We start from the raw sequence: 57,671 nt of genomic DNA on the forward strand, positions 1-57,671 counted from the left end.
CACGACGGCCCGGCCCCGACCTTCGAGTCCCTGTCGGCCGCGCTTAGGACGGCCCTGACGCCCGGGACCCGGGCACGGGCGGCCGACGTGGCCGGTGCGGTCCACACCGACGGGGCGGCGGTGGCCGCGAAGCTGCTGCTCGACGCCGTCTGCCGGGAAAGGCCGCCAGCGTCCACGTGAACCAGCGCGGATCGTCGAGCCGGAACCCAGAACACGAGAACCCACAAACCCTGGCGACTGAACGACAACGGCTGCGGGGTCGTATCCGGCGGGTGTTGCCCGTCCTGGCCCCAGGGACGACCACTGCGGCCCGGCGTGTCCGACGCCACGTCGCGACCCGGCCCGGTCGTCGCACGCCGGTTCGGACGCCCTGCCGCGAGCAATGGTCGCAACCGGCCTCAGATTGGAGCTGATTACGTGAACCCGCTGACTACCGGTGCGTTCGACCTTCCCGAACAGCTTGCCCGTAAGGCCGACCCGGCGCTGATCGCTCGGGACGAGCAGCACTTCGCGGCCATCGCGGAGAATCTCGAACAGGTGCGCGCAGACCTGGCTGACCGTCTCGCCGCCGCGCGCAGGGCACCCGGCGGTGTCGGCCAGCAGGCGATGGACCGGGACGACGAGATCCGCCGGCTCACCGCCCGGTTGCGCACCCTGCGTCGCTTCGATGTGGACCTGTGCCTGGGACGCATGGTCGGTGCGGAAGACCGTGAGCCCGTGTACGTCGGACGACGCGGCCTCACGGACAGCTCAGGTCGTCGGCTGTTGCTCGACTGGCGTTCCCCGGCGGCTGCGCCGTTCTTCGGCGCGACCCACGCCAACCCGATGGGGCTGGCCAGCCGCCGCCGATATCGCTGGACCCGTGGCCGGATCAGCGACTACTGGGACGAGGTGTTCACCCCGGACGGGCTAGACGGGCACGCCGCGCTCGACGACCAGTCCGCCTTCATCGCCAGCCTGGGCAGCAGCCGGTCGACCCGGATGCGGGACGTGCTGGCCACCATCCAGGCCGACCAGGATGCCATCATCCGAGCGGGATCCCGGGGTGCTCTGGTCGTCGACGGCGGGCCGGGTACGGGCAAGACCGTCGTCGCGTTGCACCGCACCGCGTACCTGCTCTACTCCGACCCTCGCCTCGGTCACCGCCGGGGCGGCGTGCTGTTCGTCGGCCCGCACCAGCCCTACCTGTCCTACGTCGCCGACGTCCTGCCCAGCCTCGGTGAGGAGGACGTGCAGACCTGCACCCTGCGGGACCTCGTACCCGAGGGGGCCGCCGCAACCGTCGAGACCGACCCGGATGTCGCCCGCCTGAAGTCGTCCGCGGACCTGGTGAAGGCGATCGAGGCGGCTGTCAGGTTCTATGAGGAGCCGCCCACCACGGGGATGACGGTCCCGATCGACGATCTCGACGTCTGGCTGAGCGCCGACGACTGGGCCGAGGCGTTCGGGGCGCCGGATCCCGGTACCCCGCACAACGAGGCGCGGGCCGAGATCTGGGCGGAACTGCTCACCATCCTGTTGGACAAGTATGACGGCGACGAACCTGAGGACCTGGTTCGCCGGTCGCTGCTGCGCAGCGCCGAGCTGCGTGCCGCCTTCAACCGCGCCTGGCCGCTGCTGGAACCGGCCGACCTCGTCGGAGACCTCTGGTCGGTCCCCGCCTACCTGCGTAAGTGTGCACCCTGGCTCAGCCTTGACGAGGTCCGCCGGCTACAGCGCGAGGATGCCCAGGCCTGGACGGTCTCCGACCTGCCGCTCCTGGACGCGGCACGGCAGCGGATCGGCGACCCGGAGGCGTTCCGGCGGAAGCTGCGGCAGGATGCCTCCGTCGCCGCCCAACGCGAGCAGATGACCAGGGTCGTCGAGGACCTGCTGGCCGCCGAGTACGACAACGAAGGCGCGATGATCATGCTGCACGGCCAGGACCTGCGGGACGCCCTCATCGACGAGTCCGCCCTGCCGGTCGCCGCCCCGGACCTGCTGGCCGGCCCGTTCGCGCACATCGTCGTGGACGAGGCCCAGGAACTGACCGACGCCGAGTGGCAGATGTTGTTGCTCCGCTGCCCGTCCCGGAGCTTTACCATCGTCGGGGACCGCGCCCAGGCCAGGCACGGGTTCACGGAGTCGTGGCAGGAACGGTTGACGCGGATCGGGTTCGACCGGATCAACCTGGCCTCGCTGAGCATCAACTACCGGACGCCGGCCGAGGTCATGGCGGAGGCCGAGCCGGTCATCCGGGCCGTGCTGCCAGACGCCAACGTGCCGACCTCGATCCGCAGCAGCGGTGTCCCCGTCGTACACGGGGCGGTGTCGGAACTGGACTCGATCCTCGACGCCTGGCTGGCCGCGCACACCGAGGGGATCGCGTGTGTCATCGGCGATCCCGCGTTCCGGGCGACGTCCCGGGTCCAGTCGCTCACCCCGGAGCTGTCGAAGGGCCTCGAGTTCGACCTGGTCGTCCTCGTCGACCCGGAGAACTTCGGCGCAGGCATCGAAGGAGGCGTCGACCGCTATGTGGCGATGACCCGGGCGACCCAGCAACTCGTCATCCTCACGAGTTCCTGACCTCGTGATCTGCGGGCTACGTCCCAAGAATGGTCAGGTCGAGCTGGCTGGCGGTCCTGATGGCCGGGGTTCGTGGACGTTTGTTGCTGTTTCGGGCCGGTGGCGCGTGCCGCGCCGACTGGGTTCTGTCCCGCGGACACACCTCGACCTGGTCGAGGCTCTCGACTGGCTACGTGTCGTCCCCGACCGCCAAGATCCGTGAGACAGAACCTGGGCGGACGGGGGCTGACAGCAACGGTGAGTGGACGATTCAGGGGTGGGTTGCGTGGACCAGCCAGGCGGTGCTGCGTAACCGGACGCCGTCGTCGGTCTGGAACGGGCGGGCGGCGGCGGTGAGCGCCGCGCGGGCCGATTCGACCACGGCAGCGTCCGCCCGGTCGAAGTAGTCCCGGAAGGCACCCCACCGGAGGGCGAACGCCGCCGCCGCTTCGGCGTCCGGTCCCAGGGTGATCGTCGTTTCGGCGTCGGTCACCCTGATGTCCCGGTAGCCGGCCCGGCTGAGTACGTCGTCGATGCGCCGGGGATCCGCGAGGGAGAGCACACCGGTTGCTGCGGGTGGTTGACTCATCGCCGCCGCGAGGACCGTGGGCAGGTCGTTTCGTTGCGGCGGTCCGACGGTCACGAAGACCAGTCGGCCACCCGGGCGCAGGGCGCGACCGATGTTGGTGAACGCCGCGACCGGATCGGCGAAGAACATGACCCCGAAGCGACTGATCGCCACGTCGAAGGCGTTGGTCGGGAACGGGTGGTGCTGGGCGTCGCCCGTCTCGAACGTCACGTTGTCGACGTGCTCGGCTGCGGTGAACGCGCGTGCCTGGGCCAGCATCGGCTCGACCACGTCGTTGCCGACGACCCGGCCGCGTCCGGCCCGGCGGGCGGCCAGCAGCGTCGTACGGCCGTAGCCACAGCCGATGTCGAGTACCCGGTCGTGTTCGCCGATCGCCGCAGCGGTGAACAGTTGTTCGTCGAATCCGCCGCTGACCACCTCGTAGCGGTCGGCGTCCTCGGCGCGGTCGAGCAGGGGAAGACCCATCTCTGCCTTTCTCATCGTTTCGTCGGTGTCGGTGTCGGTGTCGGTGTCGGTGTCGGTCGCGGTGCGCGGGCGGCCAACTCCAGGAGTTCGTCGACTGACCACTGGTCGTAGACGTGATCGCCGTACCGGTGGGCGACGATGCGACCGTCGGTGGCGATCAGGAAGTCGGCGGGCAGACCGAGCCGTCCACCGGGCTGGGTGCCGGCCGGCAGGCGCTCCCGTCGGCGGACGACCGCCCAGGTGCTGCGCAGGATCGCCCGCACGACGGGCAGCCATGCCCGGGGGCTGAGCAGCGCCCGGGGCGCGGACTCCACACCGAACTCCCGGTACAGCCGCTTGTCCGGGTCGGCGATGACAGCGAACGGCAGGTCGGGGGTGTGTTCACGTAGTTCGTCGGCGGGGGAGTGGAACACGACGACCTCGCGGATCCCGGCCGCCTCGATCTCGTCGTGTCGCCGTACCACGGACCGTAGGTGCAGGTTGCAGACCGGGCAGCCGGCGAAGCGGCGGAACTGGAGGTGGATCAGTCGGTCGGGATCCGGTACGGGAACCGGCGGACCGGCGACGGGGGTGAGGTCACGGGCGGGGATGACGGAGCCGGTGTCGAGCGATCTTCGGGGTACACGCATGTTCACCACTCCTCGTAAGCGTACAAGGTACGCCTACGAGTGTAGGTGTATGTCGTACGCTGTCAACCGTCATGCCCAGACCACGCTCACTCAGCACCGCTCAGCTCGGCGCAGCCGCCCTGGCCGTCATCGACCGGGACGGCCTGGCCGCGCTGACCATGCGTACCGTCGCGGCGGAACTTGGCATGAGCACGATGGCGCTCTACCGCTATGTGGCAGACCGGGAGGAGCTGACCGGGCTGGTCGTGGAACAGGTGCTCGGTGCCGTCGACACCACCGCGCCCGCCGCCGACCTCCCCTGGCCGGAACAGGTCCGGATCATGGTGGAGCGCATCCGCGTGGCGGTGGCGGCCCACCCGGCGGTCGTACCGCTCACGCCCCTGCACCGGCACCGGTCGGTGAGCATCCTGCGGTGGACGGAGACGGTGCTCGGCATCCTGACCGGAGCCGGTATCGACGGACCGCGCCGGGTCGTCGCCCTGCGTGCCCTGCTCAGCTACGTCAACGGCGCGGTCCAACTCGAACATCTCGGCCCGCTGACCGGGGCGGGCACCGTCGTCATGTCGGAGCTGCCCCGAGCAGACTTCCCGCTCCTGGCCGAGACGGCGCAGCATGCCCGGCGGATCGGACCCGAGGAGGAGTTCAGCGCCGGACTCGACATCCTGCTGCGCGGCCTGACCGGGCCGGCCGGCTGAATCGGCGTACGAACCACGGCGGGCCGAGGCGCAGAGAGGCAGGTCAGGCGGATCTTTCGCGGTGCCTGCGGCCGGGCCCGGACTGGTGGCGTGGCACCAGGCTCGGGTTGACGTTCTCCAGCACGGTGTCGCGGTCGACCACGACCCGGGCCACGTCGTCCCGACTGGGCACCTCGTACATCACGTTGAGCAGTATCTCCTCGAGGATGGCGCGGGTCGCCCGGGCACCGGTACGGCGCAGCAGCGCCTGTTCGGCGATGGCCGCGACGGCATCCTCGGTGAACTCCAACTCCACGCCGTCGAGTTGGAGGAGCCGCTGATACTGCCTGATCAGCGCGTTGCTTGGCTCGGTGAGGATCCGCATCAACGCCCTGCGGTCCAGGGGCGCGACGGTCGTCACCACCGGGAGCCGCCCGACGAACTCCGGGATCAGCCCGAAGGCCACCAGGTCCTCGGGCACGACCCCGGCCAGGGTGTTCTGCGGCTCACGGACATGTCCGGAGCGGACCGTGGCACCGAATCCGACGGTACGGCGATCGGTTCGTTGCGCGATGATCCGTTCCAGGCCGTCGAACGCCCCGCCGACAATGAACAGTACGTTCGTCGTGTCGAGTTGGATGAACTCCTGCTCCGGGTGCTTGCGTCCGCCCTGCGGCGGAACGCTGGCGGTCGTACCCTCGACGATCTTCAACAGGGCCTGCTGGACGCCCTCGCCGGAGACGTCCCGGGTGATCGACGGGTTGTTTCCCTTCCGGGCGAGTTTGTCGATCTCGTCGATGTAGACGATGCCGGTCTCGGCCCGCCGGACGTCGTAGTCGGCGGCCTGGATCAGCTTGAGCAGGACGTTCTCGACGTCCTCCCCGACGTAGCCGGCCTCGGTGAGCGCGGTCGCGTCAGCGATCGCGAACGGTACGTCGAGCAGGCGGGCCAGTGTCCGGGCCAGATGGGTCTTGCCGCAGCCGGTCGGACCGATCAGGAGGACGTTCGACTTCCCCAGTTCGACCGGCTGCGTCGGCCCGGCGTGCTGGCAGTTTCCGCCCGCCCGGATGCGCTTGTAGTGGTTGTAGACCGCCACGGACAGCGCCATCCTGGCCTGCTCCTGGCCGACGACGTACTGCTCCAGGAAGTCGTAGATCTCCCGTGGTTTCGGCAACTCCGGCAGCGCATCCCCGATGGCGCCCGGATCCTCCTCCTCGATGAGTTCGGTGCAGATCCCGACGCACTCGTCGCAGATGTAGACGCCCGCCGGGCCGGCGATGAGCCGTCTGACCTGCTGCTGGCTCTTGCCGCAGAACGAGCACAGCAGCAGGTTGCCACCGGCGCCGATTCGTACCATCTGGATGCTTCTCCTCGACGACGTGCGGATGCGACGACGATCAACCCGGCTTGCGCCCGACGATCAACCCGGCTTGCGCCCGACGATCGGACCGGGGTGGGAGGCCGGGTCAGGTGGCGGTCAGTAGGTCACGGGTAGGGAGGTCAGCCGCCAGGTGCCCGGGTCGAGGTCACGTCGTACGTCGTCGGGCGCTGCGGCCAGCGTCAGGTTGGGGAAGCGGCGTAGCAGTGCCGTGAGTGCGACCTCGGTCTGCACCCTGGCCAGCGCGGCCCCGAGGCAGAAGTGTGGGCCGTGGGCATAGCCGAGGTGTGCCGCCGGACCGGCAGGGCGGGTGACGTCGAGCCGGTCCGGATCCGCGAAGGCGCGCGGGTCGCGGTTCACGGCGGCGATGGCGGCGGTGACGGGCTCGCCCTTGCGGATCGGTGCGCCGTGGAGGTCGACGTCCTCCTGGGCGTAGCGGGGAAAGGTCAGCAGTTGCGGCCCGCACCAGCGGGTCAGTTCCTCCACCGCGCCGGGCATCAGGTCGGGGTCGGTGCGCAGCGCGGCGAGCTGGGCGGGGTGGGTGAGCAGGGTGTCCACGGCGTTGGCGATGAGGTTGGCCGGGGTCTGTCCACCGAGGACCAGTTGCCAGACGAAGGCGACCAGTTCGGTGTCGCTGAGCCGGTCGCCGTCCTCGGCCTGGGTACGGATGAGGTCGGAGATCACGTCGGTGCCGCCGGGTTCGGCCCGTCGGTGGGCGACCGCCGCCTTGGCGTCGGCAATGATGCCCGGTATCGCCTCGGCCAGCTGTCTGCCCTGCCCGGCCGCGACGGCGGCGCCGTACCTGCGCCACCGCGGGCGGTCGGCTTCGGGGATGCCGACCAGTTCGCTGATCACGTCGATCGGCAGCGGTTGTGCGAAGTGTCGCAGCAGCTCGACGGTGCCGTTCTCCGCGTGATTCGGCAGGTCGTCGAGGAGGCGCTCGACGATCGGCTCGATCCGGGGGCGGAACTCGGCGGCGCGGCGGGCGGTGAACGCGGGGGAGACCAGCCGGCGTAGCCGGGTGTGTTCCGGGCCTTCCATCTCCTGCATGGTCCGCAGGTAGGGCCGGCAGTGTTCGGGTACGTCGATTTGCTGGTAGGTGTTGGCGGTGAGGGCGAACCTCGGGTCGCTCAGCATCGCGCGGGCGGCCTCGTGTCGGGTGATCGTCCACATCGGGCCGAAGCCGGGTGCCACGATCCGCGCTACCGGCGATTGTTCCCGGGCCCTGCCGTAGGCGGTGAACGGGTCACGCAGTACCTCGGGGTCGGTCAGGTGGATCTCGGGGATGTCGATGGTGTGCTGCCGTGCCGGGTCCGTCATGCGCACTCCAATTTTCAGATGATGATTCCAGATGGTCTCATCATATACACGAGCCGGTATCTTGGACGGGCGCAGGCGGCGACGCGGAGACGGGGAGGACCATGGGTCGGCTGACCAGGGCGGAGATGCAGGAGCGCAACCGTGCCAGGGTGCTGGCCGCCGCCCGGGACGAGTTCACCGAGCGTGGCTTCCGGGACGCCAAGATCGACAGCATCGCCGAGCGGGCCGAACTCACCCGGGGCGCGGTCTACTCCAACTTTCCCGGCAAACGGGCCCTCTACTTCTCGGTCCTGGCCGAGGACGCCGAGCGGGCAGCCGAGTTGGCGTACCCCGAGTCACCGGAGCCCGGGGACAGCGCCGGTACGGCCCTCGCCGAGTTCGCCCGCGCCTGGCTGGCCCGGCTACCGCTGGCCACCGACGCTCAGCGTGGCCCGGCGCGCCTCGGCGCGGACCTGTTGCCAGAGGTCATCGCCGACGAACGTACCCGCATCCCGTTCGCGGAGTTGACAAGGCTGACCGCGATCCTGCTCGGTCTCGCGTTGGAGCGGATGCGTCCGCAGTCCGGGACCGCTCCACGTCTCGTCGGCGTGGCCGAGGCGGCGCTCACCACCCTGCACGGTGCCAGCCAACTGGCTGCCGCTGCGCCCGGCTTCGGCGAGCCGTTCAACGTGATCAGCGTCTGCCGCCAGTTGGCAGGCCTGGATCTGGGTGACGTGTGGCAGCCGGTGCACGTCGCGCACATCTCGCCGGCGCGGCCGGTCGACCAACCGTGGTCGCCGCCGTCGGCGATGGACGTGATCCGGGGCGAGCCGGTGCAGTTGGCCGGTGACGGTGTGGTCGCGGTCCTCGGGCTGCACCGGCTGTCGGCCATCGAGGAGGCGGTGCGGGCCACGCCCGCCGGGTTGGACGTCACCGCCGTGGTCGTCACCAGCACTCCGGACGAGTTGGCGCCATTGGCCCGGCTGGTCGTCGCCGACTTCCGTACCTGTCTGTGGCAGGCGTTCCCGCCGTCGGCCCGGCCCCGGCTGCGGGTCGTCCACGACGAGACGGGCGCGCTGGCCGCAGCGGCCGGCGTAGCCGCCGTCAGTGACGTCACGGAGACCGCCGTACGCGTCGAAGCGGGGCGGATCGTCGCCCGTGCCGACGGCTACGGTGCCTGCCACGCCGCCGCGTCGGCCGGTGGGTACGCGTCGGGTCAGCCGGCCCAGGTGTAGTTAGCCCATGCCCGGTTGCGCCACCCCGGGAACCGGCGTCATCGACGAGTAGTGCATGGCGTCCTCGGGGTCGTGCCATCCGCCGCCCCAGGTGAAGCCGTTCTCGGCGAACGCCTGGACCATCCACTTCGGCATGTTGGTGAAGCCGCCACCCGCGACCACCGTCTTCTCCAACTCCCGGAGCAGGCCGCGCCCGTCGCCCTTGGGGTCGAAGCGTTTCTCCAGTTCGGTGAGGCGTTTGATCTGCTCGTCGAGACGCTTCTTGTCCGCCCGTAGCGGGTCGAGGTCACCCTGGGCCTTCGTCAGGCGGGCCTTGACGTCGGCCACCGTGACCGGATCGGCGGCCTTTCCCTTCGCCTTCAGCTCACCCGACTCCTTCTTCAGTGCGTCGATCTGCTCGGTCAACTCCCTGATGCGGGTGTCGATGGGCGCGAGTTCGGCGCCTGCCTTGATGCGCAGCGGGGCGAGCCGGGCGATCACCTGCTTGGGGTCGATGTCGGCAGCCTGGCCGCTGCCGCCGGTCAACTCCTGCCACACGGTGAGGAACTCGGTCTGCGCCTTCACCAGGTCGTCGTGGGCCTGGCCGGCCCGGTCCCGGATGCTCTGCACGTCCGCCCGGTCGGGCAGGGCGTCGATCTCGGCGGTGACGTCCTTCAGTTGCTGCTCGGCCGCGCCGCGCTCCTCGTCGCTGAGCTGCCCCTTGAGCTGCGCCTCCAGTGCCGCTTTCCGGGCGTGTCGGGCGGCGATGTCCGCGCCGAGTCTGGCCAGTTCGCCGAAGCCCGGCATGCCGCCCGGGGCGTCGAAGTCCACGCCGCCGAGCAGTCCGGCGAGACGCTTGGCGCTGCCGGAGGTGAACGGGTTGTGCACCGGGTCGAAGTCGATCGCCCGGCCGGTGGCGTGCAGGCTGACGTGCGCGTTCTGGTCGAACTTGCCGTCCTGCGGCTGGAATCGGAAGCCGTAGCCGGCGGGCAGTTTCGTCGTCGACCAGGCGGTGCCCGCCAGACGTTTGGCCGAGGCCTCCACCCGGGCCAGTTCGGGGGCCACGTTCTGGTGTACGCCGCTGGCCTTGCCGACGCCGTGTCCGAACAGGGTGAAGCCGACGATGTCGTCCCGGTAGAACTTCCAGACCGGCTTTTCGATCGTGCCGACGTACATGCCCCGGGCTCGGGACCAGACCTCCTCGGTGGTGGCGCCGGTCCAGTTCTTGTCGATCTCCGCTTTGATGATGTCGGTTTCGGCCGCGACGACGAAGTCGGTGATCCGGGCACGCATGTCGGTCCAGGCCGGGTCGCTGTGGTCCCTGAAGGTGACCCTGGTCGTGGTGAGTACGTGGTCGGTGAGCGTGTCCAGGTCGGCCGGGGCGGTGACCCAGGTCGTACGCGGCTCGAGCCACGCCTTCGTCGCCGCCCTCGGTGGGCCGGACAGGGCGGCCAGCGCGGCACCGGTGAAGTGGCTGGTCGCATAGGCGCGTACGGCCAGCGCGACGATCTTCTCCAGCGCCTTCCTCGTCTCGCGGGCGGAACCGGCGACCTTGACGACCTCGGCGAAGGGGGTGCAGCCCAGCCAGTGGTCCCAGACCTCGGTGACCAGGTCGTCGAAGGTCCAGAGGCTGTTCTGCTGGCGTGCCGTGACGAACGGTTCGAGTTCGGCGGCCCGGCCGGGAAGGGCCGCGCCGATGGCGGTCATGGTGGTGTTGAGGCCGTTGGTCACGCCCGCGCTGACCGCGCCCCGGAGGCGGTCGGCCGCCGGTTTCACCTTGGCGTCGATGGCGGTTCCGGGGGTGGCCAGTTCGGGTAGCCGTAGGTGGCCGGTGAGTACCGCCGTGACCAGTTCGTCGAGCGGCCGGGGTCTGGTGCCGTACAGTTCGGCGACCGCCTTGCCGAACCAGCCGGCGGTGGCGATGGTCTTCTTGGCCTCGTCGATGCGTAGCTGGAGTTCGTCGGTCCCGGTCGCCGCCGTCTGCGGCGCCGCCGGGGGTACGGCGGTGAACGGTGCCCGTTGCAGCATCACGGATTCGTCGGGCTGCCGGCCGACCATGCTGCACACCGCCGTGTTGCCGGCCCGGCGTTGCAGGCCGAGTACGGTCATCGGGGTGAGTGGGTCGGTGGTGGCAGGGTGCCTCTCGTCGCAGTGGCGGTGTGTCGTGGGCCGTGCCGCATCCGGCCGGTCCTCGTCGGCGTCGAAGCGGCGCATGTCGTCTCCTCGCGGCACGTCACGTCTGCGTCACGTCTTCAGCGTCGCGCCGAGGGGACGGCCGGAAAAGGACGGTTGAGTGTCCGCTCGTACCCGGTGTGCTGCCCGATCGGGCAGCGGCCGGGAGTTTTGTCCAGGTTGCGGGCGGCCTGGGCGGCGGATGCCTAGTCGAACTGTCGGGACTAGTCGAACTGTCCGGCTGCGGTGTCCAGGACCTGCTGGATCGATTCGGTCAGGGTCCGGCCCGCTGGTTGGTCGATCCAACTGCGTACGGCGACCCGGAGGGCGGCCAGGAAGGAGGCTGCGACGATCCGGGCGTACAGCGGGTCTGTGGTCGCCGGCAGCCGGTGGGAGATCTCGGCGGCGAGGTCCTGCTCGAACGCGGCGTAGGTGGTGATCTGTTGTGCCAACAACGCAGGCTGCTGGCGCATGAGCTGATGTTGGCGGATCCACTGCGGGTCACGCTCGTTTATCTGCCGGTACAGTTCCTGGGCGGCCTGGGTGAGGGCGGTCCAGGGGGTCTCCGACTGTGGTCGTTCGCGGACGAGGGACAGGAATCGCTGGATCCGCAGGTGGTCGCCGTAGAGCAGGGCCTCTTCCTTGCAGGCGAAGTAGTTCGAGAACGTGCGCCGGGAGACCGCTGCGGCGTCGGCTATCGCCTCGACGGTGACCTGGTCCGGACCGAGTTCCAACGCCAGGCGTAGCGCCGCCTCGTGGATCGCCTGGCGGGTGGCGGACTTCTTCCGTTCGCGTAGGCCGAGCCCTGTGCTCATCGGCACAGGTTACCCAACTCTCAAACTTGCATGACGAGAAAATTTGCCGGCTGGGCAAGATTCGTGGATAGTTGCTTGTGGCAACCAAGTCCGAGGGGGGGCGAGATGGCCTCGGCTGGGGCGAAAGATGCTGGTGAGGAACTGCGTGAGCAGCTGCGTGACCTGCTGAAGGTACTGCGGCCGTTGCGGCACCAGGTCACGCAGGGTCAGTTGGCGTCGCTGTCGCCCGGCTTGGTGAGCGTTCTGAGCACCATCGAGAAGGTTTCGGTGGCGCGGGCCTCCGCCGGCGGATGTCACAGCAAGGACCTTGCTGACCGGTTCGCGGTGAATCCGTCGACGATCAGTCGGGCGGTTGGTGCGCTGGTACGACTCGGCATGGTGCAACGCGAGGATGATCCGGCGGACAAGCGGGCCCATTTCCTCACCGTGACCGATTCCGGTCGGGCCATCCTCACCGCGGCCGACCGGTGGTACGACGAACTGTTCCGGCAGACGCTCAGCCGGTGGAGCCCGGACGACGTGGCCACCTTCAGCGCCATGCTGCGGCGCTTCACCAACGAACTCGACGGCTACCTCGACCGGTGCCCGGGACGGCCGCCATGCGGCACTGAGCCGGACACCCCTGAACCATCCGACCGCGAACCCGACGGTCGGTATCGCCAGACATTGCACGACACGACAAACATGGAGTCTTCTCGATGAGCGTACCGGCAACCATGAAACCCGACGAAGCGGAGATGAGTCCCCGTCAGGTCCGTGAAGCCTTCGCCGGACTGCTGCTGGTTCTGTTCGTCTCGATGATCAGTGGAACGATCGTCTCCACGGCGCTACCGAAGATCATCGGTGCGCTCAACGGCAGCCAGAGCCAGTACACCTGGGTGGTGACCGCGACGCTGCTTGCCGCCACGGTGACCACCCCGATCTGGGGCAAACTGTCCGACCTCTACAGCAAGAAGCTGCTGGTACAGATCTCCATCGTCATCTTCGTCGTGGGGTCGCTGCTGTCCGGCATGGCCCAGGACGCCGGGCAGTTGATCGGCGCCCGGGCCTTCCAAGGGATCGGCGTCGGTGGCCTACAGGCCCTCGTCCAGGTCGCCATCGCCGCCATGATCCCGCCCCGGGAGCGTGGTCGGTACAACGGTCTCCTGGGTGGGGTGATGGCCGTGGCGACCGTCGGTGGCCCACTGCTCGGTGGCCTCATCGTGGACACGTCCTGGCTCGGCTGGCGGTGGTGCTTCTTCATCGGCGTCCCGATCTCGATCATCGCGCTCGCGGTGCTACAGAAGACGTTGCACCTGGCCACCGTCCGGCGCGCCAACGTGAAGATCGACTACCTCGGCGCCGCGCTGATCGCGGTCGGTGTGAGCATCCTGCTGATCTGGGTCTCGTTCGTCGGTAACTCCTTCGACTGGCTGTCCTGGCAGACCGCGGTGATGGTTGGCGTCGGCCTGGTCATCCTCGCCGTCGCGGTCTGGGTCGAGGCCCGGGTCGCCGAGCCGATCGTGCCGCTGGACATCATCCGGCGACGCACCACCGCACTGGCCATCCTGGCCAGCCTCGCCGTGGGCATGGCCATGTTCGGTGGGGCGGTCTTCCTCGGCCAGTACTTCCAGATCGGCCGTGGTTACAGCCCGACCGAGGCCGGCCTGCTGACCATCCCGATGATGGTCGGTGTGCTGTTCTCCTCGGCCATCTCGGGGCAGCTCATCAGTCGGAGCGGCAAGATCAAGCCGTACATCGTGGCCGGGACGGTCATCCTGGTGATCGGGTTCGCGATGCTGTCGACCATCGACCACGCCACCTCGCTGACCTACCTCAGCGGTGGGATGCTGCTGGTGGGTGTCGGTGTCGGTATGTCCATGCAGAACCTTGTCCTCGCCGTGCAGAACGACGTCCCGCTACGGGACCTCGGGGCAGCCAGTTCCTCGGTCGCCTTCTTCCGGTCCCTCGGCGGTACGGTCGGCGTGTCCGTACTCGGTGCGATCCTGGCCAACCGGATCACCGAGGACATCACCAGCAAGATGATCGCCGCCGGGGTGCCTGCCGGCAGCGGAGATGGTGCCAGCAACCTCAACCTGGCGGAGTTGACCGGACCGATGCAGCAGATCGTCCGGGCCGCCTACGGTGACGCGACCGGCCACATCTTCCTCATCTCCGCCGGGATCGCCGTTCTCGGCATCATCGCGGCGCTGCTGCTCAAGCCCACGATGCTGCGCAGCACCGTCGACATCACCAGCAGTGCCAGCACCGACAACGGCACCGGCGCCAGCACGGGCAAGGACACCGGCACCGCCGCCGACAACGGCACCGGTTCCGCCGCCGACACCGGCACCGGCGTCGATGACCGCGATGGTGGCGAGGCCGAACTGCAGAACGCCGGGGTACGCGAACCGCGGTCCTGAGTTCCGTCACCGGATCACCCGAGGGGGAGGGCAGTCATGCCCTCCCCCTCGGCGCTGTTCGGTCGACCGGTTCGGAAGTGAGCGGGTCGCTCCGCGTGGATCCCACAGCGGTTGGGCCGGGAGTCTTCCGGCTAGGCCGCGATCGATGCCCGGAGCGCCTCGTCGAGGTCGGTCGCCCGCATCCCGAACGTGGCGGTCGCCGCCGAGGAGTCCAGCAGAAACGGCCGCTCGAACTGGTAGCGCATCTCAAGGAACTCCCTGACGAAGCGGTCGAACAGGGCAGCCCCACGGATCATCGGCTTGGGCAGCGATCGGACCGTGGGTTCGGGTTGCTTGGCGACCTTCGCCACCCGCAGGACCATCTCGCGTGCCGTCATCGCCTCTGGCGAGGGCACGTGCCAGGCCCGACCCCAGGCCCGCTCGTCGCCGGCGGCGATGACCATGAGCCGGGCGACATCCCCGGTGTACGTGAAGGAGTGCGGGACGTCCAACGGCACCGGCAGCCGAACCGTCCTGCCCGCCTGTATCGCGGGCAGGGCCATTTCCACCAGCGTGTGCCTAGGGCCGATGAAGTCGGACGCACGGATCTCGGTGACCCGGATCCGACCGGCCCGGTGCGCGGCGAGGGCGTCCTGCCACATGCGTACCCGTACCCTGCCCTTGACCGTCGGCGCTGCCAGTGGCATGTCCTCGGTCATCGGCCGGTCGACGGGCCCGTAGACGTAGAGGTTTCCGGTGATGACCAGCACCGCTCCGCTGGACTCGGCGGCAGTCAGCAGCGAGGCGGCCAGTGGCGGCCAGTCGGTCGGCCAGGTGTGGTACGGCGGATTAGCGCAGTTGTAGAGGGCGACCGCATCGTTGGTGAGCCGGCGCAGGGTCGGCGCGTCGGCTGCGTCGGCAGCGACCCGTTCGATGCCCGGGTGGTCCGGCCCACCGCCGCTGCGGGTGATCAGGCGGACCCGGTCGCCGCGTTCGGCCAGCAGGCGGGCGAGGGTTGATCCGACGGTGCCAGCGCCGACGATGACGTGCATGACTGTCCTCCAGGGGTTCGATCAGAGAGCAGTGCTCTCAAGTGAGAACAACCATCACGGATCACCTGTCCTTTGTCAAGAGCACTGCTCTCCTATGCGACCATGGGTCACATGAAAGCCAACTCGATCCGAGCCCGCGTCCGGGCCGAGATGATCGACGAGATCAAGACGATCGCTCGACGTCACCTGGCCAGCGAGGGGGCCAACCTGTCGCTACGCGCGGTCGCCCGGGACCTCGGCGTCGTCTCGTCCGCCATCTACCGGTACTTCGCCAGTCGCGACGAACTGCTGACCGCGCTGATCCTCGACGCGTACAACGCGATCGGCGCGGCGGTCGAGCAGCGTGAGCGGGAGGTCGTTCGCACCGATCTGGTGGGACGTTGGATGGCGGTGTGCCACGCGGTACGGGACTGGGCGCTGGCCCACCCACACGAGTACGCCCTCGTCTACGGCAGCCCGGTCCCGGGATACCAGGCCCCGGCCGACACGGTGGCTGCCGCGACCCGGGCGGTGACCGTACTCGTCGGCATCCTGCGGGACGGGGCGGTATCCGGTGTGCTGCGCGACGATGCGGACGAACGGCTACCAGTCGGCGTCGATGTCGACGTGGCCCGGCTCGCCGCCGCCATGGCACCGGAGGTGCCGCCCCCGGTGCTTGCCCGGGGTCTCACCGCCTGGGTGCAGTTGTTCGGCATGATCAACTTTGAGGTGTTCGGTCAGCTCAACAACACCATCGATCATCGCGACGAGTTCTTCGGGTACCAGATGCGGGCCCAGGCCGCCCTGATCGGGCTGTGACCCGAGGTTCGGGTCGTGGGTGGCCGGTCCGTCCACGGTGGGCCGGTCGATGTCAGTGCCTGTCAGTGCTGGTCCGTGCTCGTCACTGCTCGGCCTCCGCGAGCGCCTTGATGTCGCCGATCGTACGTTGCATGCTCGCCTGCAGGACGGCGATTCGGTTGGCCACCCATTTCTCCTCGTCGCCGAGCCGGTCGATGACGAGGCTGAGACCGGAGCGGCCCGGCCCGATGCGTACGTACTGGCGCAGCAGCAGGCCGTTGGTCTGCGGTAGCAGGTCGAACCGCCAGACGGCCGACGGTGACGCTGGGTCCTGGGTGGGGGGACCGAAGCGGCCGTCGATGTCCATGACGGTCCAGCCGAAGGTGGTTCGTTCGTCGAACTCGGTGACCTGGGAGAGCGTGCGCCAGTCGCCGAGCGCCTCGTGTCGGTTGTAGCCGAGGAACCGTGCACCCATCGCCGCCTCGGCTGCGCCGTCGAGCCACTCGACACCCAGGAGTTCGTTGCTCATCCGCACCGGGAGGTTGATGTCGGTCACCAGTGGCCACACCCGTGACGTGGTCGCTTCGACGTGCACCTCGCATTGCGTGTGTGGTCCGTCGGCGTAGCGCATGCGTCATCCTCCCTGCGGTTCCCTGTCGCACCTGGTGGTGTGACTGAGTGTTCTCCCCGGTCGGGCATCAGCTCAAGGGATCGTCGGGTGCGTATGTCCGAGGTCACGTCGGCACGGGCGCGAGAATTTTTCGGAAATTTGCCCGTCCGGGGCAGCGGTGGGCCATCTCCAGCCGCTAGACATATAGACCATGGTGAACACCCTTGATCGTCGTACCCTGCTGCAGATCGCCGGTGCCTCGGCCGGCGCTACCGTGCTGTCCGGCGCGCTGGCCTCGTCCGGTACAGCCCAGGCAGCCAACAACACGTTCCGGCACGGTGTCGCCTCCGGCGATCCACTGCCGGACGGCATCCTGCTCTGGACCCGGGTCACCCCCACCGCCGACGCACTCCCCGGCTCCGGTGCGGGGCCACAGGTCCAGGTCAGCTGGCAGGTCGCCGAAGACCCGGACTTCGCCACCGTCGTCGCCTCCGGTGCGCTGACCACCGGACCGACGCGGGACCACACGGTCAAGGTGGAGGCGACCGGTCTGACGCCGGCAACCACGTACTGGTACCGCTTCGGGTACGACGGTGCCTGGTCACCGACCGGACGGACGATGACCGCGCCGCCGGTGGACGCCTCGATCGACCGGATGCGGCTGGGGGTGGTCTCCTGCGCCAACTGGGAGGCCGGCTACTTCTCCGCGTACCGCCACCTCGCCGACCGGGGGGACCTCAACCTGGTCGTCCACCTTGGCGACTACCTCTACGAGTACGGCACCGGCGAGTTCGACGCGGGCGGGCGGGTGGTACGCCCGGTGCAGCCGGCGCACGAGGTGCTCACCCTGGCCGACTACCGGATCCGGCATGCGCTCTACAAGGGCGATCCGGACCTGCAGGCGCTGCACGCCGCCGTGCCGTGGGCGATCACCTGGGACGACCACGAGGTTGCCAACGACCAGTGGTCCGGTGGGGCGGGCAACCACACCGAGGGGGCCGAGGGGGCCTACACCGACCGGCTGGCCGCCGCCCGGCAGGCGTACTTCGAATGGATGCCGGTACGAGCCGGGGTGGGCGGAGCGATCTACCGTCGACTGCGCTTCGGTCAGCTCATCGAGCTGTCCATGCTGGACCTGCGGACCTACCGTTCCCAGCAGACCTCGGGTACGGGGGTGGACGACCCGGCCCGGACCATCACCGGGGATGCACAGATGACCTGGCTCAAGAACGGGCTGGCGACCTCCACCGCCCGGTGGAAGCTGATCGGGAATCCGGTCATGATCGCCCGGCTGGACGTGGGGTCGCTACCGGCCTGGCTGCTCGGGCCGCTGGGCAAGCTGCTCGGTATTCCGGAGAACGGTGGCGTCATCAACGCTGACCAGTGGGACGGCTACAACGCCGACCGCAACGAGTTGGTCGACCACATCCGGGCCAACGGGACCAGGGACGTGGTCTTCCTCACCGGGGACATCCACACCTCCTGGGCGAACGAGCTGACCACCCGGGCGACGGGTACGACGACCCCGGCCGCCGCCGAGTTCGTCGTACCGTCGGTGACCAGTGACAACATCAATGACTTCCTGGGACTGCCGGCGGGTAACGGCCTCAGCGGACTGGCGACGGGCCTGATCAGGTCCACGAATCCGCACGTGCGCTGGACCGAGTTGGACGGTCACGGGTACGGGGTGGTCGAGGTGACGCCGCAACGCTGCCGGATGGACTGGTACCACCTGGCGGATCGGACCAGCCCGACCAGCGCGAGTCGATGGGTCACCGGATGGTCGGTCGGCACCGGTTCCTCGAAGCTGCGCCAGGAGTCCAGCCCGCTGTCCTGAGAGACTCCGGGCGACCGGCGGTACGTGCGACGCAGCGGGTGTCGATCACGAGCGTCACCCGCTGCATGGCACCTGAGCAGGGGAGAACCGGTGTTGACATGAAGTCGGGTTCAGATTCGATGATGCGTCGGTGCTCAAGGAACTGGCCGGCGCTACCGCCGGGGAACGAATCCCAGGTACCGCCCGGAAGCGAAACCAAGGCGCCGGGCGGGGATACCTGACCGGACTCTTCGTCGATGCCCTGGGCTCCGGGCTCTACCTGCCGCTGACGTTGCTGTTCATCCACGAGGTGACCGGGCTGTCGGTGGCGACGGTCGGTCTGGGCCTCACCGTGGCCGCGGTCGTCGGGCTGGCTGCCACCCCGATCGCCGGTGCCGCCTGCGACCGGTACGGCGCCCGTAACGTCCTGGTCGCCTCCTATCTCGTCCGGGCGGTCGGCTTCGCCAGCTACCCATTGGTGTCTGAGTTCGGCGCGTTCGTCGCGGTTGCCGCGTTCGTCGCCGCGGGTGATCGCGGCTTCTATCCGGCCAACAACGTGTACGTGGCGGACCTTGCCGATGGCGTTGCCCGGGACCGGCTCTACGCGTTGGTGCGTACCGGTCGTAACGTCGGGTTCGGACTCGGTGGGCTGTTCGCCGCCGGTGCGGTGCACATCGGGGACGTGGTCGGTTACCAGCTGGTGGCCGCGTTCAACGGCTTGAGTTTCCTGGTTGCGGCAATTCTGCTGGCCGCGACGGGACGCAACCGGCGACCGGCCCGGCCGGCACCGGTTTCCGGGGAAGGCGACCGTGAGCGGACGGGCGGCGGCTACCGTCGGGTCCTGACCGACCGCCCCTTCCGCCGGCTGGTCCTCGCCGAGTTGGCCTTCACCGTCACCCATTCCGTCCTGCCGGTGGCTATGCCGATCTACGCCGTGCTGGTGCTGGACGCCCCCGCCGGCCTGCTCGGCGTCCTGTTCACCGTCAACACGCTCCTGGTCGCCGGCGGTCAACTGCTGGTGCTGCGCTGGCAGCGGACGGTACGGCGTACGCACGCGATGGCCTTCGCGGGACTGGTGTTCATCGGCTCGTTCGGTGTCTTCGCCGGCTCGGCGGCGCTACCGCCCGGTGTGCCGGTGTCGATCGGGCTCGTCGCGGGGACTCTGCTGTACACCCTCGGCGAGCTGCTGCACACCGCACCATCGGCGTCACTTGCCGCCGGTGCGGCGCCGGCCAGTCACCGTGGACGCTATCTGGCCGCGTACCAACTCACCTGGGCGGTGTCGGCGGTGGTCGCCCCGGTCGGGTTCACCACTCTGATCACCTTCGACGCACTGCTCTACTGGGCGGTGCTGGCCGTCGCGGTAGGGGCGGCCGGTGTTGCCGTTGTCCGACTCGCGCCGCACCTACCGGCCACCGCGGTGTGGCCGCAGGCGTCCGACGCCGGAGCCCGTTGACGGCAGGCCGGTCAGATCGTGTAGCCGCGCTCGATGATCCGTCGCGTCGACTCGGCGTATCCGTCCGGGCCGTCGGGGGCCAGCGTGCCCAGTCCGTCCACATAGCGGTTGTACATGCAGAAGGCCGCAGCGATCAGAACCGTGTCGTGGATCTCGAGATCGGTGGCACCCTCGTCCCGGGCAGCCTGCACCAGTTCGGCGGTCACCCTGCGGCCGTCCTGCTGCACCTCGCGGGCGATGCGCAACAGGCTGCGTAGCTTCTCGGGGATCGGAGCCGAATCGAGGTCGGCGTGGACCCGGTCGACCAGGGGCATCCCCGCGTCGAGTTGCGCCGCCGCGAATGCCGAGTGCGATGAGCAGCAGAAGTTGCATTCGTTGAGGCCCGAGACGTAGGCGGCGATCAGCTCGCGCTCTCCTGCGGACATCGGGTGCGGCCCACGTAGGAGCACCTCTGCCAGGTCACCGAGGGGCCTGGCGGTCTCCGGCCGGAACCGCCACAGTCCGGATATCCCGGGGAACTGGTGTTCGTCAACGCCGAGGTCGATGTGTGCGATGATGCCACGCTCCAAGTCGGTCGTCAGCCACCCGGAGACCCTGCGGCAAGGACCCACCCGCGGGCATCCAATGGCCCCTGATTAGTTGACGGCGGTCGATGCACGTTAACACGTCGACTGATTTCGTCGCCAAGATCGACACTGGCGACAACCGCGTCGTACGCCCACCGGGCGGATGCCGGAGCCGTCGTACCGCCCCGGCATCCGCTCCGCTGTCACCGCTTCGGCACGACGGTGGTGACCCCGAAACCGGTGATCAGTTCCCGGATGGGGCGGTAGTAGGAGTACGTCGCCTCGTACTCGCCGACCGCCGCCTGCATCGCGTTGTGCGCCGCGACCCAGGTGCGGACCTCGTGGGACGACTTGCCGGCCTCGGCGGCCATCTGGGCCGCGGTCCAGCCGTCGAGTTGGTCGAGTTCGCCGGAGGCGAGGATGGCCATCAGGTTGCGGTCCCACTCGGGGTTCAGGTCCATGATCGCTGACTCGCCCCTGGCGAAGGCCCTGGCCTCGTCGATGACCCGCTGCTGACGCGCCGCCCGCGCCTGTGCGGTGGGGTGACGTCCGTTGAGGAGCAGCTTGCGCTGATCCTCGGTGGCCGTGGCGATCTGCGGGACCGGCGGATCGTGCGACAGGCCGCCGGAGCCGATGACCAGTACCCGGGCGTCGAGGCTCCTCAGGTAGTCGCCCACCGCCCGGCCGAACAGGCGGATGCGCCGCATCGGGGCGAACGGTGGCGCGACCGAGTTGACGAAGATCGGGATCACCGGCTTCCTGGCGATGCCGCCGAAGAGGAGTTCCAGGGGCTGGACGGCCCCGTGGTCGACCTCCATCTTCAACGAGATCGCACAGTCCAGCCCGGCCTCGATCACCGAGACGGCCAGGCCCTGGGCGAGTTCGGCCGGTACGTCGAGCGGCCCGGTCTCACTGTCGTAGTCCCCGACGCTGGTGGCCTCGTAGCCGATGCAGAACTGCGGCATCAGTTCGTAGAAGAACCCGTTGTAGTGGTCGGGGGCGAACGAGACGATCAGGTCCGGATCGAATTCGGTCACGAAGTCGCGGGCGGCACCGAACGCCCCGTGGACCTCGTCGAGGACCTCCTGCGGTGCTTCGGAGAACTCCAGCAGCGGGCTGTGCGACATGCACACGAGCGCGAACGTCATCGTCTGCTCCTTACCGGTACTTCAGGGACGACTGCTCAACGACCGAGCAGGAAGTCGAGGTGGATCCTGTTGAAGGTGTCGGTGTCCTCGTACTGCGGCCAGTGACCGCAGTTGTCCATGACCGCCAGGGTCGAGTTGGGGATGAGGGAGGCGATGCGTTCCGCCTCGGTGACCGGGCCGGAGGGGTCCTTGGTGGTCCACAGCACCAACGCGGGTGCCTGGATCGACGCCAGTTCCTCGTCGGTGACCATGTTGCGCCTGCGGATCTCCAGGTTCTGCAGGGCCATGTTGGCCTCGCAGGCCGCCAGCCAGTCGGGCTGCTCGAAGATGGCCTGGCGGGTACGGATGAGGTCGTCGGTGACCATCGCCGGGTCGGCCATCAGCCACTCCAGTCGGGCCCGGACCCGCTCCCAGCTGGGGTCCTTCGCCGCAGCCATGGACAGTGTGTAGAGGCGCTCCATCACCTGCGGGTTGGCCATCGTGCCGCCCATGGTGTTCAGGACGATGCGTTCCACCCGGTCCGGGTGGTGTGCGGCGATCTTGGCGGTGACCCAGCCGCCGAGGGACTCCCCGCTGAAGTAGGCCTTCTCGACTCCCAGGTGGTCCAGGACGTGCTGGATCTGGTCGATGTAGTGCTCGATCTCCAGGGGATGCGTCGGCTTCGAGCTGTAGCCGTGGCCGATGAAGTCGATCGCGTAGGTGTTGAAGTGTGGCGCGTGTGCGGCCAGGTTGCGTACGTACGCCTCGGCGTGACCGGTGATGCCGTGGAGCATGAGTAGAGTCGGCTTCGTTTCGTCACCGGTGTGCAGGTAGCGGGTGCGGTACGGGCCGGCCTGGAGGAAACCCTGGCTGAACTCCACCTCCCGCAGATCTGACCAGACGCTCGTGTACGGACGGTTGCTCATGGGAGGTTCCTTCTCTTGTAACGGTTTCCGCGTCACCGGTAACGCGTGCCCGTGGCGATGTCGTCGTGCCACGGAACTGGTGTGGACGGTGGGGAACGAAGTGTTCGGGGTACCGGGTCACTGCAGGACGATCCCGCCGTCGACCATGATCAATTGGCCGGTGATGTAGTCGGAGTCGTCGCTGGCCAGGAACACGGCGGTAGGTGCGACGTCGCCTGGCGTACCGACCCGGCGTAGGAGGATGGAGGACGTGTAGTCGTCCAGCGCCACCGTCGGATCGTCGCCCACTACCGAACCGCTCTCGTCCCGGTGCATCTCCGACCACAGGTTGGTCTGGATGATTCCGGGGCCGATTCCGTTGACCGTGATGCCGTACGGGGCCAGTGCCCGGGCGCTGGAGTGGGTGAGCGACAGGACCGACGCCTTGCTGGCGGCGTACGCGGCGAAGTGCGCGCTGGGACTGCGCGACGAGGTCGAGCACGTGTTGACGACCTTGCCCCGGCCCTTGGTGATGAAGTGTCTGGCGACCTCCTGCGTACACAGCAGGACGCCGAGGCCGTTGACCTCCATGACCTTGTGCCACTGCTGCTCGGTGGTGCTCAGGTACGGCTCCTTGAGCAGGACACCGGCGTTGTTGAAGAGCACGTCGACGTCACCGAATCCGGCCAGGACCGTGGACACCATGGCCCGTACCGAGCCGCGATCGGTGACGTCGACCTGGACGGCCAGACTCCGCCCGCCCCGCTCCTGGATGGTCGAGGCGACCCCTTGGGCCGCGTCGCCGTCGATGTCGGCCACGGCGACCGCCGCACCCTCGGCCGCGAGCGCCCCGGCGAAAGCGGCGCCGATACCGTTGCCCGCGCCGGTCACGATCGCGACCCTGCCGCGCAGACGCTGACCGGTTCCCTGGTCGACTGTCATCGGTCCGCTCCCTTTCGTGACGTACTGCGTGCCGTTCTGCTCATCAGTCGGGCGAAGGCGGCTCTCGACCAGCGGCGGGGCAGGAGCCGGCTGATGCCGTACCCGGTCCGCCACACCGTCCCCGGTACGACGAGCGGGGCGGCGCGGTCGAATCCGCGTACCGCCGTCTCGGCCACTGTCTGCGGGGTCGACCACAGCCAGTCGGGTAGCCCGGCGGTGGACGCCCCGGAGCGTTGGTGGAATTCACTGCGTACGAAGCCGGGCACCACGGTCGTGCTGGTCACGCCGGTGCCGCGCAGGAGTTGGTGCAACCCTTCACCGAATGCGGTGGTCCACGCCTTCGACGCCGAGTAGGTGATCGCCGGGGTGCCCGGGACGAAACCCGCGATCGAGGAGATCGTGATGAGGCCGCCCCGGCGACGGGCCAGCATCCCCGGCAGCGCGACATGGGTCAGGCGCAGGACACTGTCGACGTTGAGCCGGTTCAGCGTCAGCGAGGTCTGCACGGGATTGCCGAGATAGCCGCCGGGCGGGAGCCCCATGCCGGCGTTGTTGACCAGGACGTCGACCGGATCCGTCTCCTGGGTCAGCCGCGCCTCCACGGCGGTCAGTCCCGCTTCGGTGGTGAGGTCGGCGGCCAGCACCTCACCGGCCACCCGGTGCGTGGCGTGCAGTTCCGCGGCCGTGGTCGCCAGCCGGTCACCGTCGCGGGCGACGAGGACGAGGTCGTAGCCGCCGGCGGCCAGTCGCCGGGCCAACGCCAGCCCGATGCCCGAGGTGGCTCCGGTCACCAGCGCCCTCACGACTGTGCCTCCGTCAGCAGCAGGTCCATCCGACGGGCCGCCTCGGCGAGGAACCGCTCCGGACCGTGCTCGCGCAGCGCCCCGAAGTTGGGGGCCTCGAGCGCGAGGAGGGTCCGGGCGGGCAGGGCACGTACGACCTCCGCCAACGGCAGGGCACCCTCACCGGGCAGCAACCGGCCGACCCGGGCCTCCCACTGCAGGGGCGGTACGTCGGCGGACTGCCCACGGGCGGCGACCGCGTCCGGTGGCGGTGCCCCGACCCGGGCGGTGGCGTCGCACAGTTGGGCGACCGGCAGCAGCACCGGATCGGTGGTGGCGACGTCTGCGGCGGTGCCGCCGGAGCGCAGCAGATGCAGGGCGTCGACGAGCACGCCACCGCCCTGCGAACGGGATGCCACGCTGACGGCGGTGGCGAGGTCGCACACCGGCCGGTACGCCATCGGTTCGACGACCGGCCGGATGCCGTAGGTGAGCGCGAGGGTGGTGAGCGCGGCGAACCGGTCGGCGAGCCGGTCGAGGTCCGGGTCCTGGCCGACGACGTACAGGATGGACGCGCCCAGCACGGCACCCACCTGCAGGTACGGTTCGACGGCCGCGATGTCGGTGTGTTCGTCGAGCAGGAGCACCTCGATGACCGGGATGCTCGTGCCGGTGTCGTCGCGTCGGGCGATGGTCTCGGCCAGCATGGGGGAGCCCGGTGCCATCGGCCAGGGCTGCTCGGTGGCGTCCATGGCGTGGATCCGCAGCCCGACGTGGGCGAAGCCGGCTGCGGCGGCCAGTCGCACCAACTCGGGTGGCGAGGTGTCCAACATGGTGAGGTGATCGAGCCCGAAGGGGCGGACAGTGCCGCTCATGCCACGTCTCCGCTGGTCACTGTGATGATGCTCTTGCCCGGTCGGGTGGGAGCGGTGCTGAACGCCTGCTGCGCCCGGTCCAGTGGGAACGTCGCGGCGACGACGACGCCCGGGGTCAGCCCGTCGCGGGTGATGGCGTCGATGGTGGTGGGGAAGTCGTGGGGGTGGTCGTAGATCATCGAGCCGAGCACGGTGAGGCCACGGCGTACGACGATCCGGTTGTCCACCGGGATGGGCTGCTGCCCGACACCGACCAGGACGAGGCGTCCGGCCGGGGCTAGTTGCACCAGGGCCCCCGCCCCACCGGCGGCGGAACCGGAGGTGTCGAACGCGACGGTGAACTCCGTACCTGCCGGGGCGGGGGTGGCACCGAGGGACACCGCCTGGGCCAGCCGCTCGGCGTGCGGTTCCAGTACGGCGACGGGGTGTCCGGCTCCGGTGAGGGCGTGCACCAGCAGCAGTCCCAGCGCGCCCGCGCCCACGACCAGGCAGGATTCCGTACCGGTCAGGCCGGCACGGCGGATGGCGGCCAGGGCGACGGTCAGCGGTTCGACGCAGACCGCGTCCTCGGCGGACGTACCGTCCGGCAGCGTCCACGCGTAGCGGGCCGGTACGGCGACCCGCTCGGCCAGCAGGCCGGGCAGGTTGAGGGCGAGGCTGCCCCGGTCCAGGCAGAGCGCCGGGGCGCTGCTGCGGCAGGGACCGCACACCCGACAGGGATAGTTGGGCTCGACCGCAACGTGTTCGCCCAGGCGTGCGGGCGGTACGTCGGCCCCGACCTCGACGATCTGGCCGTGCGCCTCGTGTCCGATGATCCACGGCAGCTCGGGCACGGTCCGACTGCCGTTGAACACTCCGAGGTCGGTGCCGCAGATCCCCACGTCGCGGATCTCGACGATGACCTGGTCGGGGCCACACACCGGCTCGGGCCAGTCGTCGACGACGGAGAGGCGGCCGGGTGCCAGCAGGACCGCTGCTCGCATCATGACTCCTTTCCTTCGTTTCCGGTGTGTGTGCCCCGACCAGATGACGACCGCCGGGCCGGGCGGATGGGAGGGGAGGAAGGGCCCCGTTCCGGGTGGAAAGCGATGACCAGGGGCCCTTCCCCGCCGCGGGGAATGGACGTCAGACCAGCACCATGCCGCCGTCGACCATGACGACCTGGCCGGTCATGTAGTCGGAGCCCGGCCCGGCGAGGAAGACGGCGATGGGCGTGAGGTCCTCCGGTGTGGAGACCCGCCCGACGAGGATCTTCTTGGCGTAGTCGTCCATCTTCTGCCGGCGGGCCGACGGATCCGTCTGCACGCCCTCCCACATCTCGGTCTGCACGATGCCGGGTGCGAAACCCATGACCGTGATCCCGTGCGGGGCGAGTGCGCGGGCACCGGACTGGATGAGCGAGGAGACGACCGCCTTGCTGGCCGCGTAGTGGGCGAAGTTCGCGTTCGCCTGACGGGCGGTGATGGAGGTCGTGTTGACGATCTTCCCGCCGCGCCCCTGGGCGATCATGATCTTCGCCGCTTCCTGCGTACAGATGAGGGTGCCCAGCCCGTTGACGGTCATCAGCTGCCGCCAATCGTCCTCGGTCACCTCGAGGAAGGGGTTCTCCCGCAGGATTCCCGCGTTGTTGAACAGCACGTCCAGCTGTCCGTACCGGTCGACGGCAGCGGCCAGACCCGCGACGACCGAGGACCGGTCGGTCACGTCCATGGTCACTGCGATCGCTTCGCCGCCGGCGGCGAGGATCCGGTCGCGTACCGCCTCGGCGCTGGGCCCGTTGCGGTCGGTGGCCACCACCGAGGCACCCGCGCGGGCGAGTGCCTCGGCGACCGCAGAGCCGATTCCGCTGCCGGCACCGGTAACCACGGTTACCTTTCCGGTGAGGTCGCTCATGGTGTCACTGTCACTTCAGCTCGATGCCGAACTTGGCCAGCGCGGCCTTGGTGGTCTCGGCGGTGGTCTTCAGGTTGGTGTACCAGTTCGTCTCGTTGTCCCCCTCGAGCCGAGGCATGTAGTTCTTCTCGGTGAAGGTGACGAACTCGCTGGTCTGGGCGGCGGCGAGGGTCGCCTCGCGCAGCTTCTTCACGATGTCCTCGGGGGTCTTGGCCGGGACGGCCACGCCCCACACGGTCATCGTCATGCTGGTCGCGTCCACGCCCTTCTCCTGGATGGTGGGGGCGTCGACGTAGTCGAGCTTCTTGCCGTCGGGAGTGACCACGGCCAGCGGGGTGAGGTCACCGCTGGTGACGAAGGGCATGACGACCGACGCGTCGAGCATGGCGACCTTGGTCTGGTTGCCGACCACCGCCTGGGTCGCCGGGCCGGCTCCGTCGTACGGCACGGCGGTCGCGCGGACCTTCAGCCCGTCGAAGAGCATCGCGGTGTTGAGGTGGGTCGGGGTGCCGATGCCGGTCACCGCGTAGGTGAGGCCGCTGGTCCTGGCCAGGTCCTCGAAGGACTTGATGCCCGACTTCGCGCTGGCCACCAGGATGTACGGCTGGGAGATGACCCCGGCCACCGGGGTGAAGCTGTCGAACTTGTACGGCGTGGTGCGGATCCCGGACTGCACGAACGCGTCACCGGTGTTGTACAGGATCCGGTAGCCGTCCGTCTTCGCCGAGGCAACCTCGGCGGTGCCGGTGATTCCGGAAGCGCCCGGCCGGTTGACGACGATCACCTTCGCGCCGAGTGACGCCTCCATCCCCTTGGCCAGGGCTCGGGCGGAGATGTCGGTGGGGCCGCCAGCGGCGTACGGGACGACCATTTCAACGGTCTTCGCCGGGTAGGCGCTGTCCGTGGTGCCGCCCGAGGAACAGGCGGTCAGCGCGAGTGCCGACGCGGCCAGGGCCGCGACCAGGCCGGTCGACAACCGGGACCGGCGGGTCAGGTGGAAGGTCATGTGTGGCCTACCTCTATCGGGAGTGATTGCTGGAAGGGGGTGAGGAGGGGGTGTCGGAGTCGGTTTCCGGACGGGAGGCCCCGCCCGGCTCGACGCCGCTGGGTGAAGTCACGGCAGCTGGTTCGGGGGCAGTGCCGTCGTCAGCTGTTTCCGGGGAGTCGTCCGCCGGCCCGGTCGCCGCGAGGGGGGTTCGCTTGCCCCGCCGCAGGCGGTTGACCGTCTGGAAGGCGATCACACCGACGAGAGCGATCACGATCGTCAGCGAGACCGGACGCTGGACGAAGATCGCCAGTGAACCGTCGGACATGAGCAGGGACTGCCGGAACGACGTCTCGAGCAGCGGGCCGAGGACCACGGCCAGGGCCAGCGGGCCCGGGTCGTAGCCGGTCTTGCGCATGGCGTAACCGACGACACCGAAGATCAGCATGATCCACATGTCGAAGGTGCTGTTCGAGACGGAGTAGACGCCGACCATGGTCACGACGACGATCACCGTGGAGAGGATTCCGATCGGCACCCGGATCAGGTTCACGAAGACCTTGACCAGCGGCATGCTCAGTACCAGCAGCATGAGGTTGCCGACCAGCATCGAGGCGAGGACGCCCCAGAAGATCTCGGGGTGCTCGGAGACGAGTTGGGGACCCGGGGTGATGCCCTGGATCAGCAACGCGCCGAAGATGAGGGCGAGTACGACGTTCGAGGGGATGCCCAGCGACAGCAGTGGCAGGAACGAGGAGGTCGAACCGGCGTTGTTGGCCGTCTCGGGCCCGGCGACACCGGCGATGGCGCCCTTGCCGAACTGCTCGGGGTGCCTGGAGACCTTCTTCTCGGTCGCGTACGAGGCCAGCGACGCGACGACGCCACCGCCACCGGGCAGCAGCCCGAGCAGGAAGCCGATGACGGAACCACGGCCGATGGCGCCGGCGGAGTCCTTCATGTCCTGCTTGGTCGGCAGGACCCGACCGATCCTGCCCTCGATGCGGGCGTTGCGGGCGCGCTGCTCAAGGTCGTACAGCACGTCGCCGAGTCCGAACAGACCCATGGCGACGGCGACGAAGTCGATGCCGCGCAGCAGCTCCGTCGAGCCGCCGGTGAACCGGGAGACGCCGGTCACCGCGTCGATGCCCACCATGGCGATGATCAGGCCGAGGCAGGCGACGATGACGTTCTTCAGCACCCGGGCCTGTCCGAGGGCGGAGACCATGAGCAGGCCGCCCACCGCCAGCATCCCGTACTCGGGCGGGCCGAGGGTGAGCGCGAAGTCCGCGATCACGGGGGTGAGGAAGAACAGGCCGATCACGGCGACGGTACCGCCGATGAAGGAGCCGATCGCCGAGATGCCGAGCGCGGGGCCGGCACGGCCCTTGAGCGCCATCTGATGTCCGTCGTAGACGGTGACAACGCTGGCGGCCTCACCGGGCAGACGTAGCAGCACCGAGGTGATCGTGCCGCCGTAGTACGCGCCGTAGTAGATACCGGCCAGCATCAGCACGGCTCCGGCCGGGGGCAGGACGTACGTCAGCGGCAGCATGAGCGCGATCGTGGGCGCGGGGCCGAGACCGGGAAGGATTCCCACGACCATGCCGACGACGACGCCGATGAAGACGTACAGCAGGTTTTCGGGTTGGAAGGCGACCTCGAACCCGAGAAGCAAATCGCCAAAATTCATTATTCGGCTCTCAGAAGACATTCAGTACGTCGTGCGGCATGGGGACGCCGAGCAGGACCGAGAAGGAGAGGACCGTGAGCACCGTGAAGGCGATCGAGAGCAGCAGACTCGTTCGCCATCCGTAGCCGGCCATGAAGCGCAGCCAGGCGAGGCACAGCAGGAAGGTCGCTGAGGTCAGGCCGGCTACCGAGAACACCAGGATGAACGCGCCCATGAGCGCGAATCCGGCGACGATGATCCACGTCCGTCGGGTCAGTGGCTCGTAGTCGTCGCTGTCACGTTCGGTCAGCAGCAACCCGGCGGCTGCCGCTGCCATGACCAGGGAGATGGTGAGCGGCCAGAATCCTGCGCCGGGCCGCTGCAGGTTTCCGAGGGGGAGCGACAGCGCGTAGACCATGCAGCCGAGCGCGAACAGCATGACTACCAGGCTGTTGATCTTGTAAAGGCGATCCTTCGTCACGGTCGCGTCCTCCGCCTTAACTTCCCCGTAACCGGCACCACATCTGGCTTGAACACGGACGCTAGCGCGCTGAAATGCATTCGTCAACGAAGAATGCATTCTTTGTTGAGGTTGGCTATGCTCCCGGCATGGTCCGACAGACAGGGGCGAGCACGCTCGCCTCGCACTTCCAGGGCGTCGTGAGAGACGAGATCATGCAGGGGAAGCTGCCACCCGGCACTCACCTCAAGCCTGCGGAGCTGGCCCGCAAGCACTCGACCAGCACGACGGTGATCCGCGAGGCACTGGTCCGTCTCACCAACGAAAAGCTCGTCGTGGCCCGGCCCAACCAGGGGTTCTTCGTGCCGAGCCTGTCCCTGAGCGAGCTGGAGGACCTGACCCGGGTACGGATGCACTGCGACACCCTCGCCCTCGAACTGGCCATCGAGCGGGGGAGTCTGGCCTGGGAGACCTCGATCGTGACGGCGCACCACGTGCTGGCGCGTACGCCCCGCCGCAGCCCCGAGGACCCCGAACACACCACGGAAGCGTGGTCACGCGCCCATCGGGCGTTCCACCTGACGCTGATCGAAGCGTGTCAGGTGCCGATGCTGCTGACCATCGCCGCCACCGCCTTCGACTCGACGGAGCTGTACCGACGCTGGTCCGCTCCGTCGCCGGCCGCCAGCAGCCGGTGCGTGGACGAGGAGCACACGCAGATCCTCGAGGCGACCCTGCAACGCGACGCCGACAAGGCGACCGCCCTGCTGCGGGAGCACTACGAACGGTCGCTACAGGTGATGCTGGCCAGCGGTCTCATCGAGGCGGACGGATCCGCCCGGCCCGACCGCTGACCGCAGCCGACCACAGAGGACGGGTGTCGATACCGGTTCAGCCTCCACGGCGGACCTCCGTGGAGGCTGAACCGGGTACGCGCGGACCCGAACCACGCGTACCCGGTGCCGGTGTCTGCCCGGGCTCCCGGTCGATCAGGAACCCTGCTGGCTCGACTGCTGCCGTTGCAGGTCGAGTGCGATGTCGACGATCATGTCCTCCTGGCCACCGACCATCTTCCGGCGGCCGACCTCGACCAGGATGCTGCGGGTGTCGAGGCCGTACTCGGCGGCAGCGGTCTCCGCATGCCGCAGGAAGCTGGAGTAGACGCCGGCGTAGCCCAGGGTCAGGGTCTCCCGGTCCACCCGTACCGGACGATCCTGCAACGGTCGGACGATGTCGTCGGCCGCGTCCATCAGTGCGAAGAGGTCGCAGCCGTGGTCCCACCCGTTCAGGTCGGCGACAGCGATGAAGGCTTCGATCGGGCAGTTCCCCGCACCGGCCCCCTGACCGGCGAGGGAGGCGTCGACGCGGAAGACACCTTCCTCGACGGCGACGACGGAGTTGGCCACGCCCAGACCCAGGTTGTGGTGGGCGTGGATGCCGATCTGGGTGTCCGGGTCGAGCACGTCGCGGTAGGCGCGTACCCGGTCGCGGACGCCGTCCATGGTCAGCCGGCCACCGGAGTCGGTGACGTAGACACAGTGTGCCCCCGCCGCCTCCATGATCCTGGCTTGCGCGGCCAGCACCTCTGGTGAGGCCATGTGCGACATCATCAGGAAGCCGGAGACGTCCATGCCCAGTTCCCGGGCGGCAGCGATGTGCTGGTTGGCGATATCGGCCTCGGTGCAGTGGGTGGCGATCCGGATCGAGCGGATGCCGTGGTCCCAGGCCTTCTTCAACTCGTGCACGGTGCCGATACCGGGCAGCAACAGTCCGGTGAGCGTCGCGTTCTCCACCACCTCGGCGGCGGCGGCGATCCACTCCCAGTCGGTGTGCGCGCCGGGGCCGTAGTTCAGGCTGCTGCCGGCGAGACCGTCGCCGTGCGAGATCTCGATCGCGGCGACGCCGGCGGCGTCGAGCGCGGCGGCGATGGTACGCACGTGGTCGAGTGTGTAGCGGTGCCGGATGGCGTGCATGCCATCGCGCAGGGTCACGTCCTGTACGTAGACACGGGTGCTCATCGGGCTGCCACCGCCGCAACGAGACGCTCGCCGACCTGGCGTGCTGCCGACGTCATGATGTCCAGGTTGCCGGCGTACGCCGGCAGGTAGTGGCCAGCCCCTTCGACCTCGAGGAACACGCTCACCACCCACCGGTCCCCCGGGGGAGCCCCCGGAATGAGATCAGCCTCCGGACTCTGCGCGGTGATCCGCCGGAACTGGACGTCCTGCTTGAGTCGGTACCCGGGAACATACGTCCTGACCCTCTCCTCCATGGCGAGGACGGCTGAGGTGACCGCGTCGCGGTCGCAGTCGTCGACGATGCAGAACACCGTGTCCCGCATGATCAGCGGTGGTTCGGCGGGATTGAGCACGATGATGGCCTTGCCGCGACCGACGCCCCCCACCTGCTCGATCGCCCGCGACGTGGTCTCGGTGAACTCGTCGATGTTGGCCCGGGTGCCGGGGCCGGCGGACTTCGAGGAGATCGAGGCGACGATCTCGGCGTAGTGCGTGGTGGCCACGGACGAGATCGCCGCGACGATCGGGATGGTCGCCTGCCCACCGCAGGTCACCATGTTGAGGTTGCGCTGACCCAGGTGTTCGTCGAGGTTGACCGGCGGGATGACGTACGGGCCGATGGCCGCCGGAGTCAGGTCGACGATCTGGACGTCGGAACCGCGCAGCGCGGCGTCGTTGGCCAGGTGGGCACCGGCGGAGGTCGCGTCGAAAACCACCCGGACGTCACCGAAGTCGGGGTGGTCGAGCAGCCCCTGTACCCCGGTCGAGACGACCGGTACGCCCAGCCGGGCGGCCCGGGCCAGGCCGTCAGAGTTCGGGTCGATACCGACGAACGCCCCGACCTCCAGCGTCTCCGACCCGCGCAGAATCTTGATCATCAGGTCGGTCCCGATGTTTCCGGAGCCGATGATGGCAACCTTTGTCTTCGACATGCTCCTACTCCTCGGCCTCGAACGAGACAGCTACCGAACCCAGTTGGGAGATCTCCGCGCTGACCGTGTCGCCCGGCTCCACCACGACCATCGGGCCGAGGGCGCCGCTGAGTACGATCTCGCCCGCCCGCAACGGATCACCCAGTTCCTGTGCGGTCCGCGCCAGCCACAGCACCGCGTTGAGCGGATCGCCCAGGCAGGCCCGGCCCTCACCGGCGGAGGCGACCTCCCCGTTGAGCCGCAGCGTCATCTGTACGGTGACCGGGTCGACCTCGGTGAGCGGCAGCACCGCCTCGGACACGACGTACAACCCACTGGAGGCGTTGTCGGCGACCGTGTCGACGATCGAGATGTCCCAGTTGGCGACGCGGCTGTCCACGATCTCGATCGCTGCGGCGGCACCCGCCACCGCAGCACGTACGTCGTCGACCGACTCCAGCGGGCCGTCCAGGTCGGCGCCGAGGACGAAGGCGACCTCCGCCTCCACCTTCGGTTGCAGGAGCCGTCCCGGCGCGACCGTTCCACCAGACGAAATTGCCATGTCGTCGAAGAGCGAGCCGAAGTCCGGCTGGTCGACGCCGAGCTGCCGCTGGACCGCCTCGGAGGTCAGCCCGATCTTGCGGCCCACGCGTACCCTGCCCTGGGTTCGGGTGATGGCCGCGTTGGCCTGCTGGACCGCGTACGCCAACCCGACGTCGGTGGAACCGAGCAGGTCACGTACGGGGTTGCACGGTTTGCCGGACTCGGCGGCGGCACGTAGCCGCTGCGCCGCCAGCACCACCGGGGATTGGGCGTCGTCAGTCACAACCAGAGCCTCCGAAGCAGGCGACAACCAGGTCGCTTAGGTGTAGACGTTGCGCGTTCGGGGTGGCAACCTTTAGTTCCATGCGGCGGAACACAGTGTCGGAGTTCACCCGTGCGGATGAGTCAGAGGATCCGCCGAACGGTCAGCCGGTTCGTGGCGTGCGGGGCAACCTGCTCGACCGGGGTGTGCAACTGTTGCAGGCATTCCGCCCGTCGGGCGAACCACTGCGCCTGACCGAGCTGTGCCGCCGTACGGGTCTGCCGAAGGCGACCGTGCACCGGCTGATCGAGCAGCTCGTCGAGTTGGCGCTGCTGCAACGTACCCCGGATGGGTTCGTGCCCGGCATCGCGCTGTTCGAGCTGGGCGAACTCGTGCCGGTCAAACAGCGGCTGCGGGAGGCCGCGCTGCCCTTCATGCAGGACCTCTACGAGGCCACCCACGAGACGATTCATCTCGGGGTACGCAGCGACCTGGACGTGGTCTACGCGGAGAAGATCCGTGGCCACGCTGGCGTCGACACACCCTCCCGGGTCGGCGGCCGGCTGCCCCTGCCCTGCACCGGGGTGGGGAAGGTGCTGCTGGCCTACTCGGGTCAGGAATTGATCGACGAGGTGCTGCTGCGGCCACTGCCCAGACTCACCGCCCACTCGATCACCGATCCGGGTCTGCTGGCCGACGAGTTGGCGCAGATCCGGTATTCCGGGATCGGCTACGACCGGCAGGAGGCGGCCCTGGGGTTGTCCTGCGTCGCGTCCCCGGTCCTGGTGCACGGCGAGATCGTCGCCGCGCTCTCCATCTCGGTGCCCGCGCATCAACTCCAGCCGGCCCGGCTGGCCCCGGCGGTGCGTACCGCCAGTCTCGCCCTGTCCAGGGTCCTGTCCCGTGCCGGAAACGGTGGCCGCTGAGCTGGTCAGTTGGGAATCCTCGCTGCTCGGACGCAGTGGTGGGGAAGACGTTCCGATGAGGACCATTCGTCAGCAGGTTCTTCGAAGGTTCGCGCAGGTCGGGCTGAACATCGGTAAGTCGTCACGGCGGATCTTCCGGTCGCGTATGCTCCCCCGGCGAATCAGGATCGGAGATGCACAGATGCGACGGTGGCCGCGTGCGGCGACGTACGGCGTACTCATTTCGATACTGCTGACTGGATGCGGCACACCGGCCGGTACGGACGGCGACCTCGTCGACGACTGGGACCTGCCGTCCGAAGCTGCGCAGTTCACCCCGCAGTCCGGCGTCTGCCATTCCGAGGCTAATCGAACTGGCTACCTCAGCAGCTATGTGCCGGTGGACTGCGGCCAGCAACACAAGGCCGAGACGATCCATGTCGGTGTCTTTCCCGCTGAGTACGCAGAGCTGTCCAGCCCACCGGTGACCGGCTCCCCGGCCCTACGGGCGGTGTTCCCCGACTGCGACACCAGGGCCCAGCAGTTCGTGGGGGCCGACTGGCGTGGGGCGCGGCTGGCCGTACTCGTCGTGCCGCCGTCCCCGCAGGGATGGGCGGGAGGTAGTCGCTGGTATCGCTGCGACCTCTTCGTGCGGGATGTGATCGAAGGTGGTTCCGCGATAAAGCACCGCAACGACAATGCCGTTGACCACACCGGCAGTTTGCGAGGCGTGCTCAGTCAGCCGTCACCATTGTCGTACGGTTGCTACAACGAGGACCAGTGGGAGATCCTGCGACCGGTTCCCTGCGACAAGCCACACCGATTCGAGTACGTCGGAATCTGGAGCGCGCCGTTCTCGTCCATCGCCGAGGTGGGCAGGGATGCGGAACGTACACACCGCAAATGCCGGTCAGCGGTGGCTGCCTATGTAAAGGTGCCGGACGATGCGCTGTTGCCGTATCGGACCGGAACCAGCTACCGCACTCCGACGGCAGAGGCGTGGGCACTCGGCGACCGTGGCGTCCGGTGCTTCATGTGGTCTGACAAACGGGTGCTGACCCGGTCACTCAAGGGTGCCGGTCCGACCGGCCTTCCGCTTCGATGATCCAGACCAGGTTCGCCGTCGGAAGTTGAATGCGGGCGGTGCTGGGCCGGATGCGGTGACCACGGTTCCGGCCCTGTCCGGTTCGGGTCTGGAAGAATGCGGCGAGTGACCACAATTCGACCTGTCACCCTCGACGACGCCCCTGCTCTGGCGGAGTTGCTTCGGGTCAACCGCGACTTCCTGGCTCCCTGGGAGCCGGTCCGACCCGAGCACTACTTCACGGTCGACGGTCAGCGTGCCGACATCCAGTCCGCACTTGAACGGCAGGCCCAGGGAACCGGCCTTTCGTACGTCATCCTCAATGAATTCGGTCGGGTGGCCGGTCGGATCGCGCTCAACGGCATCGTGCGCGGTCCGCTCCAGTCAGGCAGTGTCGGTTACTGGGTCGGTGCCGCGGACAACGGCCGTGGACTCGCCACCGCAGCGGTCGGTGACATCAGGCGCGTGGCCTTCGAGGAACTGGGACTGCACCGAATCCAGGCGGAGATCCTGCTGCACAACGTCGGCTCGCGCCGCGTACTCGAACGCAACGGGTTCGTCCGATTCGGACTGGCGCCCGCCTACCTCAACATCGCCGGAAGGTGGCAGGACCACGAGATGTACCAGGTGCTGAACCCGCTCTGGCCGTGATACTCACTGGATCGGGGATGGCGGTGCCGGTGACAATCCCAGGGTGGATCACAGAAGCCTGGTCAAGTTGAGCAAACGGATGTCGCGGGTGCTGCGGCACGATCCGGGCCGGGTCGGTCTGACGCTGGATTCGGCCGGTTGGGTTCCGGTGGACGACTTCCTCGCCGCCATGCGGATCGATCGGGCCGACCTGGACGTGGTGGTGGCCGGGAACGACAAACAGCGGTTCGCCGTACATCGCGGTCCCGATGGGGTGGAGCGGATCCGGGCCAGTCAGGGCCACACGATTCCGATCGATCTCGGTCTGCTGCCGCAGGCCCCACCGACCTACCTCTACCACGGCACGAGTGCTGCCGTGATCGATTCCATCCGGGCCACCGGCATCAACCGTGGCGGGCGTCACCACGTCCACCTCTCCGTCGACACCGACACCGCCCGTCGGGTGGGTGCCCGTCGGAGTGGAGCCGTCGTGGTTCTGACCGTGGATGCGGCGGCGATGGCCCGTGATGGCCACGAGTTCTACCGCAGCGCCAACGGGGTCTGGCTCACCGACGCGGTACCTGCCGGCTACCTGGTGTCCTGAGTCGCGGCCGACAGGCCGGACCGTCGTCAGCCCGATCGAACTTCTTGTGCCGTCTCGACCCGATCTGCGATTCTATTCATGCTGGTCAGAGCGATCTGGATCGTTCGCTGACGCGGTGCGAGCGCCAACCGGTCCCGCGATCGCCAGTTTCTGTCCATGTGCATAGTGCCGGTGCTCCGGAGGGCGGAGTTGACCGGATCGGTCGGCTGCGGCTCCACTCCGAAAAGATTCGCCAGATCATGAAGATCGCCCGTAGACATTCTTCGTTGACTGCTCTACGGTTGCAGCGATCTGAAGTGGTGTTCATCGATATCTGGGAGGTGCCCTGTGACCCGACTCCGACGGTGGGCGACCGTTGTCGTGGCGGTGATGGCGGGCGGCGCCCTTGCCTGGCCCGGAACTGGCCAGGCGGCACCCGCCGCTGCCGGACTGGCGAGCGTGACCGATGCGGTCACCCAGAAGATGCTGGAGAAGACCGGTACCCCGGCGACGGCCCGCTCCGGGCACGCGCCGGAGATCCGGGTCAACGTCGACCGGGCGAAGGGCGGCTGGGCCTTCGGCACCGCCGTGGCGGTCGCCGGTCACGAGGGAGACGAGCACCCGACCGGTGCGGTGTTCATCGCCCGTGCGGAGACGGGGGGCTGGCGTACCGCCTTCGACGGCGAGGCCGCGTTCGGCGAGCTGGCCGCCGAGTCACCGCTGGTGACCACAGCGGAGAAGAGCGTCTTCGGGACCACCGGCCCGAGCGTCATGTACGCCAACGGCGACTACCGCACCGGAATGGCACTGCCGTTCACCGTCGGACAGACCTGGACGCTGACCGGTGGACCACACGGCTGGGGCGGCGGTGCACCGCTCAGCTCCATCGACCTGGCCGGCGGCGACCAGATCGTCCGTGCCGCCCGCGGCGGCACCGCGTACACCATGTGCCAGGGGTGGGTCCGGGTGATCCACGACCGCGGCTACTCCACCGACTACTACCACCTCTGGAGCAACATCTCGGTCAACGGAGCGTCCGTCGCCCAGGGGGCCTACCTCGGCTACACCGGCACCGACGTCACCTGTGGCGGGTCCGCGACCGGCCGGCACGTGCACTTCGGTCTGCGGCAGAACAGCGCCTACGTGCCGATCGCCGGGCACGACTTCGGCAAGTGGGTCATCAACAACGGTGCCGCCGCCTACCAGGGTGGTGCCCGGCACGGGTCGACCTACGTCGGCGTCGGCGGGGCCATCTACAACTACGGTGCCCTCGGCTTCACCCAGGCGGTCGTTGACGCCAACGGCGGCGGTACGTTGACCAGGCGCTCCGGCCCGGGCACCGGCTACGGCGCCATCGGATCGGTCGGCGACGGGGCCACCGTCACCATCTCCTGCTCCGCCAACGGCACCTCGCACACCGGCCGCTACGGCGCCACCGCACTGTGGAACCGACTCACCGACGGCAGCTGGGTCTCCGACGCCTACCTGTGGACCGGCGTCAACGGCACGGTCAACGGCTACTGCTGACCCGTGTGCCGACGATGAAGACGGAGTGGCCGGGCAGCCAGCCCGGCCACTTCCGCGTACCACCCTGCGGCCGGTGAACCCTTCCACCGGACGTGCCAGGTCAGCAGGCTTCCTGAAGCACGGGTTCCCCGTCGGTGCAGCCGAGTGCCGCTCGGGCCTGGCGGGCCAACAGGTAGTGCTGGGCGGCACGGGCGAGCCGCTCACCGAGGCAGCAGTGGTACTCCGCCTTCGCCTGCTGGCCGGCCGCCCGGTACGCCACCGCCAGACCGATGTGGGCGTTGATCTCGCTGCGCCGGTATCTGATCTCCTGGCTGAGCCGCAGCGCCTCCTGGTGGCGGACGATCGCGAAGGCCGGACCGCGTAGAGCGAGCTCGATGGTGCCGTACGTCGTGAGGGCTTCCGCCTCGACCCGGCGTCTTCCGATCCTGCGGGCCGTCGTCAGGCACTCGTCGGCCAGCTGGAGCGCCTTGGCGTGGTAACCCAGTTCGACGTACGCCGCAGCGAGCTGGTCGAGGTCGTTGGCGACCCCGTACGCGTTGTCGAGCTGCCGCCGGATCGCCACGGCATGGGTGAGGTGCACGACCGCGAGGCCGGTCTGACCGATGGCGCGTAGCCCGACGGCGAGGTTGTGCAGGACGTTGGCGATGTCGTTGGTGGGTTCCCCGGCGCTCATCGAGGTGTAGGCGGCCAGGGCGGTCTGCTGCGAGTGGATCGCCTCGGTGACCTGGTCGAGCTCCAACTGGACGACGCCGAGGTTGCTGAGGCAGCTCAGCTCGGCGTGCCGGTTGCCCAGGGCGCGGTAGAGCCGCAGAGCACGGGTGTAGCAGGCACTGGCCTGGGTGAGGTTGCCCTCCTCCCGGTGCACGATGCCCAGGTTGTTGAGCAGGGAGGCCTGCCCGGCGCGGTTGCCGAGCTTGACCTGGATTTCGAGGGCGGCACTGAAGCGCTGTCGTGCGTCGGCATAGTCGGCCCGGCTGGCGCTGAGCGTCGCCAGGCTCGACTCCATCGCTGCGACGCCCTCGTCGTCCTCCTCACGCCGGGCCTGTTCCAGTCCGGCTTCGGCGATCGACCGCCACTCGCCGTGCGCCCCGATCTCCTGCAGGTAGCCCCGCATCCGGTCGGCCAGGTGCCAGGCGAGCTGGGGCGGACCGTGATGCGCCGCATGACGTATCGCGGCCAGCAGGTTGACGTACTCGGTGCTGAACCACTGCGGTGCCTCGGGCTCCTCCGGTCCGTCGACGAACCGGGACAGACCCGGGGGCACGGGTAGGAAGGTCATCCGCTGGTAGTGCCGGCGGGCCAGTTCGTCGGCGATGGCGAGGTAGTGGTGGAAGAGGCGTTCCACGGCCGCCGTACGTTCGGCGTCGCTGTCCTCGCTGGTGGACAGCTCGGCCGCGTACAGCCGGATCAGATCGTGGGTCACGAACCGACCGGAGTGACTCGGCCGGACGAGGTGGGAGGCGGTCAACGTGTGTACGACAGCGTCGGCCTCGGCCCAGCTCACGTCCAGCAGTGCCGCCATGTCGGACCGGGTGAAGCAGTCCGACGGCGATGCTGCCTGTAGCCGAAGAGCCAGTCGCTCCCGCTGGCCGAGACGTCGGTAGGACGGTTCGATGGCGGCCCGCACCGCGACCCGGGAGTCACCCGCGACCGACAGCCCACCGAGCCGGTCACCGTCGCGCAGTCGCCGGATGTAGGCCATCGCGTCCGCCGGGCTGCCCGTCGCCAGGTTGGCCGCCGCGATCCGTAGCGCCAGCGGAAGGTATCCACAGAGCCGGGCCAGCTGGTCGAGAACGTCTCGCGTTACGTCGATGGAGTGGTCGTGGAAGATGGCCATGAGCAGGTCGACGGCGTCCTCCGGGGCCAGCGGGTCGAGGCCCACCGCCCGTCCACCGTGCAGGGCCACCAGTCCGCCGAGCGTCGTACGGCTGGTCACGATTACCGCGCAGCTCGCGCTGCCCGGCAGCAACGGCTCGACCTGCTCCGCCGACACCGCGTCGTCGAGGACGATGAGGATGCGGCGGTCGGCCAGCGCGGCACGTAGCGCGGCGGCCCGCGCGTCCATCGTGCCCGGTACGGCAAAGCCACGGACGCCGGCATAGGTCAACATCTCGGCCAGCACGTCGGCTGGCCGGGCCGGGTCGGCCTGCTGGCCGCGTAGTCGTACGAACCACTGACCGTCCGGAAAGAGATCGCACAGCCGGTGTCCCACATGGATCGCCAGAGCCGTCTTGCCGACGCCGGGTGCGCCCGAGACGGAAACCAGCGGCAGCCGTCCCTCGGTGGCTGCCGCAGTGATGATCTGCCGAATGGTGTCGCCGGCACCGGCGCGGCCGTGCAGTGTGCCGGGGTCGGCCGGCAGCTGGAACATCGGACCAGCCGGGACGGCGGCCGGTTCAGGGGCGGAGTCCCTGGCCGTGGCCGACCCGGCGGACGGGGGCGGCTGCCAGCGCAGCGCCGGATCCGCCCGGAGGATACCGGTTCGTAGCTCCTGTAGTGCCGGGCCGGGATCCAGACCGAGTTCCTCGGCGAGGATGGCGGCCAGTGCCCGGTAACCGTCGAGCGCCTCCGCCTGCCGGTCGCTGCGGTACAGCGCCAGCATCAGTTGCCCCCAGAGGCCTTCCCGTAGCGGGCTGCGCCGGGTCGCCCGCCGAAGCTCGGGAATGATCTCCGCATGATGGCCCAACGTCAGCTCGGCGTCGAAGTACTCCTCCGTTGCCTGGGCCCAGCGTTCGGTCAGCGGCGGCACGTCCTCCCGGTGCAGCACCTCGGAGACGATGTCCGCCAGTGGCTCGCCGCGCCACAGCGCCAGGGCGTCGCGTAGCAGTTCGGCCCGTCGACCAGGATCCGCACTGGCGGTTGCGGCTGCCCGGAGAGCGTCGAACCGGCCGAGGTCGAGACTCTCCGGCGTGATGTCGATGACGTAGCCGTTCGCACGGGTCCCGATCAGTTCACCAGGTCCGTCGCCCGCCCCCAGGGCCTGGCGCAGTCGTCGGACCAGGGAGTGCAGAGACGCCTTGGCGTGCGTGGGCACCTGGTCGGCCCAGATCCGGTCGACGAGGGCCGGAACGCTCACCGTCTCGCCCCGGCTGAGCAACAGCGTGGCCAGCAGCACCCGTTGCCGGTTGGCGGTGATCGGGATCGTGCGATCGAGATGACTGACGCGCAGTGCGCCGAGTACGGCGAAGTCCCACTCCACGACGCCTCCCAGGGGCTGGGTCGAACCTGCGTCCCGTCGCCGACCGCGAAGGCGACCGTAACACGGAGTTGCGACATCGTCCTGGCAGTAAGACGACACTGCTCCGGTGGCAGCCACGCACCGCGTCTGCTCAGGAGCAGTCGAACCAGTGGCCGATCGGGCGACCGGGACACGACGGGCATGCGAGCATCAGGTTCCCGCCGCTAGCTCCACGCCTGGTCCGGTACGGGCCGGGGCCGACTCGACGCCGGCCAGGTACCGCAGGATCGCCCGGGCGTCGGCGTCGTTGTGCCGGAACGTCGGCGCGTCCACCCGGGGCGGCGCGAACGCCATCGCGTGTCCACCGTCGGTGAAGGGCCCGAGCGCGAACCGGCACGGATGCGCTTTCCCGGTCCGGTCGATGATCCGGGCATCGGCCGGCCGTACCCGTAGCCGACCGGTCGGCACCTGATCGCCGGCGCAGTCGTGCACCTCCTCGACGATGTCGCGGTTGTCCCGCAGGGAACGCAGCAGCGGATCGGCCAGCCGGTCGAGAGCGGTCGCCGGCAGTCGCGCCTCCACCAGGGTCGTCGCCTCGACCACCTCCGGCATGCTCGCACTGCCGGCCCGGAAGACCCCACGCGCATGGTCCGCTCTGACCCACATGTCCGCTCCCAGGAACGACACGACGCCGGCTTCGGCCGCTGCCCGGAGCTGGTCCAGCCGATGTGCCGGCGGCCCGCTCAGCAACTGGCTGAGGAATCCCGACCACCGACCACGCACCTCGGTGCGTACCGAGTGCCCGGACAGGCGGCCCGTCGAGACGAGCGCGTCCAGCTGTCCCCACGCCGACAGCGTGGCCAGCAGCGCGGCGAGGTCCGGGCTACGGGTGGGGTCGTGGCTGCGGCGGACCGACCCGACCAGGTGTCGCCACAGGTACGGTTGCAACTCGGCCAGCGAACCGGCGGTGACGCCGAGCAGCGGCCGGTCGAGCCGATCCACGTCCAGTACGTCGCGGTCGGCCGACAGTGCCTGCCGTACCAGCGCCACCCGTTCGGTCGAGTGCCAGTCGAGTACGGCGTACCGCTCGGTGAACTCGGCGAGGCCCATCGTGGTGCGGTCCGGGTGGGCGGTGAACAGTTCGTGGTAGTAGGCCCAGCCGATCTCCTTCGCCAGCAGCGGCCACACCTCGCGGCGGAAGTCGAGTTGACCCGGGCGGGCCAGCAACGCCGTCCAGTCCGAACGGCCGAAGAACCGTGGCAGCGGGGGAGGCGTACCGGTCAGCCGGTAGGTGAACTTCGCCCAGTGCGGTACGCCCCGGCGGGAGCCGGCCAGCAGTAGCGGTTCACGGCCGGACGGTCGGTAGCGCAGCACCCCGGTCGAATCCGTCGCGTACTCGCCGCCGCGTCCTTCGGTGAGCAGTGTCAGTAGGTCGATGAAGGCCAGCCCGAGTCCGCGTACCAGCACCGGCTCGCCGGGGGCGAGTCCGGACAGGTCGAAATCGGCGGGACTGCCGGGTGATAGGTGGACCAGGCTGTGCCGGTCGGCGAAGTCCCGTAGCCCGACCTGCTCCTCGTCGGGTGCCAGGTCCGGATGCCCGACCGCCAGCACCACGACATCGGCCAGCAGCGGCTCGTCGCGGCCAGCGAGATACAGCCGCTGTCGGCCCCGCCGCTCGCCGTACAGCGCCCGGGCCCGGGTCCGGTGGGTGTGCACCCGGGCGGCCGATCCGAGCCGGTCGACGGTCCGGCGGAAGACCCAGTCCAGGTACCGGCTCTGGGTACGGCGACTCGGGAACGTGTCGGCTTCGATGCCGGCCCACTCCGCCAACGACGGTCCGACGTGGATCGGACCGTCACAGGTCACGCTGTCGTCGGTGAACATGGTGACGTTCCCGGCCGCGGTGTTCAACGTCAGCAGCGGAGACTGCTCGGCCCGCCAGATCCGGCCGGGCCCCGGCGGATGGGGATCGACCAGGTGGATGTCGAGCCGCCGGTCACCCAGCAACTCCGCCCGGCTGGCGGCGATCCGGTCCAACAACCCGACGGTACGTGGACCGGCGCCCACGATCGCCACGGTCACCGACAGGTCGGTCACCGGTCGGCCGTGTCACCGGTCGGGTGGAGGTGCAGGCCACGGAAGCTCAGCAACAGCTCCAGCAGTCGGCGGGTACCCGCCCGGGAGGCGGGCAGCGGCTGGCCGTGCCGGACGACCGCTCCGGAACCGCCGCGGGGGCCGGCCGCGAGAAGCTCACCGACCCGGACCGGTCGGCCGTCCGCCAGCGGTGTCAGCAGCCGCTCCACACTGGTCGGTCGGGCGGTGGTGCGTACCGTGTGGCCGTTCGCTGCGATCATCGTCCCGGCACCGGTCACGGACCACAGCAGGGGAGACCCGGGATCCGCCCGGACCATCGTCCCGTCGTCGAGCGACCGTACCGGAGCCGCTGGCGGCACCGGCCGGAATCCGCCGGCGGTCCGGAACCGCAGTGACAGTGCCGTCGTACGCTCGTGCAGTCCGCCGTCGCGGGCGAAACCGCGCAGCCGGGTGGTCGCCTGTCGGAGGCTGGCCGGCAGCGCGGCCGGCAGCCGCCCGTCCGGGTCCGGGCCCGGTGCGAACGGGGCAGCCAGCACCGGATCCAACTGTTCGATCCCGGCGGCCGGATCGCCGACCCAGACCGGATCGAGGTCGGCGAACAGATCGGCGACCCCGAGCGCGCCCGAGGCCTCCCGGGGCAGGCCGACGTTGACGCTGGTGGCCGGCTCGGTTCCCGCGCTCTCCCCGACGTGGTAGTAGCTGGCCGGCCAGTACAGCAGGTCACCGGGCCCCACCTCGACGGCGAACGACTCGGGCCGGTAGCGGTCGTAGTCCAGGACCGTCGTCACCGGCTCGGACCATGGCCGGGTGGCCCAGAACCGCATCCGCTTGCGTCCACGCAACACGAACATGAACGTCGCGTACCGGTCCCGGTGCACCCCCACCGGACTGTGCTCGTAGGTGCCGTGGAACATGGTGGTGATCGCGCTGACATACGGCATCCCGACCTGCTGCCACAGGCCGCCGAAGAAGGAGCGCTGCCGGTGCCACAGGTCGAAGCCGAAGGCGTGGAAGCAGTTCATGACCAGCGCGTACCGGCGTCCGCCGAGCAGCCCGGCCAGCCGCTCCTCGTACCCGTCGAAGGATCCGTCGGTGGCGGCTGGCAGCTGGTCGGCCGGTTCGTTCTGTTGCCAGCGCTCGACGGTGAACTGCACGTTGGGGGGCAGCACCCGGCCACGCCGAGCGGGGTCGGCCGCGTCCACCGCGGTCCGGAACGTCTCGGCTTCGTCGAACGGTACGGTCTGCACCGCCCGGTAGAGCACCGGTCGCCGGTCCCAGTACGTCGATGCGAACGTCGGCCAGTCCAGGGTGTCGGCGACGACGGGTGTTCCCGACCTGGTCACCACTCCTCCTCCCTCGGCCGGTCGGGGCCGGCCAGCACCTCGATCCCACGCAGCCGGTGGAGCGTGGTCAGCAACGCCAGCGCGCCGGGATCGGGCCGACCGTCCGCCGTCGTCCCACACAGATCCCCGACCCGGATCGCGTCGCCGGCGCGCAGCCGGCGCAGCAGCGACCAGGCGCCTCCCCGTACCGCGAACGCATGCCCGTGGACCGCCCAGATCCAGCCGGACCGTCCGTCGCGCATGCGGACCACCTCGGCGGTACCCCGCACCCGGTGCCGGGCGTCCAGCCGTACGGGTTCGCGTGGCGGTGGCACCGGCTCCAGACCGGCGGCGCTGACCCGCGCCGCCCAGCGGACCCGCAGCGTGCGGGTCAGCTCCGGGTCGGTGCTCAGCTCCCGTACTGCCGTGGCGGCGCGGGCCAGCGGATCCACCGCCGGCACGGCACCGCCGAGCCCCGGGGGCACTGACAGGTACGGCACCTCCTGGTCTGCGGCCAGCCCGGTGCCGGCGAACTCGACCACCGTGCGCTGCACCGCGTCGACCGGCAGGCGGGCATCCCCGGGTATCCGGAGCAGCAGTGCCAGGCAGTCGTCGTCGAACGTCTCCGTGTAGCGGAGTCCGGCCGGCCAGTAGGCGAGCTCCCCGGTCCCCGCCTGGATCGCGGCCGTACCGTCGAACCGGACCCGCAGCCGGCCGCGTAGCACCCAGGCCAGCACGGCATGCTGCGCGTCCCGGGCCAGTCCGGTGTTGCGGGTCACCCCGGCCCCGAACACCAGCTCCGCACCGACCGGCACGACCGGAAAACCCACCCTCCGCCACAGGCCGTCGACACCGTCGCGGACCCGCGCCCACGAGGCGAAGTCCAGGAACAGCGGCTGTTCCACGGTCAGCAGCCAGCCCGGCCCGGCCAGTTCGGCACCCAGACGCCTGCGGTAACCGTCCGGGCCGCTGTCGTCCGGACCGGGCAGCAGTTTTCCGGGTGCGCGGATCCGGCCGGCACCGGTGTCGAACCGTACGTCAGGCAGTACGCGGAACCTGGTCCCGGCGCGGAACGGGGCACTCGCCTCGGCGGTCAGCCGGTACGCGTCCTCGACGGTCAGCGGGGACGGCATCGGTACGACCGCCGGCGCGACGCCCCAGCACCGGTCAGCGAATCTGTCCCAGGGACGGCCGTTCACGACGCTTCGGTTTCGGTCAGCGGAAACCGGTGTCGGAGCCGACGCGTGTACCGGCTCAACGGCTCCAGCCGCATCCGTCGGCGGCGCTCGTCCACCGACTCTGGATGCTCGATCGGATACGGCACCAGCACACCCCCTTCGTTGACGAACTTCGTGCCGAACACCTGTGGCCTGCCCTCGCGTACCCGCAGCGCATCGGTCAGGTAGGCGACCTGCCGCCAGGGCACCTCGCCCCGACGGGCCGCCGCGCGCACCAACCGGAGGTAGGACCGGTGATGCGTGATCGGACCGTCGGTGTGCTGGACGAGCCGGGAGGCGGCTTCTGACGCCGTCGGGCCGACGAGTGACCGGGTCGGCCATCCCTGCCGGCGTACCACGTCGTGTAGCCAGACCGAGGCCGCCCCGGTCAACGTGCGCAACTGCTCCCGGAGTACCGGATCGGACTGGCCGTACACCAGCTGCGAACGGATCGCCGCGTCCACCCGATGGATCCGTAGAAGCTGCCGGCGGACGCTGCGCCAGTCATGCTCGTTCCCGTCCGGCCCGTGCGGCAGCGGGTCGAGTCGGATCCGCACCACGGCATCGGTCCAGACAAAGGTGATCCGGTGCCCCTGCTCCGGCCAGTCGAAGCCGGCCTCGCCGGTCTGCGCGTCGGTCAGCCGTACGACGACACCACGCCGGGGGTCGTCGAGGCGGGTGCCGGGCAGGTCGTCGTAGACGTACTCGATGGCGTCCCGGATCGCGATGCCGAGCCCGATCAGCTCGAGCTCGGCACCGTCGCGCACGTCGGCCGACGGGGACGGCCGGCGGTCCGGTCCGAGTCTTGTCCCGGCGGGTAGCAGACGGAATCCGTCCGACGGTGGGGCCAGCCGCCGCAGCGGACCGCCACCGGCCGGGCGGACGAAGTAGGGCACGTCCATGACCCGCAGTTGTGCCAGTTCACCGGCTCCGTATCGGATCTTCGGGTCGGTGGCGTGCGGCTGCGCGCCGCCACCGGAGTAGCGGCGGCGACAGAGTGCGTCGAGATAGTCGACCGTCGGTCGGGCCAGTACCCGGACGAAGTTGTCGCGGGAGCGCCGCTCGACGAACCGACGTATCCGGCTCCGTTGGGTGCACAACAGGGTCCAGACGTCGAACATGCCGCGCAGGTAGGCGGTCAGGTACGGGGCGTACCCGACCCGGCCACTGGTGTCCGCGACCACCGAGCGGGCGTCACGCCGTGACCAGGGCCGATCCGCGCGGCAGAGTTGGAGTCCGCCGCCGACCCGGTCGCGGAGGTACTCCAGCGGGCCGGCGATCGTGCACCAGCGGGCTTCGCGTTCGATCCCGACGTGGTGGTGGCCGCCGTTGACGGGGTCCATCACCAGGCCGGTCTCGGAGAGGCGGCGTACCGGGAAGAAGTACACCTCCAGGTCGACCGGGTAGAGCATCGGTTCCGGGTCGTCCGGCCGGCTTCCGGTCAGCAGGTTGCCTTCGAAGAGGTCGGTGATGCCGAAGGCGAAACACGCTGCGGTCAGCGAGCCGGCCCGGTGCCAGAAGGCCCCGGTGTGCCGGGCCCCGAGGCGGGTGCCGTACAGACGGTTGCCCCTGGATCGGCGGATCGTTCCCCATTCGGTGGGCGGCGAGATCCACTCCTGCCAGCTGTAGGCCTGCCGGTCCCGGCCACGGCCACGCCAGCATCTCATGACCGGCAACCGGACCGGTCCGGACGCCTCGGGTAGCCGGTTGAGCAGCTCGAACACCGAACCGTCCCGGCCGGGGCGGCCCTGTGCCAGGAAGAGGAGCTCGCCGTTGGCCGGTCGTGGCTTGTACGCCAGTGCGCCGCCCCCGGCCATCCGTAGCCGCAGGACCCGCTGTCGACCGTTGTGGGTCTCCTCGCCCTGCGCCTGAATGCCGAGTACCGGGCCACGGAACTCTGGTTGCCGTGGCCAGCCTGACCGTAGGTCCCGACGCAGCCGCCGGAGGAAGGTGTCCAGGAACTGTGTACACCGGCTGGCCTCCTCGGCTGCCAGCCGACGACTGTGGCGGAGTTGGCCGGCGGCACAGGCCACGAACATCTCACCGACCACCGGGCCGAACAGTTCGGCGTTGGTCACCGCGAGCAGCTCTGGTGCGACCACCTCGCGGTAGCTGTGGACGGCCCGTCGACACCAGCGTCCGAGCCGGTCCAGCAGTTCCAGCAGCGGTACGAACCGTGGCTGTCGCAGCGCATGGGTGATCCATCGCGCGTCGGCTGGTCCGCCGAGGTGACGGGCCACCGTCAGGGGGCCACCACCCGGGGACGGCGTGGCCAGCGGCGGGAACAGCGCACCCCCGTTACCGGAGCAGATCGCCTGCACCACGTCCCGTGCCACGGGCAGCAGGTCACCGTCCCGACGGTCGGTGGTGTCGCAGTCGGTCGGCGCAAGCTCCCACAGGACGTTCGTCACGGGTGCGTCCCCTCGTCGATCAGTCCGGACACGCTGTTTCACGCTTCGCCGCTCCCGCCGCTGACCTGCCGTGATCGCGCCGCCGTCCGGCTGGAAACCCGGTTCGCGGGGACAGCGGCGCAACCACGACACAGCCTCAGCGGTCGACCCGCGACGGTGCCGTTACGGAGTTGTCAGGGATCTCCCAGGCCGGGTAGGCGGGACATGTCCCTAGGCGCAGTACATGGCACCCGGTGCGCACGAGGTGGGATCCGCCTTCGTCCGCACCGGGACTGCCTTTTCCAGTTCGCTGACGATGACACCGATCTTGGCGGTCCTGGCGGACGTCGCCTTGGTCGTGGTCTTCCGGACCACATTGCTCATGGAACGCCTCCTTGAATCGAGGGCCCGTCCGCAATTGGGGAGCGGACCCGGTGGCGTCTAGAGCCTGGTGGTGAACGCTGTCATTCCGCTGCCGTGCCACTGTCGCGTTGCTGGGCTCGGACTTGGCACGGTTTCGCGGTTGCCGCAGGATATCGGCAGGTGGTAATTGCTGCGAACGACTCTCAGAACCGGGGGAACTCGTCAATGAGCCGACAAACTCCGCCCCGACCCGGTGCACTGGCCACAGTCGCGATCCTGCTGACCGGTGGACTGCTCATGTCGGGCTGCAGCATCGCGGACAGCAGCGTCGCGGGCACCGGTGCTACCGACAACAGCATCGCGGACACCGACGTCGCGGACGTCGGCGCGGCGGACAGCGGCGTTCCGGCCAGCAGCGTCCCGGCGAGTAGCGCTGCGGCCGACCGTGGCACGGCCGGCCGCGCCACGGTGAAGCTCGCCAAGCCGATGATCAACGGCGCTACCTTCAACGATCCGCTAGGCGCGCCCGATCAGCAGGCGGCGGTATTCGATCAGATCATCAGGTTGGTCGAGGCCACACCCACGGGCGAGGACATCCGGGTGTCGATGTTCGACTTCACGGACATCGGCGTCGCCAATGCGTTGAACGCGGCACACGACCGGGGCGTCAACGTGAAGGTCATCATCGACGACTCCTCCTACCTCGACGGTGAGCGGAAGCGCAAGCCCAGCCCTGCCTGGGACGCGTTGAAGGACCCCGTCACCGGCCTTGGCGCCGATGACAGCGCCCGGTCGTGGATCGTGGTCTGTGACGACAGGTTCGAGCCTGGCGGTGGGCTCGACGACGTCCAGCGGGGGTGCATCGCGACGGCACCGCCCGGACCGGCCTACAACCACAACAAGTTCTTCCTGTTCTCCAAGGTGGGGCCGTTCGACGACGGCACGAGCTACTCGAACGTCGTGTTCCAGACCTCGTCCAACCTGACCAACTGGTACAAGGTCGAGTCCTACAACGATGCGGTGACGTTCGCCGACGCCACGGTCTACAACGGCTTCCGGAAGTACCACGAGGACCTTCGTCGGCTGCGTTACTCCAGCGCCGGCGACAACGCCTACTACTGGAGCACGCCCACCGGAAGCACCTACCGGGCCACCTTCTTCCCACGTCGGGACGACTCATACCTCAACCCGGCCAGCGACACGATCGTCAACGCGCTCAACGAGGTCAGCTGTGCCTACACCGGGGCGGACGGCCTGCGGCACCAGACCGACGTCCGGATCGTGATGCTGCACTTCCTCAACTCCCGGATCCAGGTCGCCCGGAAGCTGGCCGACCTGCGGGCAAAGGGCTGCTGGATCGACATCGTCTATGCCGAGACCAGCCCGGACGTCAGGGGCGAGGTCGATGTGGTCGACGTCCTCGACGCCGCCGGCATCCAGCACCTTCGTTGCAGGTTCAACGTGGCACCGGGAATCGACGTACGGCCACACAACAAGTTCATGCTGTTGGACGGGGACTACAACGGCAGCATCACGCCTCGGGTCTACACCGGCAGTCCCAACTTCGACGGCTCGTCGCTGAGGTCGTCCGACCAGGCGCTGGTGCGGATTACCAGCGCTGCCTACCACGCCAGCTATCTCAGCTACTTCTACCGGATCCGCAGCGACTGCCGATCGGGTGGGGTCCGGCCCTGAGACCGGACCGGTCACGGCTGTCCGTGGCCGGCCCGGTCGGGCGGCGCAACGCCCGGGATACGTCAGGAACAGGCGGAGCCGTTCACGGTGACCAGCCCCGGTGGCGGATTGGCCCCACCCGTGGTGGTGGCGTTGAAGCCGAACATCACCGAGGACCCGGGCTCGATCCGGGCGTTGTACGACTCGTTGTGGGCCGTCACCGTGGCGCCGGACTGGGTCACCTTCGCCATCCACGCCTCGCGTACCTGCTGGTCACCGGTGAAGGCGAACCGGGCCGTCCAACCCTGGATCGGCTTCGGGCCGGTGTTGTGGATGGTGACCTGGCCGGTGAATCCGCCGCCGCCGGCCCAGGTGCCGTAGTTGACGTACTCGACGCGGCAGGTGCCGCGTGGTGCCACCGCGCCATCCCCCTGGTCGGCGAGGAACGACGCGATCCAGGCCAGGGCCGAGTTCCAGTTGATCGCGACCTCGTTGGTGGAGTACGAGTTGATGTCGTCGACGTAGCAGAACATCGGTGCACAGCCGGCCAGGAGTTGGCTGGCGAACGGGTCCTGGAGTGCGGCGTTGGGGCCGCCGGCCAGCGAACCGACGGGCGGGTTCGGCGACGACGGGTCGAGCTGGTTGCCGAAGATACGGCTGTGCTGGTTGCGGGCGGCCTGTTCGCCCCAGCCGGTCACGTACGACATGTTGAGCGCGTTGCGGCCGAAGAGGTAGTCGACCGCCTGCACCGCACCGTCCCGGTAGCCGGTCTGTCCGGTCAGGTCGTACGCGGTGGCCAGCACCACGGCGTTGTTGAGGACGTTGCTGTTGCCACCCCAGAAGTAGCTGTCCGCGTCACCGGGCATCGGCAGCCCGTACGCCTGGTCGCGCAGGACCGCCAGGTAGCGGTCGGCGGCAGCGGTCACCGAGGCGCGGATCCGGGTCCGTTCGGCGGCCGGTAGCCCGCTCGGCACGGTGGCCAGGTCCAGCCGGCCCAGCGCGGCCACGCTCTGCCAGCCGAACCCACGCGGGTCGAACACGTCACCGGTGTGGTGCGGCGAGGCGGTCAGGTCGGTCAGGTACGCCTGCTCCCCGGTGGTCAGGTAGAGCTCGGCAGCGGCCCAGTAGAACTCGTCGGTGACGTTGGTGTCGTCGTACGCCCCACCGCCGGTTGCGTCGGCCGGGCTGGCGTAGATCGCCGGGTGGGCCTTCGCGGCGGCGTACGCCGTCTTCGCCACGGTGGCGCAGCGCGCCGCGAAGGCGGCGTCGTACGGGGCGTACAGGCGGGCGCACTGGGCGGTGGTGGCGGCCAGGTTGAGTGTCGCGGCTGTCGACGGCGGGTGCAGTTCGCGCGGTTGCGGGTCGTCCTCGGGGGCCAACGGCAGGCCGGTCCAGTTCCGGTCGTGGATCTTGTGGTGGGCCATCCCGGCCAGCGGCCTGTCGGCCGGCACCTGCATCCGGATGAGGAACTCCAGTTCCCAGCGGGCTTCGTCGAGGATGTCCGGTACGTCGTTGCCCCGTTCGGGCAGCCGCAGCGTACGGTCACCGAGCGCCACGCCACCATCCGCGCTGGCAGCGGTCTTGGTCCGCTCGAAGGTGCTCAACAGCTGGTGGGTGGCGATGCCACCGTTGACCACGTACTTGCCGTGGTCGCCGGCGTCGTACCAGCCGCCGCGTACGTCCAACCGGTAGTCACAGACCCCGGCCTGGCACGGTACGTCGGTGTCCCCCTGGTTCGGGGCGATGCCGAGGTGGCCGGCGGGGCGGGCGTACTCGTCGCCGACCAGGTTGCCGTCGATGGCGATGCCGCTGCGCTGGAGGTAGAAGAATTGGAGTGCGTCGGAACGCAACTGCCGGTAGAGGTCGCCGGAGATGTCGAACGGGTGGCTGGTTTCACCGTCGGCGACCAGGGTGTAGCCGGTGCCGGCGATACGGTGGGCGGAGAAGTCGATGGTCTGCACGTTCTGTCCGGATGCCGGGTCGATCCCGCGTGGTGTGCTCTGGCCACTGGCCACCACTGCGCCGGTCGCCGAGCGCAGTTGCCAGGGCAGTGGCGTGGTCTCAGCGGTGACGACGGTGGCGTTCTTCGGGCCGTTGGGCAGGTAGCCGACCTGGTTCACCCGGACCCGGGGCCCGGTGTCCGGCTCGTACGGTGGTTCCTCGAGGCCGCCGCGTAGCGAGACGTTGTCCAGGCAGATGGTCTGTTCCGTGGTGCTGCCGCCGATCTGGAAGATCAGCTGCGCGGTGGGGTTGTCGGCCGGTGCGGTGAAGGTGTGCTCCACCCGGGTCCCGCCGCTGGTCGCGGTGGTGTCGACGCTGGTGTAGGCCGTGTACGGGGCCGTGCCGAGTTGGAGTACCGCCCGGACGGCCGAGGCGCCGGGGGTGGCGGAGATGTCGAACGACAGGGTGTAGGACGATCCGGCCAGCAGCGGCACGGCATCCTGGCCGATGCCGGCATCCCAGGGATTGGCAAGTCCACCGGGGACGGTCGCGCAGCCCTGACCGTCGACCACGCCGAGCGGGCCGGATCCGTAGGAGAACCATGGTGGGACACCGGCACTGAAGTCGCCGTTGGTGATCTGTTCCGGTGCTTCAGGTGGGGGATCGGCCAGTGCCGGTGTGACGGCGACGCCGGTCAGCGCGAGGGACGCCGCTGTGGCGGCCAGCGCCAGGCGGGGTCGGTGGGTTCGGTGTCGGCTCACGTCGGGTCCTTTCGAAGGCCGGAGGCGCGGAGAGTCGAGGTCAGGCGCTGGGAGCGCTCCCAGTGAGTTTGCTCAATGTTTCCAGGAGGTGTCGACACTGTCAATCGATTCGCCCAGGTGCGTGCGGTGGGGCCTCGGAGAACCGGGCCAGGGCACTGGTCGCGGGATCCTCTGAGCTGAGTGGGGGCGGTGAGCGACGGATCGCCGGGTCCGGTCGGGGACCCGTCGTCAGAGCCAGCCTCGGCGCGTCGCCTGGAGAGCGGCCTGGAAACGTGTCGTCGCGTCCAGGGTGCGCATCAGTTCGGTGATCCGTCGGGTGACGGTCCGTTGGGCGATACCCAGCGCGCGGGCGATCGCCTTGTCCTTCATGCCCGCTGCCAGCATCGTCAGCATCTGCCGATCGGCCTCGGTCGGTCCGGTCGACGCGACGGGGTGACCGGGCTCCGGCCCCAGCGGCGTCGACCGCTCCCAGAGCATGTCGAAGCACGCGATCAGCGCGCTCAACAGCGGTGAGGCGTGGACGAGGATCCGTACGCCGGTGTCGGCCTGGGCGAAGCTCAACGGGATCAGCGCGATCCGCCGGTCAACAATGATCATCTTCATGTAGATCTCGGGTAGGGTCCGAGCCTGCTCACCGGCTCTCATGTAGCGCAGTACCTCGTCGGTACGGCCGAGATCGGCGACCGCCGACGCATGGTAGATGCAGCGGTAGGTCACTCCCCGGGCCAGTGCCTGCCACTCCGGCGGGTTGTCCTCCGGGCGACCGGCGAGGTAGGGCGGACAGTCGATGATGCAGACATCCGACTCCGCGCCGAGCTGTAGTCGGGCGAGCTGGTGCAGCACCGCCTGTCGCCCCTCCACGAGTTCGACCAGCTCCGACGCGCGGCCCCGAGGTGCGGCGTCGAGTCGTCGGCCGAGATCCCGGGCAGTCACCCGTAGTTTCTCCAGGTCCTGTTGTCGGCGCAGGGCCAGTGCGTCCACCGCCAGTTCCGGTGGCGCCGGCACGTAGCGTGCCGGATTCCCGGGCAGCCGGGTCACCAGGCCGCTGTCGATCAGTCGCGTCAGTGGACGCCGTAACCGGGTGACGGGTACGCCGGTCTCTGCGGCCAGTGCCGCGAGGGTGGTGTGTGGATGGTCGAGCAGTGCGACGTACAGGTTGCTCTCGGCCGGGCCGAGTCCGACCGGTTCCAACAGGGACTGCATGTCGGCCGACACTACTCCCCATCGACGGTGGCCAGTTTCCGTCAGCGGCGCAAAGTAGCCACCGTCAGGTCGCTGGAGCGGGGATAGGGTGCGTTCACCTCGCGTTCTCATATGTAAATCTTTCGACGCGATGGTGTCCGGTGACCGTGATCGACCGAACGGAGTGTTCAGCCTTGCGAAGCTCGTACCCGCAGAGACCGCGCCGCCTGCGAACCGTCGCCATCAGCGCCGCAGCGGCCATGGCGACAGTCGCCGCAACCATGGGTGCCGGCCCGGCCAGTGCCAGTCCGCGTGAGGGTGCCGTCCTCGGCGCCGGCATGTCGGGCGCCATCCCCGACCGGTACATCGTCAGTCTGAAGGACCAGGCCGCCGCCGTGGACACCCGGGCGACCGACCTCGCCCGGACGTACGGCGGGAAGGTCCGATTCACCTACCGGCACGTGCTGCGTGGCTTCTCCGCCACCCTCACCGAACGACAGGCGCGGCGGATGGCCGCCGACCCCCGGGTGGAGTACGTGGAGCAGGTCACCACCGCCCACATCGCCGGTACGCAGACCAACCCGCCGTGGGGCCTGGACCGGGTCGACCAGCGGGACCTGCCGCTCGACCAGCGCTACACGTACCCGGAGGGCGGCAGTACGGTCACCGTCTACGTGCTGGACAGCGGCACACGGATGAGCCACCAGAACTTCACCGGCCGGATCGCCGCCGGTCCCGACTACATCGACAACGACAACAATCCGGCGGACTGCCACGGACACGGAACCCACGTGGCCGGCACCGCCGCCGGCACCACCCACGGCGTCGCCAAGAACGCCAGGATCGTGCCCATCCGGGTGCTGGACTGCCAGGGCAGCGGTGCCTGGGACGTCATCATCAGGGGCGTCGACTGGGTGACCGCCAACGCCGCCAAGCCTGCGGTGGCCAACATGAGCCTCGGCGGGACCGGCACCCAGACATCCCTGGAGAACGCCGTCAAGCGCTCCATCGCCTCGGGCGTCACGTACGCGCTCGCCGCCGGCAACAACGGTGCCGACGCCTGTGGGTTCACCCCTGCCCGGGTGCCCGAAGCGATCACGGTGGGCAACAGCACCAGCACCGACTCCCGCTACACCGGGACCGGGGCCAGCAACTACGGCACCTGCCTGGACATCTTTGCCCCCGGCACCAGCGTCGTGTCGGCCTCGCACAACAGTGATACCGGTACCGCCACCATGACCGGCACCTCGATGGCCTCACCACATGTCGCCGGTGCCGCCGCGCTCTACCTGGCCGCCAACCCGAGTGCCACACCGCAGCAGGTACGCGACGCGCTGGTCAACAACGCCGGCAGCGGCAAGCTCAGCAACATCGGCACCGGTTCACCGAACCGTCTGCTCTACACCGGCTTCATCAACGGTGGTGAACCGGGGAGCCCGTCGGTGACCAGTCCGGGAAACCAGACGACCACCGTGAACACCGCAGCCAACCTGCAGATGCAGGCGTCGGGCGGCACCACCCCGTACAACTGGAGCGCGTCGGGCCTACCGACCGGCCTGTCCATCAACTCGTCGACGGGTCTGATCTCGGGCACCCCGACCTCGGTCGGGAGCAGCAACGTCACCGTGACCATCACCGACGCGGCCAACGAGACCGGGACCGCGTCGTTCACCTGGACCGTCAACTCGCAGGGCGGCGGCTGCACCGGCCACGAGTTCACCGGCACCGGCAGCCTCTTCCTCGGGGGGAACCAGTACCAGCCCAGCAGCGGCTACTACTACTCGGCCACCTCGGGTACGCACCGCGCCAACCTCTGCGGTCCGTCCGGAGCCGACTTTGACATCTACCTACAGAAGTGGAACGGGTTCTCCTGGGTCGTGGTGGCCCAGGGCGACACCCCGAGCAACAACGAATCGATCAACTACGTCGGCACGGCCGGTAACTACCGCTACCGGATCTACGCGTACGGCGGCTCCGGCACCTACACACTGGGCTACACCAACCCCTGACCCGGACCGGGGAGCCCTCTGCACCCGCAGGGGGCTTTCCGGGTCCTCGGCTCCGAGACGCTCGCCAGCGAGGTCGGTGGCGGGCGAACACTATGCTCGCTGGTCGTGAGCTCCGCGAAGAACGACGGTCCGATCGAGTACGTCGGCGAGGCCAGCCGCCGTAGGCGCCAGCGTGGGAAGCCGGACGGATCAGCGGATGGCCACCGGCCAACCGGGTCGCGCCGGTCCGGCCTCTGGGGCATCGCAGTGATCCTCGGTGTGCTCGCGGGCATCGTGGGACTGGCGTTCTTCGGTCCGACAGGCCGGGTCGTCCTGATCGGGTTCGCCTGCGAGGTCACTGCCTGTTCGGCCGCCGGCATGACGGTCGCCGGCTGGTTGCTGATCGCCCTGCCGGCCGCGAGCGTCGCGATGGTGGGACTGTTCTGGTCCCGCCTCGGCAGGGCGGCCAGGGTCGCCGTGATGCTGCTGGTGGTACCGACCGTGGCTGCGGCGTACATGTTCAGTCCCGGCCGGCGTACGCCGTTCGACGACCTGCTCATCGGCCCGGGTGGTGGACAGTTCGGGGACGGCATCATCTGGGCCGTCGGGGCGCTCGGGGTGGCGCTGGCCATGTGGCTGATCGCCGCGGTGGTCTCCAGCAGGGTACCGGTGGTCAATCGCCGGTTTCGGGCGATCGTCGCCGGGATCACCGTCGTCGCCGTGGTCCTGGCGCTGCCGGTCGCCATCAGCCGGGCCGACCCCACCTACGTACGGGCAACCGAGATCTTCCCGACCACCATCACCATGAACGGCGACACGCTGACCCGCACCATGGCCCGTGACCAGCGCGGCTGCGACCGGGTACTGCCCGACGACGACCTGCTCAACCGGCGGAACTGCTTTCTCACCATGCACGTCGGTTTCACCACCGACGACAGCGACGCGGTCGTCACCTTCCGGGCGGTCCTCTACCGCGACGACGCCACCGCCGATCAGGTACGGGACATCGTGCCCGACCGCACC

47 protein-coding genes and 1 pseudogene (1 of these 48 running past the window's edge) are annotated in these 57,671 nt (G+C 69.2%); 18 read left to right on the top strand and 30 right to left on the bottom strand.

Features of this window, described 5'->3' with window-relative positions:
* Both ACFQ4H_RS22400 and helR read left to right on the top strand, forming a co-directional pair.
* Positions 1-180: pseudogene (locus tag ACFQ4H_RS22400) on the top strand (hypothetical protein); the annotation flags it as partial.
* Between the two features lie 246 nt (positions 181-426).
* Positions 427-2,565 (top strand): RNA polymerase recycling motor ATPase HelR, encoded by a 2,139-nt coding sequence (gene helR, locus ACFQ4H_RS22405; protein WP_377573641.1) that lies wholly within the window; start codon positions 427-429, stop codon positions 2,563-2,565.
* Positions 2,566-2,815: 250 nt separating this feature from the next.
* On the opposite strand, the gene ACFQ4H_RS22410 is transcribed toward helR, so the two are convergent.
* Together ACFQ4H_RS22410 and ACFQ4H_RS22415 are read right to left on the bottom strand one after the other, a co-directional pair.
* Positions 2,816-3,613 carry a class I SAM-dependent methyltransferase gene (locus ACFQ4H_RS22410; protein ID WP_377573477.1) on the bottom strand — a complete coding sequence of 266 codons (798 nt, stop codon included), beginning with the start codon at positions 3,611-3,613 and terminating at the stop codon, positions 2,816-2,818.
* Positions 3,610-4,227, bottom strand: coding sequence for a peroxiredoxin-like family protein (locus ACFQ4H_RS22415; protein ID WP_377573480.1), 618 nt, complete (start codon positions 4,225-4,227; stop codon positions 3,610-3,612). The genes ACFQ4H_RS22410 and ACFQ4H_RS22415 overlap by 4 nt, the downstream gene beginning before the upstream one ends.
* Positions 4,228-4,298: 71 nt before the next feature.
* Between ACFQ4H_RS22415 and ACFQ4H_RS22420 the strand changes: the two genes are divergently transcribed.
* Positions 4,299-4,922, top strand: a complete 624-nt coding sequence (locus ACFQ4H_RS22420; RefSeq protein ID WP_377573483.1) for a TetR/AcrR family transcriptional regulator — start codon at positions 4,299-4,301, stop codon at positions 4,920-4,922.
* Positions 4,923-4,965: 43 nt separating this feature from the next.
* Here ACFQ4H_RS22420 and clpX read toward each other — a convergent pair whose 3' ends face one another.
* Both clpX and ACFQ4H_RS22430 read right to left on the bottom strand, forming a co-directional pair.
* A complete protein-coding gene (clpX, locus tag ACFQ4H_RS22425) occupies positions 4,966-6,258 on the bottom strand; it encodes an ATP-dependent Clp protease ATP-binding subunit ClpX (protein WP_377573486.1) in 1,293 nt (430 codons plus the stop codon).
* Between the two features lie 120 nt (positions 6,259-6,378).
* Positions 6,379-7,599 (bottom strand): cytochrome P450 family protein, encoded by a 1,221-nt coding sequence (locus ACFQ4H_RS22430; protein WP_377573488.1) that lies wholly within the window; start codon positions 7,597-7,599, stop codon positions 6,379-6,381.
* Positions 7,600-7,700: 101 nt separating this feature from the next.
* Between ACFQ4H_RS22430 and ACFQ4H_RS22435 the strand changes: the two genes are divergently transcribed.
* Positions 7,701-8,813 carry a TetR/AcrR family transcriptional regulator gene (locus ACFQ4H_RS22435; RefSeq protein ID WP_377573491.1) on the top strand — a complete coding sequence of 371 codons (1,113 nt, stop codon included), beginning with the start codon at positions 7,701-7,703 and terminating at the stop codon, positions 8,811-8,813.
* Here the strand turns inward: ACFQ4H_RS22435 and ACFQ4H_RS22440 are convergent, their stop codons facing one another.
* Positions 8,814-11,006: a M15 family metallopeptidase gene (locus ACFQ4H_RS22440; protein ID WP_377573493.1), complete on the bottom strand. Its 2,193-nt coding sequence runs from the start codon at positions 11,004-11,006 to the stop codon at positions 8,814-8,816.
* Between the two features lie 182 nt (positions 11,007-11,188).
* Positions 11,189-11,779: a TetR/AcrR family transcriptional regulator gene (locus ACFQ4H_RS22445; RefSeq protein WP_377573496.1), complete on the bottom strand. Its 591-nt coding sequence runs from the start codon at positions 11,777-11,779 to the stop codon at positions 11,189-11,191.
* Between the two features lie 105 nt (positions 11,780-11,884).
* Between ACFQ4H_RS22445 and ACFQ4H_RS22450 the strand changes: the two genes are divergently transcribed.
* On the top strand, positions 11,885-12,481 hold the full coding sequence (locus ACFQ4H_RS22450; RefSeq protein WP_377573499.1) for a MarR family winged helix-turn-helix transcriptional regulator: 597 nt from the start codon (positions 11,885-11,887) through the stop codon (positions 12,479-12,481).
* Entirely contained in the window at positions 12,478-14,181 is a 1,704-nt protein-coding gene (locus ACFQ4H_RS22455) for an MDR family MFS transporter (protein WP_377573502.1), read from the top strand. The genes ACFQ4H_RS22450 and ACFQ4H_RS22455 overlap by 4 nt, the downstream gene beginning before the upstream one ends.
* Before the next feature lie 131 nt (positions 14,182-14,312).
* On the opposite strand, the gene ACFQ4H_RS22460 is transcribed toward ACFQ4H_RS22455, so the two are convergent.
* The gene (locus ACFQ4H_RS22460) at positions 14,313-15,212 is read right to left on the bottom strand and encodes an NAD-dependent epimerase/dehydratase family protein (RefSeq protein WP_377573505.1); all 900 of its coding nucleotides are present in this window, start codon (positions 15,210-15,212) and stop codon (positions 14,313-14,315) included.
* Positions 15,213-15,323: 111 nt separating this feature from the next.
* On the opposite strand from ACFQ4H_RS22460, the gene ACFQ4H_RS22465 reads away from it, so the two are divergent.
* Positions 15,324-16,010, top strand: a complete 687-nt coding sequence (locus tag ACFQ4H_RS22465) for a TetR/AcrR family transcriptional regulator (protein WP_377573508.1) — start codon at positions 15,324-15,326, stop codon at positions 16,008-16,010.
* 82 nt (positions 16,011-16,092) lie between these two features.
* On the opposite strand, the gene ACFQ4H_RS22470 is transcribed toward ACFQ4H_RS22465, so the two are convergent.
* Positions 16,093-16,620, bottom strand: a complete 528-nt coding sequence (locus tag ACFQ4H_RS22470; RefSeq protein WP_377573511.1) for an SRPBCC family protein — start codon at positions 16,618-16,620, stop codon at positions 16,093-16,095.
* Positions 16,621-16,810: 190 nt separating this feature from the next.
* Here ACFQ4H_RS22470 and ACFQ4H_RS22475 point away from each other — a divergent pair, with 190 nt between their 5' ends.
* Together ACFQ4H_RS22475 and ACFQ4H_RS22480 are read left to right on the top strand one after the other, a co-directional pair.
* A complete protein-coding gene (locus tag ACFQ4H_RS22475; protein ID WP_377573513.1) occupies positions 16,811-18,436 on the top strand; it encodes an alkaline phosphatase D family protein in 1,626 nt (541 codons plus the stop codon).
* A gap of 130 nt (positions 18,437-18,566) precedes the next feature.
* Positions 18,567-19,871 carry an MFS transporter gene (locus ACFQ4H_RS22480; protein WP_377573516.1) on the top strand — a complete coding sequence of 435 codons (1,305 nt, stop codon included), beginning with the start codon at positions 18,567-18,569 and terminating at the stop codon, positions 19,869-19,871.
* 11 nt (positions 19,872-19,882) lie between these two features.
* Here the strand turns inward: ACFQ4H_RS22480 and ACFQ4H_RS22485 are convergent, their stop codons facing one another.
* The 11 genes from ACFQ4H_RS22485 to ACFQ4H_RS22535 all read right to left on the bottom strand — a co-directional run bounded on the left by ACFQ4H_RS22485 (position 19,883) and on the right by ACFQ4H_RS22535 (position 30,096).
* Entirely contained in the window at positions 19,883-20,425 is a 543-nt protein-coding gene (locus ACFQ4H_RS22485; RefSeq protein ID WP_377573644.1) for a carboxymuconolactone decarboxylase family protein, read from the bottom strand.
* A gap of 215 nt (positions 20,426-20,640) precedes the next feature.
* Positions 20,641-21,585 (bottom strand): 3-carboxyethylcatechol 2,3-dioxygenase, encoded by a 945-nt coding sequence (locus ACFQ4H_RS22490; protein WP_377573518.1) that lies wholly within the window; start codon positions 21,583-21,585, stop codon positions 20,641-20,643.
* Between the two features lie 35 nt (positions 21,586-21,620).
* The gene (locus ACFQ4H_RS22495) at positions 21,621-22,490 is read right to left on the bottom strand and encodes an alpha/beta fold hydrolase (protein WP_377573521.1); all 870 of its coding nucleotides are present in this window, start codon (positions 22,488-22,490) and stop codon (positions 21,621-21,623) included.
* 117 nt (positions 22,491-22,607) lie between these two features.
* A complete protein-coding gene (locus tag ACFQ4H_RS22500; protein ID WP_377573523.1) occupies positions 22,608-23,411 on the bottom strand; it encodes an SDR family NAD(P)-dependent oxidoreductase in 804 nt (267 codons plus the stop codon).
* Entirely contained in the window at positions 23,408-24,214 is an 807-nt protein-coding gene (locus ACFQ4H_RS22505) for an SDR family NAD(P)-dependent oxidoreductase (RefSeq protein WP_377573526.1), read from the bottom strand. Before ACFQ4H_RS22505 ends, ACFQ4H_RS22500 begins: the two co-directional genes overlap by 4 nt.
* A complete protein-coding gene (locus ACFQ4H_RS22510) occupies positions 24,211-25,068 on the bottom strand; it encodes a sugar phosphate isomerase/epimerase family protein (protein WP_377573528.1) in 858 nt (285 codons plus the stop codon). Before ACFQ4H_RS22510 ends, ACFQ4H_RS22505 begins: the two co-directional genes overlap by 4 nt.
* Positions 25,065-26,051 (bottom strand): zinc-dependent alcohol dehydrogenase, encoded by a 987-nt coding sequence (locus ACFQ4H_RS22515; protein ID WP_377573531.1) that lies wholly within the window; start codon positions 26,049-26,051, stop codon positions 25,065-25,067. The genes ACFQ4H_RS22510 and ACFQ4H_RS22515 overlap by 4 nt, the downstream gene beginning before the upstream one ends.
* Before the next feature lie 142 nt (positions 26,052-26,193).
* Entirely contained in the window at positions 26,194-26,961 is a 768-nt protein-coding gene (locus ACFQ4H_RS22520) for an SDR family NAD(P)-dependent oxidoreductase (protein ID WP_377573534.1), read from the bottom strand.
* 10 nt (positions 26,962-26,971) lie between these two features.
* Entirely contained in the window at positions 26,972-27,967 is a 996-nt protein-coding gene (locus tag ACFQ4H_RS22525) for a tripartite tricarboxylate transporter substrate binding protein (RefSeq protein ID WP_377573537.1), read from the bottom strand.
* A 13-nt stretch (positions 27,968-27,980) separates the two neighbouring features.
* The gene (locus ACFQ4H_RS22530) at positions 27,981-29,636 is read right to left on the bottom strand and encodes a tripartite tricarboxylate transporter permease (protein WP_377573540.1); all 1,656 of its coding nucleotides are present in this window, start codon (positions 29,634-29,636) and stop codon (positions 27,981-27,983) included.
* A 10-nt stretch (positions 29,637-29,646) separates the two neighbouring features.
* Positions 29,647-30,096 carry a tripartite tricarboxylate transporter TctB family protein gene (locus ACFQ4H_RS22535; protein WP_377573543.1) on the bottom strand — a complete coding sequence of 150 codons (450 nt, stop codon included), beginning with the start codon at positions 30,094-30,096 and terminating at the stop codon, positions 29,647-29,649.
* Positions 30,097-30,224: 128 nt separating this feature from the next.
* On the opposite strand from ACFQ4H_RS22535, the gene ACFQ4H_RS22540 reads away from it, so the two are divergent.
* Positions 30,225-30,929 (top strand): GntR family transcriptional regulator, encoded by a 705-nt coding sequence (locus ACFQ4H_RS22540; RefSeq protein ID WP_377573546.1) that lies wholly within the window; start codon positions 30,225-30,227, stop codon positions 30,927-30,929.
* Between the two features lie 135 nt (positions 30,930-31,064).
* Here the strand turns inward: ACFQ4H_RS22540 and dmpG are convergent, their stop codons facing one another.
* From dmpG to ACFQ4H_RS22555, 3 genes are read right to left on the bottom strand one after another with little or no spacing between them, the layout of a single operon-like run.
* Complete coding sequence (dmpG, locus tag ACFQ4H_RS22545; RefSeq protein ID WP_377573548.1) at positions 31,065-32,093, bottom strand: 4-hydroxy-2-oxovalerate aldolase; 1,029 nt, start codon at positions 32,091-32,093, stop codon at positions 31,065-31,067.
* Positions 32,090-33,025 (bottom strand): acetaldehyde dehydrogenase (acetylating), encoded by a 936-nt coding sequence (locus ACFQ4H_RS22550; RefSeq protein ID WP_377573551.1) that lies wholly within the window; start codon positions 33,023-33,025, stop codon positions 32,090-32,092. The genes dmpG and ACFQ4H_RS22550 overlap by 4 nt, the downstream gene beginning before the upstream one ends.
* A gap of 4 nt (positions 33,026-33,029) precedes the next feature.
* Positions 33,030-33,830: a 2-keto-4-pentenoate hydratase gene (locus ACFQ4H_RS22555; RefSeq protein WP_377573554.1), complete on the bottom strand. Its 801-nt coding sequence runs from the start codon at positions 33,828-33,830 to the stop codon at positions 33,030-33,032.
* Positions 33,831-33,910: 80 nt separating this feature from the next.
* On the opposite strand from ACFQ4H_RS22555, the gene ACFQ4H_RS22560 reads away from it, so the two are divergent.
* The 5 genes from ACFQ4H_RS22560 (at position 33,911) to ACFQ4H_RS22580 (ending at position 38,538) form a co-directional block, all read left to right on the top strand.
* Positions 33,911-34,735, top strand: coding sequence for an IclR family transcriptional regulator (locus tag ACFQ4H_RS22560; RefSeq protein WP_377573557.1), 825 nt, complete (start codon positions 33,911-33,913; stop codon positions 34,733-34,735).
* A gap of 181 nt (positions 34,736-34,916) precedes the next feature.
* Positions 34,917-35,819, top strand: coding sequence for a septum formation family protein (locus ACFQ4H_RS22565; RefSeq protein WP_377573560.1), 903 nt, complete (start codon positions 34,917-34,919; stop codon positions 35,817-35,819).
* A gap of 105 nt (positions 35,820-35,924) precedes the next feature.
* On the top strand, positions 35,925-36,449 hold the full coding sequence (locus ACFQ4H_RS22570; protein ID WP_377573562.1) for a GNAT family N-acetyltransferase: 525 nt from the start codon (positions 35,925-35,927) through the stop codon (positions 36,447-36,449).
* Between the two features lie 43 nt (positions 36,450-36,492).
* Positions 36,493-37,032 carry an RNA 2'-phosphotransferase gene (locus ACFQ4H_RS22575; protein ID WP_377573565.1) on the top strand — a complete coding sequence of 180 codons (540 nt, stop codon included), beginning with the start codon at positions 36,493-36,495 and terminating at the stop codon, positions 37,030-37,032.
* Positions 37,033-37,359: 327 nt separating this feature from the next.
* Complete coding sequence (locus ACFQ4H_RS22580; protein ID WP_377573568.1) at positions 37,360-38,538, top strand: M23 family metallopeptidase; 1,179 nt, start codon at positions 37,360-37,362, stop codon at positions 38,536-38,538.
* Positions 38,539-38,638: 100 nt separating this feature from the next.
* On the opposite strand, the gene ACFQ4H_RS22585 is transcribed toward ACFQ4H_RS22580, so the two are convergent.
* The 6 genes from ACFQ4H_RS22585 to ACFQ4H_RS22610 all read right to left on the bottom strand — a co-directional run bounded on the left by ACFQ4H_RS22585 (position 38,639) and on the right by ACFQ4H_RS22610 (position 49,123).
* Positions 38,639-41,737 carry an AfsR/SARP family transcriptional regulator gene (locus tag ACFQ4H_RS22585; RefSeq protein ID WP_377573571.1) on the bottom strand — a complete coding sequence of 1,033 codons (3,099 nt, stop codon included), beginning with the start codon at positions 41,735-41,737 and terminating at the stop codon, positions 38,639-38,641.
* 189 nt (positions 41,738-41,926) lie between these two features.
* Positions 41,927-43,813 (bottom strand): FAD/NAD(P)-binding protein, encoded by a 1,887-nt coding sequence (locus ACFQ4H_RS22590; RefSeq protein WP_377573573.1) that lies wholly within the window; start codon positions 43,811-43,813, stop codon positions 41,927-41,929.
* The gene (locus ACFQ4H_RS22595; protein ID WP_377573576.1) at positions 43,810-45,153 is read right to left on the bottom strand and encodes a JmjC domain-containing protein; all 1,344 of its coding nucleotides are present in this window, start codon (positions 45,151-45,153) and stop codon (positions 43,810-43,812) included. Before ACFQ4H_RS22595 ends, ACFQ4H_RS22590 begins: the two co-directional genes overlap by 4 nt.
* The gene (locus tag ACFQ4H_RS22600; protein WP_377573580.1) at positions 45,150-46,331 is read right to left on the bottom strand and encodes a hypothetical protein; all 1,182 of its coding nucleotides are present in this window, start codon (positions 46,329-46,331) and stop codon (positions 45,150-45,152) included. The genes ACFQ4H_RS22595 and ACFQ4H_RS22600 overlap by 4 nt, the downstream gene beginning before the upstream one ends.
* Positions 46,328-48,760: a DUF6624 domain-containing protein gene (locus ACFQ4H_RS22605; protein WP_377573583.1), complete on the bottom strand. Its 2,433-nt coding sequence runs from the start codon at positions 48,758-48,760 to the stop codon at positions 46,328-46,330. Before ACFQ4H_RS22605 ends, ACFQ4H_RS22600 begins: the two co-directional genes overlap by 4 nt.
* Positions 48,761-48,970: 210 nt before the next feature.
* Positions 48,971-49,123, bottom strand: coding sequence for a hypothetical protein (locus tag ACFQ4H_RS22610; RefSeq protein WP_377573585.1), 153 nt, complete (start codon positions 49,121-49,123; stop codon positions 48,971-48,973).
* Between the two features lie 204 nt (positions 49,124-49,327).
* Between ACFQ4H_RS22610 and ACFQ4H_RS22615 the strand changes: the two genes are divergently transcribed.
* Complete coding sequence (locus ACFQ4H_RS22615; protein WP_377573588.1) at positions 49,328-50,797, top strand: phospholipase D-like domain-containing protein; 1,470 nt, start codon at positions 49,328-49,330, stop codon at positions 50,795-50,797.
* A 62-nt stretch (positions 50,798-50,859) separates the two neighbouring features.
* On the opposite strand, the gene ACFQ4H_RS22620 is transcribed toward ACFQ4H_RS22615, so the two are convergent.
* Both ACFQ4H_RS22620 and ACFQ4H_RS22625 read right to left on the bottom strand, forming a co-directional pair.
* A complete protein-coding gene (locus ACFQ4H_RS22620; RefSeq protein WP_377573591.1) occupies positions 50,860-53,478 on the bottom strand; it encodes a glycoside hydrolase family 9 protein in 2,619 nt (872 codons plus the stop codon).
* Positions 53,479-53,706: 228 nt separating this feature from the next.
* Positions 53,707-54,681, bottom strand: a complete 975-nt coding sequence (locus ACFQ4H_RS22625) for a helix-turn-helix domain-containing protein (RefSeq protein WP_377573594.1) — start codon at positions 54,679-54,681, stop codon at positions 53,707-53,709.
* 239 nt (positions 54,682-54,920) lie between these two features.
* On the opposite strand from ACFQ4H_RS22625, the gene ACFQ4H_RS22630 reads away from it, so the two are divergent.
* Both ACFQ4H_RS22630 and ACFQ4H_RS22635 read left to right on the top strand, forming a co-directional pair.
* A complete protein-coding gene (locus ACFQ4H_RS22630) occupies positions 54,921-56,669 on the top strand; it encodes a S8 family peptidase (protein WP_377573597.1) in 1,749 nt (582 codons plus the stop codon).
* A 105-nt stretch (positions 56,670-56,774) separates the two neighbouring features.
* On the top strand, positions 56,775-57,671 hold the 5' portion of the coding sequence (locus ACFQ4H_RS22635) for a hypothetical protein (protein WP_377573599.1). It continues 225 nt past the right edge of the window; 897 of the gene's 1,122 nt are visible here — the first part of the coding sequence; its start codon is at positions 56,775-56,777; its stop codon lies off the right edge, out of view.

The organism is Micromonospora sonneratiae, from assembly GCF_042679305.1.
Taxonomy (GTDB): domain Bacteria; phylum Actinomycetota; class Actinomycetes; order Mycobacteriales; family Micromonosporaceae; genus Micromonospora_H; species Micromonospora_H sonneratiae.

What these genes read in the sequence shown, in the direction of transcription:
- ACFQ4H_RS22415 (WP_377573480.1), bottom strand. Translation starts at nt 4,227, where the DNA reads ATGCGTGTACCCCGAAGATCGCTCGACACCGGCTCCGTCATCCCCGCC.
- ACFQ4H_RS22530 (WP_377573540.1), bottom strand. Translation starts at nt 29,636, where the DNA reads ATGAATTTTGGCGATTTGCTTCTCGGGTTCGAGGTCGCCTTCCAACCC.
- ACFQ4H_RS22495 (WP_377573521.1), bottom strand. Translation starts at nt 22,490, where the DNA reads ATGAGCAACCGTCCGTACACGAGCGTCTGGTCAGATCTGCGGGAGGTG.
- clpX (WP_377573486.1), bottom strand. Translation starts at nt 6,258, where the DNA reads ATGGTACGAATCGGCGCCGGTGGCAACCTGCTGCTGTGCTCGTTCTGC.
- ACFQ4H_RS22450 (WP_377573499.1), top strand. Translation starts at nt 11,885, where the DNA reads ATGGCCTCGGCTGGGGCGAAAGATGCTGGTGAGGAACTGCGTGAGCAG.
- ACFQ4H_RS22460 (WP_377573505.1), bottom strand. Translation starts at nt 15,212, where the DNA reads ATGCACGTCATCGTCGGCGCTGGCACCGTCGGATCAACCCTCGCCCGC.
- ACFQ4H_RS22560 (WP_377573557.1), top strand. Translation starts at nt 33,911, where the DNA reads ATGCGGCGGAACACAGTGTCGGAGTTCACCCGTGCGGATGAGTCAGAG.
- ACFQ4H_RS22540 (WP_377573546.1), top strand. Translation starts at nt 30,225, where the DNA reads ATGGTCCGACAGACAGGGGCGAGCACGCTCGCCTCGCACTTCCAGGGC.
- ACFQ4H_RS22565 (WP_377573560.1), top strand. Translation starts at nt 34,917, where the DNA reads ATGCGACGGTGGCCGCGTGCGGCGACGTACGGCGTACTCATTTCGATA.
- ACFQ4H_RS22470 (WP_377573511.1), bottom strand. Translation starts at nt 16,620, where the DNA reads ATGCGCTACGCCGACGGACCACACACGCAATGCGAGGTGCACGTCGAA.
- ACFQ4H_RS22430 (WP_377573488.1), bottom strand. Translation starts at nt 7,599, where the DNA reads ATGACGGACCCGGCACGGCAGCACACCATCGACATCCCCGAGATCCAC.
- ACFQ4H_RS22615 (WP_377573588.1), top strand. Translation starts at nt 49,328, where the DNA reads ATGAGCCGACAAACTCCGCCCCGACCCGGTGCACTGGCCACAGTCGCG.
- ACFQ4H_RS22610 (WP_377573585.1), bottom strand. Translation starts at nt 49,123, where the DNA reads ATGAGCAATGTGGTCCGGAAGACCACGACCAAGGCGACGTCCGCCAGG.
- ACFQ4H_RS22455 (WP_377573502.1), top strand. Translation starts at nt 12,478, where the DNA reads ATGAGCGTACCGGCAACCATGAAACCCGACGAAGCGGAGATGAGTCCC.
- ACFQ4H_RS22625 (WP_377573594.1), bottom strand. Translation starts at nt 54,681, where the DNA reads ATGCAGTCCCTGTTGGAACCGGTCGGACTCGGCCCGGCCGAGAGCAAC.
- ACFQ4H_RS22475 (WP_377573513.1), top strand. Translation starts at nt 16,811, where the DNA reads ATGGTGAACACCCTTGATCGTCGTACCCTGCTGCAGATCGCCGGTGCC.
- ACFQ4H_RS22515 (WP_377573531.1), bottom strand. Translation starts at nt 26,051, where the DNA reads ATGCGAGCAGCGGTCCTGCTGGCACCCGGCCGCCTCTCCGTCGTCGAC.
- ACFQ4H_RS22440 (WP_377573493.1), bottom strand. Translation starts at nt 11,006, where the DNA reads ATGCGCCGCTTCGACGCCGACGAGGACCGGCCGGATGCGGCACGGCCC.
- ACFQ4H_RS22630 (WP_377573597.1), top strand. Translation starts at nt 54,921, where the DNA reads ATGGCGACAGTCGCCGCAACCATGGGTGCCGGCCCGGCCAGTGCCAGT.
- ACFQ4H_RS22420 (WP_377573483.1), top strand. Translation starts at nt 4,299, where the DNA reads ATGCCCAGACCACGCTCACTCAGCACCGCTCAGCTCGGCGCAGCCGCC.
- ACFQ4H_RS22465 (WP_377573508.1), top strand. Translation starts at nt 15,324, where the DNA reads ATGAAAGCCAACTCGATCCGAGCCCGCGTCCGGGCCGAGATGATCGAC.
- ACFQ4H_RS22410 (WP_377573477.1), bottom strand. Translation starts at nt 3,613, where the DNA reads ATGAGAAAGGCAGAGATGGGTCTTCCCCTGCTCGACCGCGCCGAGGAC.
- dmpG (WP_377573548.1), bottom strand. Translation starts at nt 32,093, where the DNA reads ATGAGCACCCGTGTCTACGTACAGGACGTGACCCTGCGCGATGGCATG.
- ACFQ4H_RS22510 (WP_377573528.1), bottom strand. Translation starts at nt 25,068, where the DNA reads ATGAGCGGCACTGTCCGCCCCTTCGGGCTCGATCACCTCACCATGTTG.
- ACFQ4H_RS22445 (WP_377573496.1), bottom strand. Translation starts at nt 11,779, where the DNA reads ATGAGCACAGGGCTCGGCCTACGCGAACGGAAGAAGTCCGCCACCCGC.
- ACFQ4H_RS22525 (WP_377573537.1), bottom strand. Translation starts at nt 27,967, where the DNA reads ATGACCTTCCACCTGACCCGCCGGTCCCGGTTGTCGACCGGCCTGGTC.
- ACFQ4H_RS22490 (WP_377573518.1), bottom strand. Translation starts at nt 21,585, where the DNA reads ATGACGTTCGCGCTCGTGTGCATGTCGCACAGCCCGCTGCTGGAGTTC.
- ACFQ4H_RS22435 (WP_377573491.1), top strand. Translation starts at nt 7,701, where the DNA reads ATGGGTCGGCTGACCAGGGCGGAGATGCAGGAGCGCAACCGTGCCAGG.
- ACFQ4H_RS22550 (WP_377573551.1), bottom strand. Translation starts at nt 33,025, where the DNA reads ATGTCGAAGACAAAGGTTGCCATCATCGGCTCCGGAAACATCGGGACC.
- ACFQ4H_RS22520 (WP_377573534.1), bottom strand. Translation starts at nt 26,961, where the DNA reads ATGAGCGACCTCACCGGAAAGGTAACCGTGGTTACCGGTGCCGGCAGC.
- ACFQ4H_RS22500 (WP_377573523.1), bottom strand. Translation starts at nt 23,411, where the DNA reads ATGACAGTCGACCAGGGAACCGGTCAGCGTCTGCGCGGCAGGGTCGCG.